Source organism: Streptomyces sp. NPDC052052 (assembly GCF_040680455.1).
Classification (GTDB): Bacteria; Actinomycetota; Actinomycetes; order Streptomycetales; family Streptomycetaceae; genus Streptomyces.
In genome coordinates this window covers 56,967-114,637 of the sequence record NZ_JBFAWU010000025.1, presented here as the reverse complement: position 1 = coordinate 114,637, position 57,671 = coordinate 56,967, and the positions used below count along the sequence as shown (strand labels likewise).

The 57,671-nt window shown below is 69.3% G+C and carries 48 protein-coding genes, 2 tRNA genes and 2 pseudogenes (2 of these 52 cut by a window edge); 25 read left to right on the top strand and 27 right to left on the bottom strand.

All coding sequences use genetic code 11. From position 1 onward, the window contains the following. Positions 1-383, bottom strand: the start of a protein-coding gene (locus AB0L71_RS26790) for a YibE/F family protein (RefSeq protein ID WP_365247603.1). 940 nt of this gene lie to the left of the window's left edge; the window shows 383 of its 1,323 coding nt (coding positions 1-383); the start codon lies at positions 381-383; its stop codon lies beyond the left edge, outside the window. 26 nt (positions 384-409) lie between these two features. Between AB0L71_RS26790 and AB0L71_RS26785 the strand changes: the two are divergent. Next, positions 410-666, top strand: a pseudogene (locus AB0L71_RS26785) (phosphomethylpyrimidine synthase ThiC); the annotation flags it as partial. Positions 667-680: 14 nt separating this feature from the next. Here the strand turns inward: AB0L71_RS26785 and AB0L71_RS26780 are convergent. The 3 genes from AB0L71_RS26780 to AB0L71_RS26770 all read right to left on the bottom strand — a co-directional run bounded on the left by AB0L71_RS26780 (position 681) and on the right by AB0L71_RS26770 (position 4,023). Further along, on the bottom strand, positions 681-1,496 hold the full coding sequence (locus tag AB0L71_RS26780; protein WP_365247601.1) for a hypothetical protein: 816 nt from the start codon (positions 1,494-1,496) through the stop codon (positions 681-683). Between the two features lie 182 nt (positions 1,497-1,678). Beyond that, entirely contained in the window at positions 1,679-2,737 is a 1,059-nt protein-coding gene (locus tag AB0L71_RS26775; RefSeq protein WP_365247599.1) for a metallophosphoesterase, read from the bottom strand. A gap of 173 nt (positions 2,738-2,910) precedes the next feature. Further along, positions 2,911-4,023, bottom strand: a complete 1,113-nt coding sequence (locus AB0L71_RS26770) for a LacI family DNA-binding transcriptional regulator (protein ID WP_365247597.1) — start codon at positions 4,021-4,023, stop codon at positions 2,911-2,913. Between the two features lie 370 nt (positions 4,024-4,393). Between AB0L71_RS26770 and hisC the strand changes: the two genes are divergently transcribed. The 5 genes from hisC (at position 4,394) to AB0L71_RS26745 (ending at position 13,636) form a co-directional block, all read left to right on the top strand. Then, the gene (gene hisC / locus AB0L71_RS26765) at positions 4,394-5,473 is read left to right on the top strand and encodes a histidinol-phosphate transaminase (RefSeq protein WP_365247595.1); all 1,080 of its coding nucleotides are present in this window, start codon (positions 4,394-4,396) and stop codon (positions 5,471-5,473) included. A 271-nt stretch (positions 5,474-5,744) separates the two neighbouring features. Beyond that, the gene (locus AB0L71_RS26760; RefSeq protein ID WP_365247593.1) at positions 5,745-7,253 is read left to right on the top strand and encodes a cytochrome ubiquinol oxidase subunit I; all 1,509 of its coding nucleotides are present in this window, start codon (positions 5,745-5,747) and stop codon (positions 7,251-7,253) included. An 18-nt stretch (positions 7,254-7,271) separates the two neighbouring features. Continuing rightward, a complete protein-coding gene (gene cydB / locus AB0L71_RS26755) occupies positions 7,272-8,273 on the top strand; it encodes a cytochrome d ubiquinol oxidase subunit II (RefSeq protein ID WP_365247591.1) in 1,002 nt (333 codons plus the stop codon). Between the two features lie 77 nt (positions 8,274-8,350). Then, a complete protein-coding gene (gene cydD / locus AB0L71_RS26750; RefSeq protein WP_365247589.1) occupies positions 8,351-11,872 on the top strand; it encodes a thiol reductant ABC exporter subunit CydD in 3,522 nt (1,173 codons plus the stop codon). A 57-nt stretch (positions 11,873-11,929) separates the two neighbouring features. Next, on the top strand, positions 11,930-13,636 hold the full coding sequence (locus AB0L71_RS26745) for a GAF domain-containing protein (protein ID WP_365247588.1): 1,707 nt from the start codon (positions 11,930-11,932) through the stop codon (positions 13,634-13,636). Between the two features lie 62 nt (positions 13,637-13,698). Here the strand turns inward: AB0L71_RS26745 and AB0L71_RS26740 are convergent, their stop codons facing one another. Next, entirely contained in the window at positions 13,699-14,580 is an 882-nt protein-coding gene (locus AB0L71_RS26740; RefSeq protein ID WP_365247586.1) for a Cof-type HAD-IIB family hydrolase, read from the bottom strand. Between the two features lie 176 nt (positions 14,581-14,756). On the opposite strand from AB0L71_RS26740, the gene AB0L71_RS26735 reads away from it, so the two are divergent. Beyond that, positions 14,757-15,659 carry an LLM class flavin-dependent oxidoreductase gene (locus AB0L71_RS26735; RefSeq protein WP_365247584.1) on the top strand — a complete coding sequence of 301 codons (903 nt, stop codon included), beginning with the start codon at positions 14,757-14,759 and terminating at the stop codon, positions 15,657-15,659. Positions 15,660-15,721: 62 nt separating this feature from the next. Here the strand turns inward: AB0L71_RS26735 and AB0L71_RS26730 are convergent, their stop codons facing one another. From AB0L71_RS26730 to AB0L71_RS26715, 4 genes are all read right to left on the bottom strand, one after another. Further along, positions 15,722-16,264: an RNA 2'-phosphotransferase gene (locus AB0L71_RS26730; protein ID WP_365247582.1), complete on the bottom strand. Its 543-nt coding sequence runs from the start codon at positions 16,262-16,264 to the stop codon at positions 15,722-15,724. A 175-nt stretch (positions 16,265-16,439) separates the two neighbouring features. After that, positions 16,440-17,423 (bottom strand): MerR family transcriptional regulator, encoded by a 984-nt coding sequence (locus tag AB0L71_RS26725; protein WP_365247580.1) that lies wholly within the window; start codon positions 17,421-17,423, stop codon positions 16,440-16,442. Between the two features lie 14 nt (positions 17,424-17,437). Next, on the bottom strand, positions 17,438-19,219 hold the full coding sequence (locus AB0L71_RS26720; protein ID WP_365247578.1) for an SDR family oxidoreductase: 1,782 nt from the start codon (positions 19,217-19,219) through the stop codon (positions 17,438-17,440). Continuing rightward, positions 19,216-19,353 (bottom strand): hypothetical protein, encoded by a 138-nt coding sequence (locus tag AB0L71_RS26715; RefSeq protein ID WP_365247576.1) that lies wholly within the window; start codon positions 19,351-19,353, stop codon positions 19,216-19,218. The genes AB0L71_RS26720 and AB0L71_RS26715 overlap by 4 nt, the downstream gene beginning before the upstream one ends. 324 nt (positions 19,354-19,677) lie before the next feature. On the opposite strand from AB0L71_RS26715, the gene AB0L71_RS26710 reads away from it, so the two are divergent. The 6 genes from AB0L71_RS26710 (at position 19,678) to AB0L71_RS26685 (ending at position 24,679) form a co-directional block, all read left to right on the top strand. Next, complete coding sequence (locus tag AB0L71_RS26710) at positions 19,678-20,685, top strand: ABC transporter ATP-binding protein (protein ID WP_365247645.1); 1,008 nt, start codon at positions 19,678-19,680, stop codon at positions 20,683-20,685. Continuing rightward, positions 20,675-21,583 (top strand): ABC transporter permease, encoded by a 909-nt coding sequence (locus tag AB0L71_RS26705; protein WP_365247574.1) that lies wholly within the window; start codon positions 20,675-20,677, stop codon positions 21,581-21,583. Before AB0L71_RS26710 ends, AB0L71_RS26705 begins: the two co-directional genes overlap by 11 nt. After that, positions 21,580-22,491: an ABC transporter ATP-binding protein gene (locus AB0L71_RS26700; RefSeq protein ID WP_365247572.1), complete on the top strand. Its 912-nt coding sequence runs from the start codon at positions 21,580-21,582 to the stop codon at positions 22,489-22,491. The genes AB0L71_RS26705 and AB0L71_RS26700 overlap by 4 nt, the downstream gene beginning before the upstream one ends. A 30-nt stretch (positions 22,492-22,521) precedes the next feature. Further along, positions 22,522-23,241, top strand: a complete 720-nt coding sequence (locus AB0L71_RS26695) for an ABC transporter permease (RefSeq protein WP_365247570.1) — start codon at positions 22,522-22,524, stop codon at positions 23,239-23,241. Positions 23,242-23,564: 323 nt separating this feature from the next. After that, positions 23,565-24,260, top strand: a complete 696-nt coding sequence (locus tag AB0L71_RS26690) for a hypothetical protein (protein WP_365247643.1) — start codon at positions 23,565-23,567, stop codon at positions 24,258-24,260. Between the two features lie 332 nt (positions 24,261-24,592). Continuing rightward, positions 24,593-24,679 (top strand) — tRNA-Ser (locus AB0L71_RS26685). A gap of 74 nt (positions 24,680-24,753) precedes the next feature. Here the strand turns inward: AB0L71_RS26685 and AB0L71_RS26680 are convergent. From AB0L71_RS26680 to AB0L71_RS26640, 9 genes are all read right to left on the bottom strand, one after another. Beyond that, the gene (locus AB0L71_RS26680) at positions 24,754-25,551 is read right to left on the bottom strand and encodes an HAD family hydrolase (protein WP_365247568.1); all 798 of its coding nucleotides are present in this window, start codon (positions 25,549-25,551) and stop codon (positions 24,754-24,756) included. Continuing rightward, entirely contained in the window at positions 25,548-26,825 is a 1,278-nt protein-coding gene (gene serS / locus AB0L71_RS26675; RefSeq protein WP_365247566.1) for a serine--tRNA ligase, read from the bottom strand. The genes AB0L71_RS26680 and serS overlap by 4 nt, the downstream gene beginning before the upstream one ends. A gap of 644 nt (positions 26,826-27,469) precedes the next feature. Next, complete coding sequence (pheA, locus tag AB0L71_RS26670; RefSeq protein ID WP_365247564.1) at positions 27,470-28,405, bottom strand: prephenate dehydratase; 936 nt, start codon at positions 28,403-28,405, stop codon at positions 27,470-27,472. A gap of 27 nt (positions 28,406-28,432) precedes the next feature. Next, a complete protein-coding gene (efeB, locus tag AB0L71_RS26665; RefSeq protein WP_365247641.1) occupies positions 28,433-29,665 on the bottom strand; it encodes an iron uptake transporter deferrochelatase/peroxidase subunit in 1,233 nt (410 codons plus the stop codon). Positions 29,666-29,805: 140 nt separating this feature from the next. Next, positions 29,806-31,839, bottom strand: a complete 2,034-nt coding sequence (locus tag AB0L71_RS26660) for a copper resistance protein CopC (RefSeq protein WP_365247562.1) — start codon at positions 31,837-31,839, stop codon at positions 29,806-29,808. Between the two features lie 14 nt (positions 31,840-31,853). Beyond that, a complete protein-coding gene (locus AB0L71_RS26655; protein ID WP_365247560.1) occupies positions 31,854-32,303 on the bottom strand; it encodes a copper chaperone PCu(A)C in 450 nt (149 codons plus the stop codon). Beyond that, the gene (locus tag AB0L71_RS26650; RefSeq protein WP_365247558.1) at positions 32,300-32,953 is read right to left on the bottom strand and encodes an SCO family protein; all 654 of its coding nucleotides are present in this window, start codon (positions 32,951-32,953) and stop codon (positions 32,300-32,302) included. Before AB0L71_RS26650 ends, AB0L71_RS26655 begins: the two co-directional genes overlap by 4 nt. A 54-nt stretch (positions 32,954-33,007) precedes the next feature. Then, on the bottom strand, positions 33,008-33,736 hold the full coding sequence (locus AB0L71_RS26645; RefSeq protein ID WP_365247639.1) for a YcnI family protein: 729 nt from the start codon (positions 33,734-33,736) through the stop codon (positions 33,008-33,010). Positions 33,737-33,888: 152 nt separating this feature from the next. Beyond that, entirely contained in the window at positions 33,889-34,674 is a 786-nt protein-coding gene (locus tag AB0L71_RS26640) for a hypothetical protein (RefSeq protein ID WP_365247556.1), read from the bottom strand. Positions 34,675-34,946: 272 nt separating this feature from the next. Here AB0L71_RS26640 and AB0L71_RS26635 point away from each other — a divergent pair, with 272 nt between their 5' ends. Continuing rightward, entirely contained in the window at positions 34,947-35,474 is a 528-nt protein-coding gene (locus AB0L71_RS26635; RefSeq protein ID WP_365247554.1) for an ATP-binding protein, read from the top strand. A gap of 57 nt (positions 35,475-35,531) precedes the next feature. On the opposite strand, the gene AB0L71_RS26630 is transcribed toward AB0L71_RS26635, so the two are convergent. Beyond that, entirely contained in the window at positions 35,532-36,992 is a 1,461-nt protein-coding gene (locus tag AB0L71_RS26630) for an aminopeptidase P family protein (protein WP_365247553.1), read from the bottom strand. A gap of 136 nt (positions 36,993-37,128) precedes the next feature. After that, positions 37,129-38,556, bottom strand: a complete 1,428-nt coding sequence (locus tag AB0L71_RS26625; RefSeq protein WP_365247551.1) for a PP2C family protein-serine/threonine phosphatase — start codon at positions 38,554-38,556, stop codon at positions 37,129-37,131. A gap of 573 nt (positions 38,557-39,129) precedes the next feature. Between AB0L71_RS26625 and AB0L71_RS26620 the strand changes: the two genes are divergently transcribed. Continuing rightward, on the top strand, positions 39,130-39,852 hold the full coding sequence (locus AB0L71_RS26620) for a bifunctional DNA primase/polymerase (protein WP_365247549.1): 723 nt from the start codon (positions 39,130-39,132) through the stop codon (positions 39,850-39,852). A gap of 703 nt (positions 39,853-40,555) precedes the next feature. Here AB0L71_RS26620 and AB0L71_RS26615 read toward each other — a convergent pair. The 3 genes and pseudogenes from AB0L71_RS26615 to AB0L71_RS26605 form a co-directional block, all read right to left on the bottom strand. Next, on the bottom strand, positions 40,556-41,521 hold the full coding sequence (locus AB0L71_RS26615) for a DUF5926 family protein (RefSeq protein WP_365247547.1): 966 nt from the start codon (positions 41,519-41,521) through the stop codon (positions 40,556-40,558). A gap of 297 nt (positions 41,522-41,818) precedes the next feature. Continuing rightward, positions 41,819-42,313 (bottom strand): annotated as a pseudogene (locus AB0L71_RS26610) (ATP-binding protein); the annotation flags it as partial. Positions 42,314-42,390: 77 nt separating this feature from the next. After that, positions 42,391-43,224: a glycerophosphodiester phosphodiesterase gene (locus AB0L71_RS26605; protein ID WP_365247545.1), complete on the bottom strand. Its 834-nt coding sequence runs from the start codon at positions 43,222-43,224 to the stop codon at positions 42,391-42,393. 260 nt (positions 43,225-43,484) lie between these two features. Here AB0L71_RS26605 and AB0L71_RS26600 point away from each other — a divergent pair, with 260 nt between their 5' ends. Beyond that, positions 43,485-45,011 carry a trypsin-like peptidase domain-containing protein gene (locus tag AB0L71_RS26600; protein ID WP_365247543.1) on the top strand — a complete coding sequence of 509 codons (1,527 nt, stop codon included), beginning with the start codon at positions 43,485-43,487 and terminating at the stop codon, positions 45,009-45,011. A gap of 48 nt (positions 45,012-45,059) precedes the next feature. Here the strand turns inward: AB0L71_RS26600 and AB0L71_RS26595 are convergent, their stop codons facing one another. From AB0L71_RS26595 to AB0L71_RS26585, 3 genes are all read right to left on the bottom strand, one after another. Beyond that, a complete protein-coding gene (locus AB0L71_RS26595) occupies positions 45,060-45,536 on the bottom strand; it encodes a (2Fe-2S)-binding protein (protein ID WP_365247541.1) in 477 nt (158 codons plus the stop codon). A 15-nt stretch (positions 45,537-45,551) separates the two neighbouring features. Then, positions 45,552-47,858: a molybdopterin cofactor-binding domain-containing protein gene (locus tag AB0L71_RS26590; protein ID WP_365247539.1), complete on the bottom strand. Its 2,307-nt coding sequence runs from the start codon at positions 47,856-47,858 to the stop codon at positions 45,552-45,554. A gap of 188 nt (positions 47,859-48,046) precedes the next feature. Further along, entirely contained in the window at positions 48,047-49,270 is a 1,224-nt protein-coding gene (locus AB0L71_RS26585) for an oxygenase MpaB family protein (protein ID WP_365247537.1), read from the bottom strand. A gap of 225 nt (positions 49,271-49,495) precedes the next feature. Here AB0L71_RS26585 and AB0L71_RS26580 point away from each other — a divergent pair, with 225 nt between their 5' ends. The 5 genes from AB0L71_RS26580 to AB0L71_RS26560 all read left to right on the top strand — a co-directional run bounded on the left by AB0L71_RS26580 (position 49,496) and on the right by AB0L71_RS26560 (position 54,405). Beyond that, entirely contained in the window at positions 49,496-50,179 is a 684-nt protein-coding gene (locus AB0L71_RS26580) for a TetR/AcrR family transcriptional regulator (protein ID WP_365247535.1), read from the top strand. 371 nt (positions 50,180-50,550) lie between these two features. Further along, positions 50,551-52,368, top strand: a complete 1,818-nt coding sequence (locus AB0L71_RS26575) for an AMP-dependent synthetase/ligase (protein WP_365247533.1) — start codon at positions 50,551-50,553, stop codon at positions 52,366-52,368. Between the two features lie 35 nt (positions 52,369-52,403). Next, complete coding sequence (locus tag AB0L71_RS26570) at positions 52,404-53,024, top strand: helix-turn-helix domain-containing protein (protein ID WP_365247531.1); 621 nt, start codon at positions 52,404-52,406, stop codon at positions 53,022-53,024. A 39-nt stretch (positions 53,025-53,063) separates the two neighbouring features. Then, positions 53,064-54,206 carry an acyl-CoA dehydrogenase family protein gene (locus AB0L71_RS26565; protein WP_365247529.1) on the top strand — a complete coding sequence of 381 codons (1,143 nt, stop codon included), beginning with the start codon at positions 53,064-53,066 and terminating at the stop codon, positions 54,204-54,206. Between the two features lie 112 nt (positions 54,207-54,318). Beyond that, positions 54,319-54,405, top strand: a tRNA-Ser gene (locus AB0L71_RS26560). Between the two features lie 93 nt (positions 54,406-54,498). On the opposite strand, the gene AB0L71_RS26555 is transcribed toward AB0L71_RS26560, so the two are convergent. Then, positions 54,499-55,074, bottom strand: coding sequence for a GNAT family N-acetyltransferase (locus AB0L71_RS26555; protein WP_365247527.1), 576 nt, complete (start codon positions 55,072-55,074; stop codon positions 54,499-54,501). A gap of 440 nt (positions 55,075-55,514) precedes the next feature. Here AB0L71_RS26555 and AB0L71_RS26550 point away from each other — a divergent pair, with 440 nt between their 5' ends. From AB0L71_RS26550 to AB0L71_RS26535, 4 genes are all read left to right on the top strand, one after another. After that, positions 55,515-55,727, top strand: a complete 213-nt coding sequence (locus tag AB0L71_RS26550; RefSeq protein WP_365247525.1) for a DUF4287 domain-containing protein — start codon at positions 55,515-55,517, stop codon at positions 55,725-55,727. 199 nt (positions 55,728-55,926) lie between these two features. Next, entirely contained in the window at positions 55,927-56,238 is a 312-nt protein-coding gene (locus tag AB0L71_RS26545; protein WP_365247523.1) for a hypothetical protein, read from the top strand. Positions 56,239-56,431: 193 nt separating this feature from the next. Beyond that, positions 56,432-57,607: an acyl-CoA dehydrogenase family protein gene (locus AB0L71_RS26540; protein WP_365247521.1), complete on the top strand. Its 1,176-nt coding sequence runs from the start codon at positions 56,432-56,434 to the stop codon at positions 57,605-57,607. Then, positions 57,604-57,671, top strand: partial view of an OB-fold domain-containing protein gene (locus AB0L71_RS26535; RefSeq protein WP_365247519.1) — the beginning only. 874 nt of this gene lie beyond the right edge of the window; 68 of the gene's 942 nt are visible here — the first part of the coding sequence; its start codon is at positions 57,604-57,606; the stop codon falls past the right edge of the window. Before AB0L71_RS26540 ends, AB0L71_RS26535 begins: the two co-directional genes overlap by 4 nt.

The window sequence follows — 57,671 nt, the reverse complement described above, 5'->3', positions numbered from 1 at the left end:
ACGAAGGTCCGCCCCTTGTCCTGACCGGATGTCACTTCGATCGTGGCCTTCTCGCACAGATGATCTCCGTTCCCGGACGACGGGGTGGCCGTGCCGCTGACGGGGGTCTGGGCGGCATTCACGTCCTTGCAGTCCACCGAGGAGACCTTCACCACCTTTCCCTGCCGGGTTTGCTGATCGAAGCCGACACCGGACCGCTCGTGCGAAGGCGCGCCCCCGGGCCAGAGCACCACCAGGCCGACGACGACCGCGGCGGCGAACGGGATCAGCACGGCTGCGATGACCCTGCGCAGATGTGTGGAGACGGGCGCGGCAGGGCCATGACTGTGGGCATGGCCCTGCTGATGGTTCTTGGGTTCGGGCGCGGTACGAGAGGTCGTCACCGGCCGATCATCGCAACAATGCCGTACCCGAAGTGGTGCGCGAGGGAGATCGCCGCAGGCTGGGCCGGGCTGCCGGTCACAGTCAACCACCGCGGGATCGAGCGGTGATCAGCGGCAAGCGGTTCCTGGTGAAGGTGAATGCCGACATCGGCAACTCCGCGGTGATGTCCTCCATCGAGGAGGAGGTGGAGAAGATGACAGGTGCGACGCGCTGGGCGCCGACACGGTCATGGATCTGTCCACCGGTCGCAACCTTCACACCACCCGTGAGTGTGTTCTGCGCAGACGAGTGTGTGATCAGTCCGGTTCGTGCTCGGGGCCGCCGAAGTCGGGACTGGTGAAGTCGGGGCTGGTGAAGGTCGGGCGGGGGCCTGCCGCAGGGCCCTGGTCGGGGCTGGAGAAGTCCGGTGGGGTGTAGCCGACCTTCGGGATGCGGTTCGCCGAACGCTCCGGTGCTCGCGCTGCCGGACCGGCCCCGGGGTCGGCGAGCGCCTCCCGCAGGAACGGCAGTATGCCGCGTTCCAGCAGGGCGTGACGCCATGCCTCTCTGGCGCGCGCGACATCCTCCGGCAACTCGGCCTCGGTGTCCTCGACGGGCTGTGCCGATCCGTTGCGCAGCGCGGTGACGAGCAGGCCGATGGCCGCGGCCAGGATGGCGGCTGCCATGACAGCCGCGAAGAACCAGCCCGCGGTGACCATGGTGGAGGCGAAGGACGGTGGCGGAGCGAGCAGCTTCAGCAGGTATCCGGCGAGCAGGAATATGAACGCGGCGGTTCCGGCCAGAACGGGCGTCAGGACCGTGATGACCGCTCCTATGCCGGCTCCGGACTGGCGCGAGGCGCCCACGCCGGAGCCCGAGTCCTCGCCCGCCTCCTCGGTGGGTACGCGCAGCTCTTCGCGGGCTTTGACATAGTGCCGGTACTCGGTGGCGGCCGTCGCGGTGATCAGCGCCGTGGCGTCCAGTGCCATGGTGCGCAACTGCACGGCGTTGAGACGCTCGCCGACCGCGGCCAGATCCGGTCGTTCATGGGCGTGACGCAGTGCGTCGTCGAGGATCCGCTCGTACTCGGGACGATCCTCGGCCAGCAGGTGCGGAGCGCTGTTCATGTGCATCCCCCGATGCTCCGTAGGGCCTGAATGCCCACCAGAACCGGGCAGTTGGGCGGAAACGGAGGAGAGCCTGCTACTGATACGCCGATGGTAGAGCGCTCACGGCACGAGGTGACAGGGGGTTTCCGGAAATTGGCCCAGTGTTCGGCGCTGTCAGGTCGTGGATGCCTCTGCCCAGAAGAATGTCATTCATGCAGGGGAAGTTGGGCGACCAGTAGCTTTCCGGCCATGGTCACTCCGCCGTCCATGGCGATGGCGAGCCCGTCCGCGTACACGTGCGGGCCTTCGACCACGGGGCCGGAGCTGTCCTCTCCGTCCTCCGATCCGACCTCGCCGAGCAGATACGGAATGGGGCTGTGACCATGGACGATGCGCTGTCCGCCGTAGGCCGCCAGCAGCTCCCGGACGGCCTGCGGTCCCGCCTCGTCGCGGAAGGCGAACCGCTTGGTCAGTTTCCGGAAGAGGTCCCAGCACTCATCGGCGTCGTTGCGCGTGAGGATGGCGTGCACGGTGTCGTTGACGTCCTCGATGGTGGTGCCGTACTCGAGGTATGCGGTCGTGTCGGAGTGCAGCAGCAGGTGCCCGTCCTGCTCGACGATCGCATCGAGCCGGGACATCCACTGGAGGTGGACGTCCTGAAGGCGCTCCATGTCGTTCTTCTGGCCGCCGTTGAGCAGCCAGGCGGCCTGGAAGGTGGCGGTGCCCGCACCGGAGTTCACCGGGGTGTCGCCGAACCGTTTGGCACCGATGAGCAGCAGTTCGTGATTGCCCATCAGCGCCTTGCAGTACCCGCCGGCGGCCGCGGCCTCGGCGGACAGGCGCATCACGAGGTCGATGACACCGATACCGTCGGGCCCCCGGTCGGTGAAGTCGCCGAGGAACCAGAGCCGGGCATTGCCCGCGGACCAGTGGTCCTCGGCGTCGATGAGGCCCTGCTCGGCGAGGGCGGCGCGGAGCTCGTCCAGGTAGCCATGGACGTCGCCGACCACGTACAGCGGTCCCAGCTCGGGTTCCGGTACGCGTCGCGGGTCGGGGACGGCCCGCACCTGGAGGGTGTCGCCGCGGTTGATCACGGGGAGGTCGCGCGCGGTGGGTGTGTACCCCTCGGGCAGCTCGTTCTCCGGAACGGCGTTGCCCGGGTGCGGCGGTGAAGGCGGCACCGGAGTCTGTGCGTAGGGTGGCACGCGGAAGTCGCGCAATGTCGCAGTCCGCACCACGGGTTCCTGACCGGCCCCCTGTGTCATCGACCCCTCCACCACCGTCGCGCCGCCGTACACCTGACGGGCCCTGCTGGTCGGGGCGGTCCGCGGTGTCGTGCGCCCATCATAGGAATGCGAATCGTGCTGTGTGACGCACCAGGGGTGGTGAATCCCGGCGCACGTCGCGTTCACCGGCCGTTTGGTCCGAAATCGCCTGATCAATCCCCGGTGGGGGACCGTGGCGCGCTGATCGTGGTGCGGGGCGGTCGGCGTTGCGAGGACGTCCGGACGATGAGCTCCGTCGGTACGACCTGTTCCACCGGTCCGTCGTGATCGACGCCTTCGATGGCGTCGATCAGAAGCTGGACGACCGCAGTGCCGATTCTGCGCGGTTTGAGCGAGAGCGTGGTGATGGGTGGCTCGGTCGTCGCGTACACGGTGGACTCGCTGCAGCAGACCAGCAGCAGGTCCTCGGGCACGCGCAGGCCGTAGCGGCGGGCGGCCGCCAGCAGATCGGTGCCGTTGGGGTCGAAGAGTCCGTAGACGGCGTCGGGCCGGTCCGGGCGGGCGAGCAGCCGGTCGGCGGCGACCGCACCCGCGCACGGGTCGTGGGCGGGGTAGGACTCGTACACCGGGTCCTGGCCCACGCGCTCGCACCAGTGAAGGTACGCGGTGGTGGAGAGCCGGGTGTACGTGTCGGTGGTCGTCCCGGTGAGCAGGCCGATGCGGCGGGCCCCGGCGGCCGCGAGATGGTCGAGGAGGTCGAGCACGGCCGCCCGGTGGTCGTTGTCCACCCAGGCGGTGACCGGGAGGGTTCCGGCAGGCCGCCCGTCCGAGACGACGGGCAGCCCTTGACGGGCCAGGTCCGTCACGACCGGGTCCTGGTCGGAGGGGTCGACCACGACGGTGCCGTCGAGGGCGACGTTCGACCAGACGTCGTGCTGTGAGGTGGCAGGCAGGATGACGAGGGCGTAGCCGCGGGCGAGGGCGGCGGAGGTGGCCGCTCTGGCCATTTCGGCGAAATAGGCGAATTCGGTGAAGGTGAAGGGTTCGTCCCCGTAGGTCGTCACGGTCAGGCCGATGAGGCCGGACTTGCCGGTACGGAGGGTTCGGGCCGCGGCGGAAGGGCGGTAGCCCAGGCGCTCTGCGACCTCGCGGACATGGCGGCGGGTGGCGTCCGGGAGCCTGCCCTTGCCGTTGAGCGCGTCGGAGACGGTCGTGATGGAGACCCCGGCGGCGGCGGCCACATCCCGGATTCCCGCTCGTCCCTGCCGGCCGCCGCGCCGGGGTGTCTCCGTCCGGCTCACCTGGTGCTTCCCTGCTGCTGTCATGGCGAGCCGATAGTAGGGCTCGCACGGGAGGTTGGCCTGGTCGCATATTCACTCGTCGGCAGGCACGTTACTGCATGATCAGAGTGCGTCAAATGCCTTGCAATAAAAGGGTGTTGGCGGGTCATGCCGCAATGTTTCATGCATCGAACTCGTTGGGCCTGCTCAATGGCCGATGTTTCGAAGAGATCTCATCTCACCTCTTCGAGGGACGCGCGCCACGGAGTGAGCCACCAGCGCACGACAGGGAGAGAAAAGCTCCCCCCATTCCCGGTCGCATCGGACGATTGGACGCTCCGGCCATACGCAGCTGCACCCAATCCTCATAAGGTGAGCAGTATTGATGTGTACAGACGCTCGAGGAGGACCTGCGGTGAGCGAGACGAGCCCCAAGCTGCGCGCCGAGCTGGACGGCGTCCCTGCCTATGTACCGGGCAAGCCGGCTGCCGCCGACGGACCGGTCGCGTTCAAGCTGTCCTCCAACGAGAACCCGTATCCGCCGCTGCCCGGCGTGATGGAGTCCGCCCTGGCCGCGGCCGCGAACTTCAACCGCTACCCGGACATGGCCTGCACCGGTCTGATGAACGAGCTGGCCGACCGTTTCGGTGTGCCCGTCTCGCATCTCGCCACCGGGACCGGATCGGTCGGTGTGGCGCAGCAGCTGCTCCAGGCCACCTCGGGGCCGGGCGACGAGGTCATCTACGCCTGGCGTTCCTTCGAGGCGTATCCGATCATCACGCAGGTCAGTGGCGCGACGTCGGTGAAGGTCCCGCTGACCGACGGCGAGGTGCACGACCTCGATGCGATGGCGGACGCGATCACCGACCGCACCCGGATGATCTTCGTCTGCAATCCGAACAACCCGACCGGCACCGTGGTGCGCCGGGCCGAGCTGGAGCGGTTCCTGGACCGGGTGCCGGGTGATGTCCTGGTGGTGCTCGACGAGGCGTACAAGGAGTTCATTCGCGACGTCGAGGTGCCGGACGGCATCGAGATCTACCGGGACCGGCCCAACGTCGCGGTGCTGCGGACGTTCTCCAAGGCGTATGGCCTGGCCGGTCTGCGGATCGGTTTCGCGGTGGCCCACGAACCGGTGGCCGCCGCACTGCGCAAGACGGCGGTGCCCTTCGGGGTCAGTCAGCTCGCGCAGGACGCGGCGGTCGCCTCGCTGCGTGCCGAGGATGAACTCCTTGGGCGGGTGGGCTCCTTGGTGTGTGAGCGCGAGAGGGTGCAGCGGGCGCTGGCGGAACAGGGCTGGACCGTCCCGGAGTCCCAGGCGAACTTCGTCTGGCTGCGGCTCGGCGACCGTACTGCCGACTTCGCCGCGGTGTGCGAGCGGGCCGGCGTGGTGGTCAGGCCGTTCGCGGGTGAGGGGGTGCGGGTGTCGATCGGCGAGGACGAGGCGAACGACCTGTTCCTGAAGGTGGCGGAGTCGTACCGCAGAGTGCTGTAGCGGCACGCTCCTGCGGGCCCTGGGCCCCGTACCTCGTCGGTCGAGGTACGGGGCCCTCTGCGTCCGGGCTCTGGGCAGGGTGTCTGCTTCGGGGTGGATCGGTCGGAACGTCTCAAGAGGGGGGACCCCGCCCGAAGATCCCGAAAGTCTGTGCGCCATAATTTTTCTTGTGAATGTGAACGCGTTCACAAGCGTGTCCCGTTTCCTCCCGTGATTAGTCGGATTTAACGGGCAAAATGCCGGTGCGACTACGGCGACGTAAGGAGAAGACGTGGAGCTTGCTCTGGCGCCAGAGACTCTGGCGCGATGGCAGTTCGGGATCACCACCGTCTACCACTTCCTGTTCGTCCCCCTCACGATCTCGCTCGCCGCGCTCACGGCCGGCCTGCAGACCGCCTGGGTGCGGACCAACAAGGAGAAGTACCTCAGGGCGACGAAGTTCTGGGGCAAGCTTTTTCTGATCAACATAGCCATGGGCGTCGTCACCGGCATCGTCCAGGAGTTCCAGTTCGGCATGAACTGGTCGGACTACTCGCGGTTCGTCGGTGACATCTTCGGTGCCCCGCTGGCGTTCGAGGCGCTGATCGCCTTCTTCTTCGAATCCACCTTCATCGGGCTGTGGATCTTCGGCTGGGACAGGCTGCCGAAGAAGATCCATCTCGCCTGCATCTGGATGGTCTCCATCGGGACCGTGCTCTCCGCCTACTTCATCCTGGCGGCCAACTCCTGGATGCAGCACCCGGTCGGATACCGGATCAACGAGGAGCGGGGCCGGGCCGAGCTCACCGACTTCTGGCACGTGCTCACCCAGAACACCGCACTCGCCCAGTTCTTCCACACCATCACCGCCGCCTTCCTGGTCGGAGGCGCGTTCATGGTGGGCATCGCCGCCTTCCACCTGGCGCGCAAGAAGCACATCCCGGTGATGCGGACCTCGCTGCGGCTCGGCCTGGTCACCGTGGTGATCTCCGGGCTTCTCACCGCCGTCAGCGGTGACCAGCTGGGCAAGGTCATGTTCAAGCAGCAGCCGATGAAGATGGCTGCCGCCGAGGCGCTCTGGGAGGGCCAGGACGCCGCACCCTTCTCGATCTTCGCGGTCGGCGATGTGTCCAAGGGGCACAACACCGTGGAGATCTCCATCCCGGGGGTGCTGTCCTTCCTCGCGGACGACAGCTTCACCTCGTATGTCCCCGGTATCAACGACATCAACAAGGCCGAGCAGGAGAAGTTCGGCCCCGGTGACTACCGTCCCAACATCCCGGTGGCCTTCTGGAGCTTCCGCTGGATGATCGGTTTCGGGATGGCGTCCTTCGCCCTCGGCATCCTCGGCCTGTGGCTGACGCGGAAGAAGTTCATGCTGCCGCCGGGGCTGCGGACCGGTGAGGACGAGGTGCCCCATCTGGTGCTCTTCAAGAACAAGGCCCTCAGCCCGAAGTTCGCCAAGTGCTACTGGATCCTCTCGCTCTGGACCCTGCTCTTCCCGCTGATCGCCAACTCCTGGGGCTGGATCTTCACCGAGATGGGCCGCCAGCCCTGGGTCGTCTACGGCGTGTTCCAGACCCGCGACGCCGTCTCCCCGGGCGTCTCCCAGGCCGAGGTGCTCACCTCGATGATCGGCTTCACGCTGCTCTACGCCGTACTCGCGGTGATCGAGGTCAAACTGCTCGTGAAGTACATCAAGGCAGGACCGCCGGAACTCACGGAGGCCGACCTCAACCCGCCCACCAGGATCGGCGGCGACCACGAAGACGCCGACCGGCCGATGGCCTTCTCGTACTGAGAGCAGAGGAGCTGAGAGATGGAACTCCACGACGTCTGGTTCGTGCTCATCGCCGTCCTCTGGATCGGCTACTTCTTCCTGGAGGGATTCGACTTCGGGATCGGTGTCCTCACCAAGCTGCTGGCCCGCGACCGCAAGGAGCGGCGGGTACTGATCAACACGATCGGACCCGTCTGGGACGGCAACGAGGTGTGGCTGCTCACAGCGGGCGGTGCGACCTTCGCCGCGTTCCCCGAGTGGTACGCGACTCTGTTCTCCGGTTTCTATCTGCCGCTGCTGATCATCCTGGGCTGCCTGATCGTCCGGGGCGTCGCCTTCGAGTACCGGGCGAAGCGGTCCGAGGACCGATGGCAGACCAACTGGGAACACGCGATCTTCTGGACCTCGCTGATCCCGGCCCTGCTCTGGGGTGTGGCCTTCGGGAACATCGTGCGCGGCGTGAAGATCGATGCCGACATGGAGTACGTGGGCACTTTCTGGGATCTGCTCAACCCGTACGCCCTCCTCGGCGGACTGGTCACGCTCTGCCTCTTCACCTTCCACGGTGCCGTGTTCGCGGGGCTCAAGACCGTCGGGGACATCCGGGAACGGGCGCGCAAGCTGGCGCTCAAGCTGGGGCCGGTCACCGCGGTGCTCGCACTCGCTTTTCTGATCTGGACCCAGATCGACACCGGCGACAACGGGAGCCTGCTGGCAATGATCATTGCCGCGGTGGCGCTGGTCGGCGCGATCGCCGCTGTCGCGGCAGGGCGTGAGGGCTGGTCGTTCGCGCTCTCCGGGGTGACCATCGCGGCGGCGGTCGCGATGCTCTTCCTGGCGCTCTTCCCGAACGTCATGCCGTCCTCGCTGAACGACGCCTGGAGCCTCACGGTCACCAACGCCTCGTCCACCCCGTACACGCTGAAGATCATGACGTGGTGTGCGGGCATCGCGACCCCCCTCGTCCTCCTGTACCAGGGCTGGACGTACTGGGTGTTCCGCAAGCGCATCGGGACGCAGCACATCGCCGAAGCGCACTGAACGCACCGGGCCTGTCCGGCCACGGACCACCGGACAGGCCCTGGCCCGCCGAACGAACTGACTGGGGGACGTTTCACGTGAAACCGATCGACCCGCGCCTGCTCCGTCACGCCCGTGCCACCCGTTTCTTCCTGGCAGCCGTGGTGGCCCTGGGCGTCGTCGGGGCGGCTCTGGTCATCGCCCAGGCCATGCTCATCGCCGAAGTGGTGGTGGGCGGGTTCGAGGACGGGCTGACCGCCTCCGGACTGCGGACCCCGCTGGTCCTGCTCGTGGGCGTCGCGCTCGGCCGGGCGCTGGTCTCCTGGCTGACCGAACTGGCCGCGTACCGGGCCAGCGCGGCGGTCAAGTCCGAACTCCGCGGCCGGCTCCTGGACCGGGCCGCGGCGCTCGGGCCCGGCTGGCTGAGCGGACGGCGTACCGGATCCCTGGTGACGCTCGCCACCCGTGGCGTCGACGCGCTCGACGACTACTTCGCGCGTTATCTGCCACAGCTCGGGCTGGCGGTGGTCGTTCCCGTGGCGGTCCTGGCCCGGATCGTCACCGAGGACTGGGTCTCGGCCGCGATCATCGTGGTCACGCTGCCGCTCATCCCGCTCTTCATGATCCTGATCGGCTGGGCCACCCAGTCGCGGATGGACCGCCAGTGGCGGCTGCTGTCCAGGCTCTCCGGGCACTTCCTCGACGTGGTCGCCGGACTGCCGACGCTGAAGGTCTTCGGCCGGGCCAAGGCGCAGGCCGAGTCCATCCGGACCATCACCTCGCAGTACCGGCGGGCCACGATGCGAACCCTGCGGATCGCGTTTCTGTCGTCCTTCGCCCTGGAACTGCTGGCAACTCTCTCGGTGGCCCTCGTCGCCGTCACCATCGGCATGAGGCTGGTGCACGGCGAACTCGACCTCTACACCGGCCTGGTGGTGCTGATCCTGGCGCCGGAGGCCTATCTGCCGATCCGTCAGGTCGGTGCGCAGTACCACGCGGCCGCCGAAGGGCTCGCGGCCGCGGAGGAGATCTTCTCGGTCCTGGAGACCGAACCCCGGCCCGGCGGCACCGCGGACGTCCCGGCGTCGCTGCGACTGGAGCTGGACGAGGTGACCGTACGGAACGAGGGCCGTACCGAACCTTCGCTGGACCGGGCCTCGTTGGTGGTGGACGAAGGCGAGACCGTTGCGCTGGTCGGCCCGAGCGGCGTGGGCAAGTCCACGCTGCTCGACGTGGTGCTGGGCTTCACGGCACCCGACGAGGGACGGGTGCGGGTCGGCGGCGTCGATCTCGCGACGCTGGCGCCCGAGCGCTGGCGGGAACGGATCGCCTGGGTGCCGCAGCGCCCCTACCTCTTCGCCGGCACGATCGCGGAGAACGTACGACTGGCCCGGCCGGACGCGGACGAAGGAGCGGTGACGGCGGCGCTCCGGGACGCGGGGGCGTACGACTTCGTGACGGAGCTGCCGGACGGTGTGCACACCCGTCTCGGTGAGGACGGCGCGGGCATCTCCGCCGGTCAGCGCCAGCGCCTCGCACTTGCGCGGGCCTTCCTCGCCGACCGGCCGCTGCTGCTGCTCGACGAGCCGACCGCGAGCCTGGACGGCGAGACGGAGGCGGGCATCGTCGAGGCGGTGCGGAGGCTGGCGGCGGGACGGACCGTGCTGCTGGTCGTGCACCGTCCGGCACTGCTCTCGGTGGCCGACCGGGTGGTGGCCCTGGGATCGGACGTGACACCCCGATCGGAGCGGCCCGAGCCGGCCGCCATGGCGCCCCGGCCGGTGGGCACCGCCGACCACGCGCATGACGCGTCGCCGGAGCCCGGGGCCCCGCAGCGGAACGCCGTGACCCGCCGGGGGCACGTCCTCGCCCGGGTCAGGGAGGCCGCAGGGACACAGCGCGGACAACTGGCCCTCGCGCTGCTGCTCGGCAGCCTCGCCCTGGGTTCGGCCGTCGGACTCATGGCCGTCTCCGGCTGGCTGATCTCCCGTGCCTCCGAGCAGCCCCCGGTGCTCTATCTGATGGTCGCCGTGACCGCGACCCGTGCCTTCGGTCTCGGCCGGGCCGTGTTCCGGTACGCCGAACGCCTGGTGTCGCACGACGCCGTGCTCAAGATGCTGGCCGATCTGCGGGTCTCGGTCTACCGGGGACTGGAGCGCATCGCGCCGGCCGGTCTGCGCCGGACCCGGCGCGGGGATCTGCTCTCCCGGCTCGTCGCCGATGTCGATGCCCTCCAGGACTACTGGCTGCGCTGGCTGCTGCCGGCCGGAACCGCTGTCGTGGTGGGGGCGGTGACTGCCGGATTCATCGGCTGGCTGCTGCCGGCGGCAGGTGCCGTGCTGGCTGCCGGACTGCTGTTGGCCGGAGTGGGAGTACCCCTGGTCAGCAGCGCCTGCTCCCGCTACACCGAACGCCAACTGGCTCCCGCCCGTGCCGATCTGGCCACCCGGATCACGGATCTGCTGGGCGGAACGGCCGAACTGACCGTTGCGGGCGCTCTGCCCGGCCGGTCGGAGCGGACCCGCGAGGCCGACGGTGTTCTGACCCGTATCGCGGCTCGTGCGGCCACCGCCACCGCACTCGGCGGCGGCCTCATCGCCCTGATCGGCGGTCTCACCGTCATCGCCACCGCGCTCGTCGCCCTCCCCGCCGTGCGCGACGGGCGGCTCGCGGGCGTGGAGCTCGCGGTCGTGGTGCTGACCCCGCTGGCCGCCTTCGAGGCCGTGACCGGACTGCCGTCGGCCGTGCAGTACCGGCAGCGGGCCAAGCGGAGCGCGGAGCGGGTGTACGAGGTGCTGGACGCCCCGTTGCCGGTGAACGAACCGGAGAGCCCGGCCGAGACGCCCGTATCGCCCTTCCCGCTGGAGGTACGAGGGCTGTCGGCCCGGTACGCGGGAGCGGAGCGGGATGCCCTGGAGTCCGTCGACCTGATGCTGACGGCCGGCCGGCGCATCGCCGTGGTCGGGCCCTCCGGGTCCGGGAAGACGACTCTCGCGCAGGTTCTGTTGCGCTTCCTGGACGCACGGGCGGGGACGTACCGGATCGGCGGTGTCGACGCCGGTGCGCTGAAGGGGGACACGGTCCGGCAGTTCGTCGGACTGTGCGCGCAGGATGCCCATGTCTTCGACAGTTCCATCCGGGAGAACCTGCGGCTGGCCCGCACCGGTGCCACCGACGACGAACTGCGCGGCGCCCTCGACCGGGCACGGTTGCTCGACTGGGTCGAGGCGCTGCCCGACGGGCTCGACACCCTCGTCGGCGAACACGGGGCACGTCTCTCGGGCGGTCAGCGCCAACGTCTCGCCCTGGCCCGGGCGATCCTCGCCGACTTCCCCGTACTCGTTCTGGACGAGCCGGCGGAACATCTCGATCCGGCGACCGCCGACGCCCTGACCGCGGACCTGCTGGACGCCACCCGGGGCCGGACGACGGTGCTGATCACCCACCGTCTGCAAGGGCTCGAAGCCGTCGACGAGGTGGTGGTGCTGGACGCCGGCCGGGTCGTGCAGCAGGGACCGTACGCCGATCTCGCGGCAGCGGAAGGGCCGTTGCGTCAGATGTTGGAGCGGGAGCGGGAGACTGCGCGGGTGGCCGGGGGAACGGTGGTCGTGCGGGCGTGAGTCGCACGGTGCGATATCCGACTTTCCTGATGAATAGGTACTAACTAGTCTCGGGGTATGTCAGAGCAGGACCCGAAGGACTCGATCGAAGCCGCGACACGGGCCACCCGCAGCCTGCAGGGCCTGTCCACCGATCTGACGGCCCGCGTACCGCAGCTGCTGGAGGCCATGCGCTCCATCGGCACGGGTCTCGAACTGCACTCCACGCTCGACCGGATATGTGAGACGGCGGCCGAGCTCGCCCACTGCCGGTATGCCGCGATCGGTGTCGTCGACCAGGAGGGGGAGGGGCTCTCCGATTTCGTCACGCACGGGGTCCCGGACGAGGTGGCACGGGAGATCGGCCGCCGGCCCGACGGCCACCGGGGGCTGCTCGGTGCGCTGATCCATGATCCGGTACCCGTGAAGCTCGCCGATCTGACGGCCGATCCGAGGTCCGCCGGATTCCCGCCCGGCCATCCTCCGATGCGCACCTTTCTCGGTGTTCCGATCCGGGTCCAGGGGGAGGTCTTCGGGAATCTCTACCTGACCGAGAAGAACGGCGGGGCCGAGTTCAGCGACTACGACCTGCACATGGTGCGGGTGCTCGCCACGGAGGCCGGGATCGCCATCGGCAATGCCCGGCTGTACGAGGCGGCACGCCAGCGCGAGCGGTGGATCGACGGCTCGGTGGCCGTGACCACCGCGCTGCTCTCCGGCGGGGACGCCGATGACGCGCTCGCCGTCGTGGCCGAGCAGGCCCGTCATCTCGCCGGCTCCGCCGCCGGAGTCGTGCTGCTGCCGACCGAGGAGGGCGGCCTGGAGATCGTCGCCGTCTCCGCGGACGACCCGTCCGGTCAGCTCGGGGCGGTCTTCGGGCCGAAGAGCCCGGTGGTGGCGCAGTTGCTGGGCGGCGAGGCGGTCTTCGTGGACGACTCGGCCACCGATCCCCGCACGGGCACCGCGCTGGCCGGCCGGTACGGGCCCAGCATGCTGCTGCCCCTGCGCAGCGGGGGCCGGGTGCTGGGTGCGCTCGCGACCCCCCGCGCCCGGGGCGGGAAACCGTTCACGGAGATGGAACGCACCCTGGCCACCCAATTCGCCTCGCAGGCCGCACTCGCGCTGATGATGGCCGAGGCGCAGCGCGACCGGGAACGGCTCGCGGTGTACGAGGATCGCGACCGGATCGCGCGCGATCTGCACGACCTGGTCATCCAGCGGTTGTTCGCCACCGGGATGATGCTGGAGAGCGCCCAGCGCCGGTCGGTCGTGCCCGAGGTGCAGACCGGGGTCGGCCGGGCGGTGGACGAACTGGACGTGACCATCCAGGAGATCCGTACCGCGATCTTCGCGTTGCAGCAGGAGCCGACCGAGGCGCCGTCGGGGCTGCGCACCCGCGTGCTGCGTGAGATCAACATGGCGGCGGTCCCGCTGGGTTTCAAACCCTCGCACCGCTTCCTCGGCCCGGTCGACTCGCTGGTCGGCGAGCTGACCGCCAAGAACCTGATCGCCGCGCTGCGGGAAGCGCTGTCCAATGCCTTCCGGCATGCCGACGCGTCGTCGATCGATGTGGTCGTCGACACGACGCTCACGCTGCCCGACGGGAGGCAAGCGGTACGTCTGTCGGTCGCCGACGACGGGGTGGGCATCCCGGAGGACGGTCGGCGCAGCGGGCTCCGGAACCTGGCGCGCCGGGCGGAATCGCTCGGCGGCGCGAGCTGGTTCGGGCCCGGTATCGGGGAGGACGGCGGAGGTACGACGGTGGTGTGGGAGGCGCCGATCTGAGAACGGGGGCACAGCCACTGCCCCGGTCAGTGCCCGGGCGGACATGGGCCCGACAGCACGGGCTACGGGATCAGGTCCCGGCGAGCAGGGCCGTTCGTCCGGCGCTCGGCGAGAATCCGTTCGATGACCACCGCGACACCGTCGTCGCCGTTGCTTTCGGTCCGGCCCGAGGCGGCGGCGATCGCGGCCGGATGGGCGTTGCCCATCGCGTACGACGTGCCCGCCCACCGCAGCATCTCCACGTCGTTGGGCATGTCGCCGAAGGCGACGACCTCGGCGGGTGAGATGCCGCGCTCGGCGCAGCAGAGTGCCAGGGTGCTGGCCTTGGAGACACCGGGGCCACTGACTTCCAGCAGGGCCGTGGGGCTGGACCGGGTGAAGGAGGCCCGGTCGCCGGCGGCCGTGCGGGAGAGGGCGAGGAAGTCGTCCGGGGCCAGTTCGGTGTGGTGGGCGAGGAGCTTCAGTACGGGGGCGCCGCCGTCCGGCGTCTCCTCGTGGAGCAGCTTCTCGGCGAGGGCGATGGTGGCACCGGGGTCCAGGTGGAAGGGCGGGTAGGCCGGTTCGTAGTGGATGCCGGTGGCCAGTTCCACGGCGAAGGACGTGCCGGGGGCGGCCGTGCGCAGGGTGTGCACGACATCGAGGGCGATGGTGCGCTCCAGCGGACGGACCTTGACCAGCTTGCCGTCCGCGTGCAGATCCGCGACCGCGGCTCCGTTCGCGCAGATCGCCAGGCCGTGGCCGTGGACATGGTCGCTGACGACATCCATCCATCGGGCCGGGCGCCCGGTGACGAAGAAGACCTCGATCCCGGCTTCCTCGGCGGCGGCGAGCGCGGCGATCGTACGGTCCGAGACGGTCTTGTCGTCGCGCAGCAGCGTGCCGTCCAGGTCGGTGGCGATCAGCCGGGGCGCGGCAGGCGAAGGCGAGTCGGTAGCTGAGGTCACACGGACATTCTCGCGTACGAAAGCGCACGGGCGTGCAGAGGGGCGCACACATGAGACTGCACGCCACCTGAGCGGGAAACATGCCGAACGCATATGTCAGTGCCCAGCGCGAACCGACGGCAGCACCCTGGTCGACGAGACGTCGGCTGTCGTCGGCCGGACGTACGCTCGTCGGTATGAGCCTGCGCCTGAGCACCGTGATCCTGCCCGTCGACCGCTGGCACCACGGAGGCCGCGCCAAGTGGCAGCGTGCCGAGGAACTCGGCTTCCACGCCGCGTACACCTACGACCACCTGTCCTGGCGGACCTTCCGCGACGGCCCCTGGTTCGGCGCCCTGCCCACTCTCACCGCCGCCGCCACCGCCACGGACCGCCTGCGCCTGGGCACCCTCGTCACGTCGCCCAATTTCAGGCACCCCGTGACGTTGGCCAAGGAGCTGATCTCGCTCGACGACATCTCCGGCGGACGGATCACCCTCGGCATCGGCGCCGGAGGCAACGGTTTCGACGCCACAGCGCTCGGCCAGGAGGCATGGACCCCGAAGGAGCGGGCGGACCGGTTCGGCGAGTTCGTGCCGCTGCTCGACCGGCTCCTCACCGAGGGTGCCGTCTCGCAGCAGGGCGACTTCTACACGGCGGAGGAGGCTCGGAACATCCCCGGCTGCGTCCAGCGGCCCCGGCTGCCGTTCGCGGTGGCGGCAACCGGCCCGCGCGGGCTCAAGCTGGCCGCTCGGCACGGGCAGGCGTGGGTGACGACCGGCGACCCGAAGCTCTACGAGGAGGGGACCCCGGAGCAGTCGGTGGCGGCCCTGCGCGGCCAGGTCGAGAAGCTCGGCAAGACGTGTGCGGAGGTCGGCCGGGACGTGGCCGAGCTGGACAAGATCCTGCTGACCGGTTTCACCCCTGACCGGGGCCGCCCGCTGGAGTCCGTGGACGCCTTCGTGGACTTCGCGGGACGCCATCACGACCTCGGATTCACCGAGATCGTGATCCACTGGCCGATCGCCGACTCGGACTTCGCCGCCGATCAGGCCGTCTTCGAGAAGATCGCCACCGAGGCCGTCGCCCAGCTCGGCTGAATTCGTCACCGCCCGATGTGGCGGGACCGAGTCCGGGACCGAGTCCGGGACCGATTCCGGGATCAGTCGCGAAAGCGCAGGAACGCGGGCGGAACGGCCGCGGTGAGCCAGACGCCGTTGGCACTGACGTAGAAGGTGTGTCCCGCGCGGTGCATCGCGGCCGCGTCCACCGACAGGACGACGGGGCGCCCGCGCCGGGCGCCGACTCTGGTCGCGGTGGCGCGGTCGGGCGAGAGATGGACGTGCGTGCGGTTCATGGGACGCAGGCCCTCGCTGCGGATCGCGTCCAGCGCGCCACCCACCGTGCCGTGGTAGAGGAATGCGGGCGGCTCGGCCGGCGGAAGGGCGAGGTCGACCGGGACGGTGTGGCCCTGGCTCGCACGGATGCGGCCGTCCTCGATGGCGAAACGCTGCTTGTCGTTCACCGCGACGACGTGATCGAGCTCGGTCCGGGTGAGGGGGAAGTGGTGAAGGGCCGTGGCGCGCAGCAGGTCGTCGATCGCCACCCAGCCGCTGGCGTCGAGCGTGATGCCGATCCGCTCCGGCTGGTGTCGCAGGTGTTTCGAGAGGTATTTGGACACCTTCACGGTACGTCTTTCGTCCATCCCGTCAGAGTGCCCACAGCGGTCGCTCGCGTGCATCCGGATTTCACCTCGATTTACTATGGCTAATTATATTCGCTCCAGCAACTTCCTTTCAGGGGTTTGATCCACAGCCAACACCGGTTATCCACAGTGTGGTTGATAATTCTGTGGACAAGTTACCGAATAATCAAACGATTTAGGTAACTTGACTGGTTTCATTGCCGGATGGAGCGAGTGCGTCCAATGTCCTGGACTGCACCTCTCGTTCTGCGGCTGCTGCGACGAAGGAAGAGATGTTGTCTGCACCAACCAGACTCTGTATGGACTGAATTGTCCTCAGCGGGATATCCACTGTGGGTGTCATGGATGGCGATTCTGTCGAAAGAGCCGACGTATCCGAACGGTCATGGTGAAGCAGGTGGCGCATGACCAACATCTTTATCGCGCAGGTCAGTTCTGCGTCGACCGGCTGCTGTGAGAGTGGGCACGGTCTGCACACCGCCGTGGCTGTGTCCGCGGTATCCGGGTGCGTCGCAGGGGGATTCCCGAAACAGCGCGTGAAGACATGTTCCGTGATCAACTGCACGAAAGAAGAGGTGATCTGTTCCATATGTTCGTGAACGTCCCTCAGGTGGCGCGGGCTTGCCCCGGGAGAGGGGTAAGCGGCATGCAACGCGGCGGCTACAGCAAGCTCGTGACGATCCACCACCAAGAACTCGTCGTCCCGTCCCGCTAGGGGAGCGAGTGCGCCGAGCTCCACCACGTCGGCGATGGCCCCGTCGTCCGGGACGTCGCCGAATTTGCTGATCAGCTCGGCCCGGCTGGTCCGGTCGCCCTGGTCATCGGCCCTGGGCCCGTGTACCTCGGCGACCAACCCGAGTACCCCGGCCAGTCCGCGACCCGTGTCCCAGGCATCCAGGAGTTCCTTGATGCTCGCCAAGGTGTAGCCGCGATCCAGCAGGTCGGCGATCTGCCGGAGCCGGGCGAGGTGGGTGTCCCGGTACACATTGGCCCGGCCGCGGCGCTCCGGCGTCGGCAGCAGGCCGCGGTCCTGGTAGGCGCGGATCGTGCGGACCGTGGTACCGCTCGCATGAGCCAGATCCTCGATCCGGTACTCGGCGGTGAACCGGCCTGCTGCCGACGACGGCCCCTGACCGCTTACAGCGGTGGCATCGCTCACAGCGTCGTCACCGCTCACAGCGGCGGCTTCAGCCGGGCGATCCGGCGCAGCGCACCAGGACTGAACCGGGACAGGAAGCGGGCGCCGCGGGCCTCCGGCGTCACCGGTACGACGGCCTGGTTGCGTACCACCGCCCTGAGGATCGCTTCGGCGACCTTCTCCGGCGGATAGTTGCGCAGCCCGTACAGCCGGCCGGCCCGGTTCCGCAGGCGTTCCTCCTCCGCGGCGTCGGCACCGGCGAAGTGCGCGGTCGCGGTGATGTTCGTGTTGATGATGCCCGGGCAGATCGCGCTGACCCCGATCGAGCGGTCGGCGAGCTCGGCCCGCAGGCACTCGCTGAGCATCAGCACGGCCGCCTTGGATGTGCTGTACGCGGGCAGTGCCCGGGACGGCTGATAGGCGGCGGCGGAAGCCGTGTTGACGATATGGCCGCCCTGACCCCGATCGGCCATCTGCTTGCCGAAGATCCGGCAGCCGTGGATGACACCCCACAGATTGATGTCGAGGACCTTCCTCCAGTCCTCGCTCGTGGTCTCCAGGAAGGAGCCGGACAGGCCGATTCCCGCGTTGTTGACCAGGACGTCGACGATGCCGTACTCGGCGGCGACCTTCTCGGCGAGCTTCTCCATCGCCTGTTCGTCGCTGACGTCGACTGTTTCGGCCCAGGCCACCGGGGAGCCGATCAACCGGGCCATCTCGGCCGTTCTGGCCGCCCCCTCCGCATCCCGGTCCACGGCCACCACGCGGGCGCCCGCCTCGGCGAATGCGAAAGCGGTGGCCCGTCCGATGCCGGCCGCGGCACCCGTCACCAGGACCAGCTGTCCGCCGAACCGGTCCGCGTACGCTCCGGCCGGTGCGGTGTCCTGCACCGGCCGGCCGCTCTCTTGGGCCGTCTCGTTTGCTGCGGCGAACTCGCTGATCCAGGAGGTGATCAGGTCCGGTCTGCTCCGTGGCACCCAGTGCTTGGCCGGCAGGGTGCGGCGCACCAACTGCGGTGTCCATCGCTCAAGTTGGTCGTACAGCATCTGCGAAAGGAAGGCGTCATCGGTCGGGGTGATGAGCTGGACCGGTACATGCGCATGGGCGTCGGTGCGCGGTCTGCGCAACCGGGCCCGGATGTTGTCGCGGTAGAGCCAGGCCCCGTGGGCCGCGTCGTCGGGCAGGGACGACGTCGGGTAGCTGTCCGCGGGCACCTTCTCCAGCCTCTGGAGAATGCCGGGCCATCGTCTGCCGAGCGGGCCGCGCCAGGCGAGCTCGGGCAGGACCGGCGTATGCAGCAGGTAGATGTACCAGGACTTGGCTCCCTGGCCGAGCAACTGGCCGACCCGGCGCGGGGTGGGACGAGTCAGCCGCTGCTTGATCCAGTGCCCGAAATGGTCCAGGGAAGGCCCGGATATCGACGTGAACGAGGCGATCCGGCCCTCGGTCCTTTCGACCGTGACGAACTCCCAGGACTGGACCGATCCCCAGTCGTGCCCGACCAGATGCACCGGCCGGTCCGGGCTCACCGCATCGGCGACGGCCAGGAAGTCATCGGTGAGCTTCTCCAGGGTGAAGCCGCCGCGCAGAGGTTTCGGTGCGGTGGACCGGCCGTGCCCGCGTACGTCGTACAGCACGACGTGCCACCGGTCGGCCAGTCGGGCCGCCACGTCCGCCCAGACCTCCTTGCTGTCCGGGTAGCCGTGCACCAGGACGATCGTCGGTCGTTCCGTGTCGCCCAACTCGGCGACACAGAGATCGATTCCGCCCGTACGCACCCGGCGCTCGCGCGCTCCCGGAAGACTCTGCAGGCTCATGCCGCAACCCTCTCCTCGGCCCGGTGCCGCGCATGCGGCGGATCAACCGCTTCGGTGCAGTCGTACGCGAGCCGTTGCGCCTCTTTGAACTGCCGCAGCTCCGGGGCCCGTTCGTCCTTCACTGTCGAGGTCATGCCACCGTCCGTTCCCTGCGCGCAGCGGTACGTGTTCATAACGTGACATCGATGAATGTGACAATGCCCGACGGCTGCGTCAAGGGGTGTGCGGGACCTGTGGACAACTCCGGGAGCCTTCACCCGGATCCGGGAGGCTCTCACCCCCGGGGGCGCGGGCCCCTCCTCGAGGGTCCTCCTTGACGGTGGCCCCCTACGGGTTCGTACGTCTGGAGTCTGATGCGGATCCAGCCGCCTGGGTTGACGACCGGTGTGGCTCGCACCACTACGTTCGAGTACGTGACTGTGATCGCGACCGAAAGCCTGAGCAAGCGGTACCCCCGGGTGACCGCGCTTGACCGGCTCTCCTTGGACATCGGGCCCGGTGTGACCGGCCTGGTGGGGTCCAACGGGGCCGGCAAGTCCACCTTGATCAAGATCCTTCTGGGGCTGTCCCCGGCCACCGAGGGCCGGGCCGCGGTGCTCGGACTGGACGTCGCCACGCACGGTGCCGCCATCCGGGAACGGGTCGGGTACATGCCCGAACACGACTGTCTGCCGCCGGACGTCTCGGCCACCGAGTTCGTCGTACACATGGCGCGGATGTCCGGACTGCCACCGTCGGCAGCGCGCGAGCGGACCGCCGACACGCTGCGCCACGTCGGTCTGTACGAGGAGCGCTACCGCCCCATCGGCGGCTATTCGACCGGCATGAAACAACGCGTGAAACTGGCCCAGGCCCTGGTCCACGACCCGCAACTGGTCCTGCTCGACGAGCCGACGAACGGCCTCGACCCGGTCGGCCGCGACGACATGCTCGGGCTGATCCGCCGCGTGTACACGGACTTCGGGATCTCGGTGCTGGTCACCTCGCACCTCCTGGGCGAGCTGGAACGCACCTGCGACCATGTCGTCGTCATCGACGGCGGCAGCCTGCTGCGCTCCAGCTCCACCAGCGACTTCACCCGGACCACGGCCACCCTCGCGGTCGAGGTCACCGACAGCGACACCCACCCGGACGGCACCGCCGCGCTGCGCCAGGCCCTCGTCCGGGCCGGCGTCGAACTCGTGGGCCAGGACGGGCTCGACGCGCAGGGACTGCCCGGTGCGGGCCACATCCTGCTGATCGAGGCGCCCGGCGAGGAGACCTACGACATCGTGCGCGACAGTGTCGCCGGGCTCGGGCTCGGGCTCGTACGGATGGAGCAGCGACGCCATCACATCGCCGAGGTCTTCCGAGCCGACGGGGAACCGCAGCCCCCAGCCGCCGGACAGACCGCAGCCGCCGGGCAGACCGTGGCCGCGGCCTCCGGGGCCGTACCGCAGAAGGGGAGCGCCCGCGATGAGCACTGAGACCGGGGCCATGAGCGGGAGCGAGACCTCCCGGATCCACAACATCGGCTACCGCGCCTACGACGGCACGCGGCTCGGGCGCGGCTATGCGCGGCGGTCGCTCTACTCGCAGTCCCTGCGGGGTTCCTTCGGACTCGGCCGTTCCGCGAAGTCCAAGGTGCTGCCCATGCTGCTGTCCGGGGTGATGTGCATCGTCGCGGCGATCATCGTCGCGGTATCCGTCACGACACCGGGTTCCACGGACCTGCCGATCAAGTACACGGCCTTCGCGATCTATCTGCAGGCCGTCATCGGTCTCTTCCTCGCCTCGCAGGCACCCCAATCGGTCTCCCGCGATCTGCGTTTCAAGAGTGTGCCGCTGTACTTCTCGCGTCCGATCGAGCGGGTCGACTACGTGGTGGCGAAGCTGGCAGCCATGGCGTCCGCCCTCTTCATCCTCACCGGGGTGCCGCTCGTCATCCTCTACGTGGGCGCACTGCTAGGGAAGTTCGGCTTCGCCGAGCAGACCAAGGGATTCGGACAGGGACTGGTGTCGGTGGCGCTGCTCTCCGTGCTCTTCGCCGGGCTGGGTCTGGTGATGGCCGCGCTGACACCGCGCCGCGGCTTCGGCGTCGCCGCGGTGATCGCCGTCCTGACCATCTCCTACGGAGCCACCTCCACGGTTCAGGCCATTGCCTGGCAGACGGGTGCGGAGGGGGCCGTCGCATGGCTGGGTCTCTTCTCTCCCATCACGCTCATCGGCGGTGTTCAGACCGCGTTCCTCGGGGCCCGTTCGTCCTTCCCCGGCGGGGAAGGTCCGGGGACCGGGGCCGGCGTGGTGTATCTGATCGTTGTTCTCGCGCTCGTCGTCGGCTCGTACGCCGTACTGATGCGCCGCTACCGGAAGGCCGGGCTGTGACCACCATCGAGATCGAACACACCTCGCGCTGGTTCGGCAATGTGGTCGCCGTCAACGACGTGAGCATGACGGTGGAGCCGGGGGTGACCGGCCTGCTCGGCCCCAACGGCGCGGGGAAGTCCACGCTGATCAACATGATGGCGGGCTTCCTCGCCCCGTCGACCGGCACCGTGACGCTCGACGGACAGCCGATCTGGCGGAACGAAGCGGTGTACAAGGAGATCGGCATCGTGCCGGAACGCGAAGGGATGTACGACTTCCTGACCGGCCGCGAATTCGTCGTCGCCAATGCGGAACTGCAGGGACTCGACGAAGCGGCGGCGCGGAAGGCACTGGCCACGGTCGAGATGGAGTACGCACAGGACCGCAGGATCTCGACGTACAGCAAGGGCATGCGCCAGCGCGTGAAGATGGCGTCCGCCCTGGTCCACGAGCCGTCGGTGCTGCTGCTCGACGAGCCGTTCAACGGAATGGACCCGCGTCAGCGGATGCAACTGATGGAGCTGTTGCGACGGATGGGGGCCGAGGGCCGTACCGTGCTCTTCTCCTCCCACATCCTCGAAGAGGTCGAACAACTCGCCTCGCACATCGAGGTGATCGTGGCGGGACGGCATGCGGCGTCCGGTGACTTCCGTAAGATCCGTCGGCTGATGACGGACCGACCGCACCGCTACCTCGTACGCTCCAGCGACGACCGCGCCCTCGCCGCCGCGCTCATCGCCGATCCGTCGACCGCCGGTATCGAGGTGGATCTGGGCGAACGGGCCCTGCGTATCCAGGCGGTCGACTTCGGACGCTTCACCGAGCTGCTGCCGGTGGTCGCACGCGAGCACGGAATTCGTCTTCTGACCGTTTCACCGTCCGACGAGTCCCTCGAATCGGTCTTTTCCTATCTCGTAGCGGCCTGAGTAGTGGCCTGAAAGGAGCTGTGAAGCGTCATGTACGACCCCACAGTCGCCCGGCTCACCTACCGGGCTCTGCTCGGCAGGCGCCGGGCAGCCATCCTCTTCGTCCTGCCGGCGCTGCTGGTGGTCATCGCGGTGGCGGTACGGGCGTTCGCCGGAGCGGATGACCAGGTCGCCTCGGACGTACTGGGCGGTTTCGCCATCGCCACGATGGTGCCGCTGATCGGCGTGATCGCCGGAACCGGGGCCATCGGCCCCGAGATCGACGACGGATCGATCGTCTATCTGCTGGCCAAGCCGGTGAAACGGCCGGTGATCATCTTCACCAAGCTGATCGTGGCCATCGCTGTCACGATGGTGTTCTCCGCCCTGCCCACACTGATCGCCGGGCTGATCCTCAACGGCAACGGCCAGCAGATCGCGGTGGCGTACACCGTCGCGGCACTGGTCGCCTCGATCGCCTACAGCGCGCTGTTCCTGCTGCTCGGCACCGTCAGCCGGCACGCGGTCGTCCTCGGCCTCGTCTACGCGCTGGTGTGGGAGGCCCTGTTCGGCTCCCTGGTGCCGGGGGCGCGCACGCTCAGTGTTCAGCAGTGGTCCCTTGCCGTCGCCGAGAAGATCGGCGCGTCGGGCGTGATCACCTCCGATGTCCGGCTGCCGGTCGCAACGATCCTGCTGGCGGCGGTCACGGTGGTGGCGACCTGGTACGCGGGGCAGAAGCTGCGCACGCTGAAGCTGGCCGGAGAGGAGTGAGCGGGGATCTCCCGCCGGACAGGTCTCCCAGGCCCGGTCCCTGACCGCCGCGGTCGTCGTCAACCCCCGCTCGCTGAGCTGGGGTTGACGCGTTTCGAGCAGGAGTGCGCGTAACTGTACGGTTATCGGTTCGTTGGGCACGGTGCGTGGAGGCAACTGGAATCCGTGGCGTCGTAGCGTGCGTGAAATTGGGGATTGCCGATGCCGGTGGGGGAGTACCCGCCGGGTCGGTCATTGAGTGAGTGGCAACCGTGAGCGTCCTCCACCCCTCCAGCCCGGGGCAGGGCTGTCCATCATCGGATTCACCATCGGAAGGCATGCTCATGCCCACGGAAGTCGCCCTGCTCGAATCGCGTGCGCTGCGCGTCGAACAGATGGGGCGCGTCGACGTCCTCGACAAGGTCAAGAGCCTTGTCATGCTCCCGGATGGGATTCACCTTCGCACAGAGGATGTGGCTCGCTACTTCGAAGTATCCACAGAGGTCATCAAGAAGGTCACCCAGCGGCACCGGGCCGAGGTTGCAGAGAACGGACTCACTCTGCTCCGTGGCCCTGAGCTGCGAGAATTCCATAGGGACATGGTGTCCCTATGGGGTGGTGAGGAGGCCGGAAGTTATCCACAGGCCGTCACTCAGCTCACCCTCTACACCCGCAGGACCGTGCTCAATGTCGCGATGCTTCTCCGCGACAGCGACATCGCCCGATGCGTCCGTACGTATCTGCTCGACGCGGAGCAGGACCTGCGGGCGGGCTACGCCTCACTCGAGCACCGGGTCACCCGGGTCGAGAGCTGCCTTGCCGGAGTGGGCACTTCGCTGCAGGAGCTCGGGCCCGTGCTGAACCGGATGTCGCACCGGCTCGACAGCCTGGACCGCAGGCTGGACCTCACCCATCAGGTCGTCGGCGCCATGAGCGTACGGCTGGGACATCTGTCCGAGGACGTCGTCCGTATCGACGGCAGGATGGATGATCTCGCCCGCCACCTGAAGGATCTGAGCCGCCGCAACAGGCAGCGCTGATCCGAGGCTGTGCACGGCCTTTCGGCGTTGCCCGGAAAACGGGTGGCGTCGAAAGGCCCTGCCGGGCACAGTGGTTGGTGCAGCTCGCGTCCGCACGGCCGTCGCGGGCACGGAAGCCGACGTGACGGCCCGCTATACAGCAGCAGCCGCACGCGGACATGTACGCCACAAGCTGGGAGAGGAGCGCGGCGATGACCGAGAGTCCGAGTCCGTCGAGTTCCCTGCGGGGCGGGCCCGAGCCGGCACCGAAGTAGTCACCGACGACTTCGCCGTGCCGATCGGAGCAGGACGCCCGGGGCGGCCCAGTCTGCGCATCGCGCGGCCGCCCTCCCGGAGGATTGGCCGAGTGGTAAGGCAGCGGCTTGCTAAGCCGTCGTCGGGGTCTGAACCTCGCGCGCGTTCGATCCGCGCATCCTCCGCAGAAGCAGTGCCCGGTACGACCACCGGACGGGCGCGGCAGAAACGATTCGTTCCGCCGCCCCGCCCCGTACGGCTAGAGCAGCTGCTCCAGCACCACAGCGATGCCGTCGTCCTCGTTGGACGTGGTGATCTCCGTGGCCACGGCCTTCAGATCCGCATGCGCGTTGGCCATGGCCACCCCCCGCTGCGCCCAGGCGAACATCGGGATGTCGTTCGGCATGTCACCGAAGGCCAGCGTGTCCGCGGCCTTCAGGCCCAGCCGGCGTGCGGCCAGTGAGAGCCCGGTCGCCTTGTTCAGCCCCAGCGGCAGGATCTCCACCACACCGGGACCGGCCATGACCACGTCCACCAGATTGCCGACGGCCGCGCGCGCGACCCTCGCCAGTGCGTCGTCGTCGAGCTCGGGATGCTGGATGTAGACCTTGTTCAGGGGAGCCGACCACAACTCGGCCGGGTCCTTCACGAAGACGGCCGGAAGTGATCCTTCCTGCACGCGGAAGCCAGGGCCGAGCAGCACGTCGCCGTCGAGTCCGTCGCGGCTCACCGCGACGGCCAGCGGGCCGGCCTCGGCCTCGACCTGGGACAGGGCGAGACCGGCGAGCTGCCGGTCCAGCGTCAGCGAGGTCAGCAGTCGGTGCTCGCCCGCGTGGTAGACCTGCGCGCCCTGGCCGCAGACCGCGAGCCCTTCGTAGCCCAGGTCGTCCAGGATGTGCCGGGTCCACGGGACCGAGCGGCCCGTGACGACGATGTGCGCGGCACCGGCCGCGGTCACCGCGGCCAGTGCCTCCCGGGTGCGCTCGGAGACCGTGTTGTCGTTGCGCAGCAGCGTGCCGTCGAGATCGGTCGCGACGAGTGTGTACGGGAAGGTCACTTGGCGGCCGGTTCCAGAACCTCGCGCCCGCCCAGGTAGGGCCTGAGCACTTCGGGGACCCGTACGGAACCGTCGGCCAGCTGGTGGTTCTCCAGGATCGCCACGATCGTGCGCGGTACGGCGCACAGCGTGCCGTTCAGCGTGGCCAGCGGCTGGACCTTCTTGCCGTCGCGCATCCGGACGGACAGGCGGCGCGCCTGGAAACCGTCACAGTTCGAGGCGGACGTCAGCTCGCGGTACTTGCCCTGCGTCGGGATCCACGCCTCGCAGTCGAACTTCCGGGAGGCCGAGGCCCCCAGATCGCCCGTGGCGACATCGATCACCTGGAAGGGCAGCTCGAGCGAGGTGAGCCACTGCTTCTCCCAGTCCAGGAGCCGGCGGTGTTCGGCCTCGGCGTCCGCCGGGTCGACGTACGAGAACATCTCGACCTTGTCGAACTGGTGGACACGGAAGATGCCTCGGGTGTCCTTGCCGTACGTACCGGCCTCACGGCGGAAGCACGGCGAGAAGCCCGCATACCGCAGCGGCAGCTTGTCGGCCTCGATGATCTCGTCCATGTGGTACGCGGCGAGCGGGACCTCGGAGGTACCGACCAGGTAGAAGTCGTCCTTCTCCAGGTGGTAGACGTTCTCCGCGGCCTGGCCGAGGAAGCCGGTGCCCTCCATGGCGCGCGGGCGGACCAGCGCGGGGGTCAGCATCGGGACGAAGCCGGCCTCGGTGGCCTGCGCGATCGCCGCGTTGACGAGGGCGAGCTCCAGCAGTGCTCCGACGCCCGTCAGGTAGTAGAAGCGCGAACCGGAGACCTTGGCGCCCCGCTCCACGTCGATGGCGCCGAGCTTCTCGCCGAGTTCCAGGTGGTCCTTGGGCTCGAAGCCCTCGGCACCGAAGTCACGGATCGTGCCGTGCGTCTCCAGGACGACGAAGTCCTCCTCGCCGCCGACCGGCACGTCCTCGTGGACGATGTTGCCGAGCTGGAGCAGCAGGCGCTTGGCCTCGGCGTCGGCCTCGTCCTGCGCCGCGTCGGCAGCCTTGACGTCGGCCTTCAGCTGCTCGGCCTTCTTGAGGAGCTCGGCGCGCTCTTCGGGAGAGGCCTTGGGGATGAGTTTCCCGAGCGATTTCTGCTCGGAGCGGAGCTCGTCGAAGCGGACGCCGGACGACCTGCGCCGTTCGTCGGCGGAGAGAAGGGCGTCGACGAGCGTGACGTCCTCTCCACGGGCGCGCTGGGAGGCGCGAACACGGTCGGGGTCCTCACGGAGCAGGCGAAGGTCAATCACCCCTCCAGGCTACCGGTGTGCGCTTCGTCGGCTCGAACCGATATCACCAGGCGTGTCACTACGCCCGAATTGCCTTGATTGTTAACGTTGGAGAGTGTGGCGCGACGAAAGTTGATCTCTACCGTCAATAAAAAGAGTTTATTCCCCTAAATGGGGTGAAGGTGGCGATTGCCTTGACGCATCCACCGCGTGTCGAGAGGTAGTTGACCGCCGCTTGTCCACAGGTGTAGCGGCTTCCCTGGGTTATCCACAGGCTGTGTGGAAGGGCTGTGGACACCGGAAGGGGTCATTCCAAAAGTCGCGCCGGGGCTCACGAATTCCCCGTTCAAACCCTCTTCAGGTGCTCGTTCGGGTGGTAATTCACCCCTTCGAAGAGTTGATCATCGGAATTGGGGTGACGCGAGGAGTGTCGGGCGACCTGTCGACCTGTGGATGCATCCGGGTCGAGTGGGGTGATATGTCGACCATGTCGCAAAGGGGTGTCGACTTGTCCCCAGGCCGCGAGTCGGACCTGTGGATAACTTTATGGAAGATGAAAAGCGGTAGATAGCTCCGCTGGTTCCGGCACGTCAGGGCCAGGCCGTCACCACCGGGCGCCGGCCTTCTCAGTACGCGGGCCCGAGGATCCCCGGGCCGGGCGCGCGTCAGCCCCGGCCGTCCAGATTGCGGGCCAGCCAGTCGGAGGCCTCCGTGAACTCCGTGTCCGATGTCCCCGCCCGCAGCGGCCGTACGTCCTGCGGTGTCACCCCGGCCCGGGGGTACGAACCGAGGAACCGAACCTTCGGGCAGATCCGCTTGAGTCCCATCAACGCCTCGCCGACCCGGCGGTCCGCGATGTGCCCCTCGGCGTCCACGGCGAAGCAGTAGTTTCCGATGCCTTCCCCCGTCGGCCTCGACTGGATCAGCATCAGGTTCACCCCGCGCACCATGAACTCCTGGAGCAGTTCGAGCAGTGCACCGGGGTGGTCGTCGCCCAGCCAGATGACCACCGACGTCTTGTCCGCACCGGTCGGCGCCGCCGGCCGGGCGGGGCGGCCCACCAGGACGAACCGGGTCTGCGCGTTCGCCGCGTCGTGGATCTCGGTCACCAGCGGTTCGAGGCCGTAGGTCGCCGCCGCGAACTCACCGGCGAAGGCGGCGTCGTATCGCCCCTCCTGCACCAGCCGGGCACCGTCGGCGTTGGAGGCAGCCGACTCCCACACCGCATCGGGCAGATGCGCGGCCATCCAGTTGCGCACCTGCGGCTGCGCGGCCGGATGAGCGGTGACCGACTTGATGTCGGACAGCTTTGTACCGGGCCGCACCAGCAGGGCGAAGGTGATGGAGAGCAGCACCTCGCGGTAGATCATCAGCGGTTCGCCGGTGGTCAGCTCGTCGAGGGTCGCGGTGATTCCGCCCTCGACGGAGTTCTCGATCGGCACGAGCGCCGCCGCGGCGGCCCCGCTGCGCACCGCGTCCAGAGCCACCGGCACGGAGACCATCGGGACGAGTTCACGGGTGGCGGCTTCCGGGAGCGTGCGGAGGGCAACCTCGGTGAAGGTGCCTTCAGGGCCGAGATATGCGTAGCGCGTGGCGGACATACCGTCACCCTAATGCGCGCCGGTCCCTCAGGACTCCAGCAGCCGCTGCCCGACGTACTCGCCCTCCGCCGCGCCGCCCGGTACCGCGAACAGGCCGCTGGCCTCGTGCCGGATGAACGGCGACAGGGCGTCGCCGCGGTCCAGCTTCCGCTGCACCGGAACGAACCCCCGCAGCGGATCCGCCTGCCAGCAGATGAACAGCAGCCCGGCATCCGCGGTGCCGTCCGTTGCGATGCCGTCGTGGTACGAGAAGGGGCGTCGCAGCATGGCCGCGCCGCTGTTCTTCTCGGGGGAGGAGATCCGGGCATGGGCGTTGTCCGGGATGACGAGCTTGCCGTCGGGGCCCGCCTTGTCGAGGTCCATCGCGGTGGTCTCGGTGCCACCGCTCAGTGGAGCGCCGTCCTTCTTGCGACGCCCTATGACCTGTTCCTGCCGCTGCACCGAGAGCTTCTCCCAGTCGTCGAGCAGCATCCTGATCCGGCGTACGACCGCGTAGGAGCCGCCTGCCAGCCAGTCGTACCGTGCGTCCGTTCCAACCGGGACGAAGACCCGCTGGTCGAAGTCGCTGTCGGTCGGCTTCGGGTTACCGGTGCCGTCGACCTGCCCCATCAGATTGCGGGCGGTCATCGGCTGCGCGGTGGCGCCGGGGCTGCGGTTGAAGCCGTTCATCTGCCAGCGGACCCTGGCGGCCGGGGCGGCCTCCTTCTGGAGGGAACGCAGGGCGTGGAAGGCGACGAGTGCGTCGTCGGCACCGATCTGTACCCAGAGGTCACCGTCGGAGCGCTTGGCGTCGAGGTGGTCGGAGGAGAACGGCGGCAGCGGGTCCAGTCCCGGCGGCCGGTGGGCGACCAGGTCCGTACGTTCGAAGAAGGTGCGGCCGAAGCCGAAGGTGACGGTCAGCGAGGACGGTCCGGCGTCCAGCGCGATCCCGGTGTCATGGGCCCCGCCGCCGTCGGCGGGTTCGCCCGCCATCAGCAGCCGTGCCACGTCCGACCAGCGGCGCATCAGGGCAGCCGCGTCCTTCCGCCCTGCCCCGGGAACCAGATCGAAGGCGACGAGATGGCCGCGGGCCTGAAGCGGAGTGGTGATCCCCGGTTGATGTTTCCCGTGAAACATCAACCGGGTGGAGCCGACCGTGGTCAGAGCGGCCGGTTCCTCGGGCCGGGTCGCTGCGAAACCGGTCGCGCCGCCGGTCGCGCCCAGCACCAGCCCCGTCGCACCGGCGGCACCCGCGCTGCCGAGCAGCCGCCGCCGGGAGATGGTGCCGCCGTGCCGGGCTCCGTCGTCCGCACTGCCCGTGGAGGCATTCCTGCCGCCCGTGGGGGCGTTCCCACCGGTCGTGGGGGTCTTTCCGCTGTCGGCGGAGGTCTTCCTGCTGCTTTTTCTGTTCACGATCCCGCTCAGCCGATCTTCACGTTCTTGTCGACGGTCGTCTGATCGATGTCCGACGTACGCACCGTCACCGCGACCTTCCAGGTGCCCGCCATCGGGATCCGGACGTTGCTCGCCGCCCAGTGGCCCTCGGCGAGCCGGGCAGGGGTGAGGGGAAGCGGGCCGATGTCCTTGGCCTTCAGCGTGAAGGCGAGCTTCAGCTCGGGGACGTCCATGGCCTTGCCGTCGGTGTTCTCGATCCAGAGGTGCAGGGCGTTGGTCCCGGTACGGCCGGGGTCGATGTCCATCCGTACCGTTCCCTTGCCGTTCCTGCCGCCCGTGTCGAAGGGCAGAGCCAGTTCGACCGGGCCCGAGACCGCGGAGGCGGGCGCCGCCGCAGAGGCGCGGGCCGTTTCCTCCTCGGTACGGGCCGGCTCGGTCGAGGTCAGGACCGTCGCCACGGCCAGCAGCACCACGGCGACCCCCACCTCGGCGAGCACCGAACGGCGGAGCCCGGACCGGTCGGGGTCCGCGTCGCGGATGCGCTTCTTCTCGGCGGCAGCCGTGGCGGCCTTCTGCCGCTCGAGCTGGGCCGCCCGTATCGTGTCCTCGGCCCCGGCCTTCGGCGCGTCGCCCGTGGCCGGGGACTCCGCGGTCCCCTCCCCGGCCTCCGGTGCGTCGCCTGTGGTCCGGGACTCCGCGGTCCCCTCCACGGTCTGCTCGGGCCCGGTGCCGACCACGATCCCGTCCTCCGCCGGGTCCTGCGATGCGTCGGACCCGCCCCCGGTGACCAGTCGCGTGGTCCAGCGGCGCGAGATCCAGGCGATCCCGACCAGGACGGCGACCAGCCCCGCTTTCACGAGCAGCAGTTGCCCGTACCGGGTACCGGTGAGCGCGGACCAGGTGCCGACCTGGCGCCAGGACTGGAAGATTCCGGTGGCGGTGAGCACGAGCACGCTGCCGAACGCGACGCGGGAGAAGCGCCGCACGGCCCCGGCCTCGATGTCCGGTGTCCGGAACAGCGCGACCAGCAGCGCCACCAGCCCGCCCAGCCAGGCCGCGACGGCCAGCAGGTGGAGCACGTCGACGGGCATGGCGATGCCCGGCCGGATCCCGGTCGAGGCGTGTTCGGCGAGCGCCCAGGTACCGGCGATCCCGGCGGCGACCACCGTGCCGCCGACGGCCAGTCCGAAGGTGAGGTCCTTCTTCTCGCGCCCGTCCTCGCGCTTCGCGTAGGCCCCGAACAGCACGGCGACGAAGAGCGCGGAGGCGCCGAGCAGCAGCAGCCGGGAGACGAGCGCCGCCCCGGGCTTGGTGTCGAGCACGGCCTGCAGACCGTCCAGATCGAGGGCGTCCGCGAGCTTCCCGGAGCCGGTGTACGGATGGCGCAGGAGCAGCATGACCAGCGTGGCCGCGGTGAGGGTCATCCAGCCGCGTACCACCAGCCGTTGCAACGGAGGCGCGCCCGCCCCCCGCTGCCAGCAGGCCAGCACGAAGGCGGAGCCACCGGCCATCAGGACGAAACCGGCGTACGCGGCGTACCGCGCGATGCCGTAGAGGATGCCGACGAGCCCGCCACCGGCCTCCTCGGTGGGCAGGACGACGCTGGTCGCCGAGGGCGCACCGATGGAGAAGGTGAAGGCGCCCGAGACGGGGTGGCTGTCGGCGGAGACGGCATGCCAGGCGACGGTGTACGTGCCGTCGGGCAGTCCGCTGTGCAGAGCGACGCCGTACCGCACGGTGGATCCGCTGCGCAGATCACGGGGTGCGGCGGCGGTGTCGGCGCGTTTGCCGTCCGGGTCCAGGACCCTGATGGAGTCGTCGCCCATGGCGACCTGCTCGGAGAAGGTGAGCGTGACCTCCTGGGGGGCGGTGGCGACCACCGCCCCGTCCTGCGGATCGCTCCCGGTGAGCGCGGCATGTGCGGACGCGGATCCCGCGCCGCCGAGCAGCAGGCCGGACACCATGACCACCAGGGTGGCGAGGAGCGCGGCCGCGGCGAACGGCCGGCGTGGCGCGGGGGCGGACGGGGACGGTCCGAAGTGCGGGGCGGTGGCTGTCATGGCGAGTCAGTCCCTCACTGCTTCTTCGGGTTGTGGGTGGTCTCCTTCACGGGAAGGTCGATCCTTATCGGGTCGGCCTTCTCGAAGTGCAGCTCCACGGACACCTTCTCGCCCTGCTTGGGCTGCTGCTTGAGCTTGGCGAACATGATGTGGTTCCCGCCGCGTTCCAGATCGAGCTCGCCGCCGGCGGGCACCTCGAACGACGTCACCCTGCGCATCGTCCCGTTCTTCGTCTCGTGGACCGTGACGTCGTCCGAGAGCGGGCTGGTGACCGAGGTGAGCCGGTCGGACGCGCTCCCGCTGTTCCTGACGACGAGGAATCCCGCCGCCATGTCGCTGACGGGCTGCGGCATGAAAGCGCCGGTCACCTTCAATACGGGCCCGCTGTCCGAGGACGAGCACCCCGCCAGCGTCAGTCCGGTGGTGAGGACGACGGCGCCGACGAGGGTGGTGCGGGGGTTCACGGAGTCTCCCCCTTGACGATCTTGGGCAGGTCCTTGGTGTAGTCGTCGGGCGAGGTGTCCTCGCTGTACACCAGGTACCCCTTGTCGGTCTTCGGGGAGAACGCGATGACCTGGGAGCCGTGCATCGAGACGACCGTGCCGTCCTTCTCCTTCTTCGGGGCGTCGATGCCGATGCCGATCTGGCGTGCACCGGCCTGGATGGTCGCGAAGTCGCCCGTGAGGCCGATGAAGGAGGCGTCCTGGGACTTGAGCCAGCTGCCGAGCGAGGACGGGGTGTCCCGCTCGGGGTCGGTGGTCACGAAGACGACCCGGAGCTGGTCCTGGTCGGCCTTGGGGAGGGACTTCTTGGCGATGGCGATGTTGCTCATGATGAGCGGGCAGACGTCGGGGCAGTTGGTGTAGCCGAAGTAGATGAGCGTCGGCTTGCCCTTGGTCTGCTCACGGAGGTCGTACTTCTTGCCGTGGGTGTCGGTCAGGACGAGGTCGGGCTTGGTGAACGGCTGGTCGAGTACGGTCGCGGCCTTGGTGTCGGCCTGGACAGACACATCGGCGACGGGCTTCTCGGCTGCGTCGTCACTGGTGCCGCAGGCGGACAGGGTGAGCGCGGCCGCGGCGGCGAACGCCGCGGCCAGCACCGATTTCTTGTGCATGGAGTACTGGTTCCTGGTGGGTCGGTGGGGCCGGTGGGTCGGTGGAACGGGCGGTCAGGAGGTGCGGCGACGGCCGGCGAGGACGCCGAAGGCCACCCCCGCGGCGCCGATGAGGATGCCGATGACACCGAGGACACGGGCCGTGGTGTCGCTGGAGGACGGGTCCGACGCGGCTGCCGTCTGCGTGTCCGCGGTCTTCGCGGCGGTGTCGGCGGTCGCCCCGTGCTCATCGGTGGTCGCCGCGGTGAGCTTGAGGACCGGTGCGGGGGTCTCGGGCTCGTCGGCACCGTCCTTCTGCTCCTCGATCCAGCGGACGACCTCCTTGGTGTCGTACGTCTGGATCGCCTTGAACACCAGCTGGTCGGTGTCCTCGGGCAGTTGGCCGATGGAGAGCGGGAACTGCTGGAAGGTGCCCGGGCCGATGCCGCGGCCGTCCTTGTCGCCCGTGGCGGTCCAGGTGACCTTCGAGACGGCCTCGTCGATCTTCTCGCCGTGCAGCTCGAGCGGCTTGGCCAGCTTGCTCCTGGTCACCTCGATGTCCCAGCCGGGCACGGCCTGCGGCATGACGGAGGCCAGCGGGTGGTCGGCCGGGAAGCTGACCTCGACCTTGGTGGTCGAGGCGTTGTCGCGTTCGTTGGGCACCTTGACGGTGACGGTGGCATAGCCGCCCTTGGCGGCCTCGCCCTGCGGCTGCACACTGACGTGCGCGAAGGAGGGGCCGGCGAGAAGCAGCACGGTGGACGCGGTGACGCCGCCGACGAGGGCGATACGGGAAACGTTCAGCACAGGGATCACTCCACAGAAGCACGAAGGAAGGCGTGCCCGGGGCGCGGGTGCGCCAGGGCATCGCGACACCGCTGCCCCACGTGCGTCGGCGTACGTATGCCGGACCGCACGGATCAGTCCGGTCCGTGCGTCGAGTGGAGGGTGTCGCGTCAGGCTGTGAGCGCGTATGCGGGAGGTGGCCCGCGCCTGATCACCAGGTGCTGCAACGGGTCCCCGGTGGCGGGCACCGGTGCGTCCGCAGCGGTACGGGCCGTGCGCGGTCCGGTCGCGGGGCCTTCGAGCCCGGCCCGCAGCGCGTTCACCAGCGCGAGCGCGGCGCGCAGCGCACGCAGCCGGGCTCCGGCCGCGATCTGCTGGGCGCCCTGCGCGGAGAGCCGGGCCAGCCGGAACAGCGCGATCTCGCCGCGACGCAGCAGCCAACCGGTGACCACGGCGGCCAGCAGGTGGCCGAGCACCATCGGCAGACCGGGCAGCATCGGCAGACCGGCCGCGCCGGGGACGGAGGCCATGTGGCCGCCGGCCACCACCGACGCCGGGTCGATGCCCGCGGTGGTGATGATGCGGTGTGCGTCGGAAGCGTTCAACTGGGCGGGGCCCGCACCGCACACGAGGCTCGCCGCGAACCGGACCAGTGCGTCATCGCCTGCCGAGGTGTCCGCCGAGGCGGTGTGGGCACCCACGCCGAAGAGCGTGTGCAGGGCGATCTGTCCGCCGGCCAGGGCGGCGGTGATGGATGGCATCGAGCGCTCGCGACCGGCGAGCGGTGCCGTCACCGCGAAGACTGTCAGGAACCCGGCGAGCAGGGCCCACCAGGGGACGGCCGTGCTGGAGGCCAGGGAATGACCTGCCGCGGACAGCGCGACACAGACCGCGGTGAACACCGCGGTCCTCAGAAGCCGCAGACCGGCTCCGGCGCGTGCGACAGGCATAGACATGGCGGGGCCATCATCGCACCGAGCCCGGGACCTTGGTGCGGCAGGTCCGGAAGGTCACCTTCCGCCCGATTGGTTGCCTCCCGGGGCGGCTGGGGCAGGGCGGGAACGCGGGACAGGAACACCAGGTGGGAACGGTAATCGGTCCGGCATACATGGGTGCACGGAGTGCTGGTATCCGCCGAATGAGCGGTCTCACATCCGGTCTGCGCTTACGAACGGCCCTGTGCGGCAATACGTAGCGGTATGTCGAGCCGCAGCCAGGAGGCTGGAGCATGAGCATCTGGTGGTCCCTCGATCTGCGGCGCGAGGCTGCGAGTGTTCCGCTCGCCCGTCGTTTCCTGCTGGGCGCCATGGAGACCGCGGGGGTCGATCCGGACATCTCCTTCGACCTGTCGATCGCGCTCACCGAGGCCTGCGCCAACGCCGTCGAGCACGGCGGCGAACAGCGGGCCCGGGGTGAACAGGGGGCCGGTCAGGATCCGTGGGACGCCCGGGGCGAACCCTCGGGCGCGGCGTGCGGGCAGTACCGGGTCACCGCTTATCTGGACGGCGAGACGTGCCGGATCGAAGTGACCGACTCGGGGCCCGGTTTTCCCGCCCGGCGCATCCCGCGCAGGTCCGCGCACCAGCCCGACCCGCTGCCGTATCCGTCGCTCGGCGCGGAGAACGGCCGCGGGCTCTGTCTGATCGAGGAGCTCGCCGATCACGTCCACTTCGGCAATCGCCCAGGCCACGGCGCCGTCGTGAGTTTCGACAAGGTCCTGAAATGGCGCAAGGGCGCCCTGCTCATGGTGTCCTGAGCGGGGCGCCCTTCGACGTGGGGCGGGTCCGTCGCCGAACCTGCCGGACCGTGCGGATCAGCCCGTGAGACGGGCCATCCACGCCTCGATCTCGTCGGCCTGGCGCGGCAGCTTGTCGGAGAGGTTCCGGTTGCCGTCCTCGGTGACGAGGATGTCGTCCTCGATCCGGACGCCGATGCCCCGGTACTCCTCGGGGACGGTCAGGTCGTCGGCCTGGAAGTACAGACCGGGCTCGACCGTGAGGCAGACGCCGGGCTCCAGCGTTCCGTTGACGTACGTCTCGGTGCGCGCCACGGCGCAGTCGTGGACGTCCATGCCGAGCATGTGGCCGGTGCCGTGCAGCGTCCAGCGGCGCTGGAGGCCGAGCTCCAGGACCTTGTCCACGGACAGGTCGCCCAGCAGACCCCACTCGACGAGCTTCTCGGCGAGCACGCGCTGTGCGGCGTCGTGGAAGTCGCGGTAGTCGGCACCGGGCTTGACGGCCGCGATGCCCGCCTCCTGCGCCTCGTAGACCGCGTCGTAGATCTTCCGCTGCAGCGGCGTGAACGTGCCGTTGATGGGAAGGGTGCGGGTCACGTCGGCGGTGTAGAGGTCGTTGGTCTCCACACCGGCGTCGAGCAGCAGCAGCTCGCCGGAGCGCACCGCGCCGTCGTTGCGCACCCAGTGCAGGGTGGTGGCGTGCGGGCCGGCCGCGCAGATCGAGCCGTAGCCGATGTCGTTGCCCTCGACGCGGGCGCGCAGGAAGAAGGTGCCCTCGATGTAGCGCTCGCTCGTCGCCTCGGCCTTGTCGAGGACCTTGACGACGTCCTCGAAGCCGCGTGCGGTGGCGTCGCAGGCCTTCTGCAGTTCGGCGATCTCGAAGGCGTCCTTGACCAGCCGGGCCTCGGAGAGGAAGACGCGCAGTTCCTCGTCGCGCTCCGCGGTGACCTTGTCGGTCAGCGCGGCCTCGATGCCGGCATCGTGGCCGCGGACGTTACGGACCGGTCCGGTGGCCTCGGTCAGCGCGGCCGGGAGTTCGCGCACGTCCTTCGCGGGGATGCCCAGCACCTGCTCGGCCTCGGCGAGGGAGTGACGGCGGCCGACCCACAGCTCGCCCTGGCCGTCGAGCCAGAACTCGCCGTTCTCGCGGTTGGAGCGCGGCAGCAGGTGGATGGTCGCCTCGTGCCCGTCCTCGGTCGGTTCCAGGACGAGGACGCCGTCCTGGGTCTGGTCACCGGTGAGGTACGCGTACTCGGTGGAGGCGCGGAAGGCGTAGTCGGTGTCATTGGAGCGGGTCTTCAGGTTGCCCGCGGGGATGACCAGACGCTCACCGGGGAACCGTGCGGAGAGCGCGGCGCGGCGGGCGGCGGTGTGCTCGGCCTGGGCGATGGGTTCGAGGCCGTGCAGCTCCGTATCGGCCCAACCGGACTTCATGTTCGCGGCGAGTTCATCGGAGACGCCCGGGTACAGGCCGTTCTTCCGCTGTTCGACCGTCTCTTCTTCGGCCTCCGGGTTGTCCGGGGCGAGCTCCTCAGCCACGACTTGTCTCTCCTTGGTACGACACTGGACGCCCCCCATCGTACGGGCGTGCGGAAGGGGCGCAGAGGAGAAAGACCTGTTACATGGCCCGGCGGCCGGAGTTGCCTGGCCGGGCCCCCGGGCCGGGCGGTCCGGCTCAGTCGAAGCGTGCGGCCAGAACGCTCAGCTCCTGGGTGCGCTCACCCGGGTCGGAGCTGTCCGCGAGCACGGTCCGCAGTACGTGGTCGGCAATGGACCCGGCGTCGTCCCGGAGTGCCTTGGGGACGCCGGCCGCCGCCGAGTGAAGCCGCGCGAAGGCCCGGTCCGTCGAGTCGCCGGTCCGCCGCAGCAGGCCGTCGGTGTAGAATAGCACGGTTTCGCCGGGTGCGAGGGTGATCTCCACGCTCGGCGCCTCCCAGCAGGCGAGCATGCCCAACGGGGCGGAGAGCGAGGTCTCGACGAACTCGGTGCGCCGGTCACCGATCACCAGCGGCGGGTTGTGGCCGGCGCCGGCCAGCAGGATCTTGCGGTGGGCGGGTTCGCAGTAGGCGAACAGGGCGGTCGCGGAACGGGCGGGTTCGGTCAGCCGCAGCAGCAGTTCCAGGTCCGAGAGCACGGCGACCGGGTCCTCGCCCTCCATCACCGCGTACGCCCGCAGGCCGGCACGCAGCCGGCCCATGGCGGCCAGGGCGCTCGGCCCGGAGCCGTTCACCGAACCCACGGCGAGGCCGAGCGCGCCTTCCGGCAGGTCCAGCGCGTCGTACCAGTTGCCGCCGCCCCGCGGTGTCGTGCGATGGCGTGCGGCGAGCTGTACGCCGGTGACCCGGGGCAGTCGGCTGGGCAGCAGCTCCTCCGTGAGGGTGGCGGTGTCGGCCCTGGCCCGCTCCAGCTCCAGCAGCCGGGCCAGATGCTCGCCGGCGTACCCGGCGTACAGGCCGACGAGATGGCGCCGCTGTTCCCGGGGTTCGGTGGGTTCGTCGTACAGCCAGACGGCCGCGCCGAGCCGGCCGGTCGACTGCGCGGTGAGCGGCAGGGCATAGCTGGCGGCGTATCCGAGCCGGGCAGCGACCTCGCGGCGGCGGGGGTCCAGGCTGGTGTCGCCGAGCAGATCGGGGGTGGTCTGTGCTCCTTCGGCGCCCGGGAGCCCTTCCAGGATCCGGCCGCAGGAGGTGACGCTGCGCGGCACCGTCTCGATGTGCCCGAGTTCGGCATGGGCCAGTCCGAGGCCGACGGTGCTCACGGGGCCGCGGCGGTCGGAGGGTTCGAAGACGACCAGACCGCGTCGCGCACCGACGAGGGTGGCTCCGGCGTCCAGCAGTTCGTGCAGCGCGTCGTCGAGCGTGCTGGTCCTGGCCAGGCGCTCGGTGAGCTCGTGCAGCGTGGTGAGGTCGGACACCCAGCCGGCCAGCCGGTCCTGGACGAGCGTTCCGGGTGCGGTCGGCGCCTCGGACCGAGATCCGGCAGGAGTGTGTGCTGAAACGGGGACCATGGGATTGATTCCAGCCACTTTCGGCAGGTGCGGGGCGCTCATGGCAGTCGACTTTCCCACCCGTGTGATTCGACGAATGGCATCGCAAACCCCCATGTCATTCTGCGCTGCTATCAGTGCATCCACATGCACACGTGGCATCCACATGTACACGTACAAGTAAGGCGATGTCCAGCATTGCCCCCGTGGGTTCTGTGATGTCCAAGTGACTCAAAAATTGGCCAAAAATCGCAGCCTATGGCGGCTATTTGCGGTCGACTGGGCGGGCTCGACGAGGGAGTGTTCTCGGGGGTGAAGTCCCGGGGGAGCGTCATTTCGGGCACGCTGGGTACGTAGTCGATGACGGCCAGGGGCAGTTCCGATCGCCCCGGAACCCGGCAGTGGGCCCTGGGCGTCCTCATCTGTGACGGCCACGCCTCCACCCCCCCGAGTGGCGGGGATTGCACCATGTGGGACGGCGGGCGCGACGTGTGCTGTTCCTCGCCACGTTCGTGTCCGGACCTCGTCTCGGCCCCGCTCGACCCGGCTCAGCGCATGCTCGGTAGCGACGATCCGCCCGTACCGCAGATTTGAAGAGCATGTACGCACGGTGAAGTTGTGAACGCGCGTGGTGATACGCGCGTGGTGTGATGTGGACCTTCGGCGTTCAACGGAAAGGAACGAGCGCTCATGCGCGAGATCCTCGGTAGGCGACGCAGGCTCCGGCTCCGGCGCAGGGCGAGGCCCGCCCCACTGGACGCGGTCCTGACCTGTGCCACCGCATGGCAGTGGCCCGTGCTCCCCGGTGTGGGACTCGAGGCGGCCGGTGGTCGTGGTGGCCGTGGTCGTGGCTGTGCCTGCCCTGATCCCGAGTGCGCCGTACCCGGCGCACACCCCTTCGATCCCGGTCTCCTCGCGGCGACCACCGACGAGCGCATGGTGCGCTGGTGGTGGACCAATCGCCCCACCGCCCCGATCGTGCTGGCCACGGGTGGTCGCGCCCCGTGCGCGCTGAGCCTGCCGGCCGTGGCGGCCGCACGCGCCTTGGCCGAGCTGGACCGGATGGGAACGCGGCTCGGCCCCGTGGTGGCGACGCCGACCCGGTGGTCGCTCCTGGTCGCTCCGTACAGCCTCGAACGGCTCGGGGAGTTGCTGCACGCCAAGGACCGGGTGCCCAGTTCACTGCGTTTCCACAGCGGAGGCGGCTATCTCGTCCTTCCGCCGTCCGGAGTGGGAGCGGGCCAGGTGCGCTGGGAGCGGGCTCCCGCTCCGGGCCCCCGGCCGGGCTCGGGCGGCAAGCGGGGTGCCGTCGGATCCGCGGAGCCGTGGCTGCCGGATGTGGGAGCGGTGCTCGACGCGCTGGTCGAGGCGAGCGACAGCGCGCCGGACGGCGGAAGCCGGCTCGCGTACTGACGGATGAACAACGAGCAGTCGTGCCGTCCCCGTGGAGGGGGCGGCACGGTCGGTTCACCCATTCGGACGTGAGCCGTCCTGAGTTCCCCGAGTAATGGGGCCCGGGCCACCGGGTGTTCGTATTCCGTCGAGGTATCCGACGTACTGCCAGGAATTCAGGCGAAGCCGACCGTTTCCGCCCGTGCGAAAACGGCTGCCGCGAGGTGTGTCGGCGGAAGGTGATTTCGATGGCTCCGCCGAACCCTCTCGATGTTTGTTCGAAGATTTATTCGAGCAATGTGCTGAAGGGTTATTCGTCAAGGAGTTCCGACTCCGGGCCCCTGACCGGATCGATCCGGGTGCTTCGGCGGGAGCGGAAGGGGGCGAGGCTGTCGACGGGCGATCTGCTGTCAACCCCGGCTCCGTCGTGCCGGGTTGGGCGCGGTGGGGCGGTCGCCGGGCTCCGGCCTGAGGTGAGTGGGCTCCACCGGCGGGGAGGGGATCGTGCGCGGGCGCGTACGCCGCCTCGCGCGCTGTACGCCGGGCCCGGAAATGAGGATGCCCGATCGCTGGCGACGGGGGATGCACCAGCGACCGGGCTTCCAGAACGGTAACAAGAGATCTGTCGTTCGCAAATTCGATCTCTTGTTTGAGGATGATGATTTACCTGCGCGTACCGTACGTTGTGACGCTTATCACCTTACGGACCGCGTTCTCGCCCCTGTCAGCTGAGCGTCACCTGGCGGTTGGTGAGCCCGCCGCGGGCCCGGCGTTCCTCGGCGGAGAGCGGTGCGTCCGAGGCGAGTGCCGCGGTCAGCCGCTCCACGAATTCGGCCGCGGGCTTCTCGCAGTCCTCGGCCCCCATGGTGCTGGGCAGGTCCCAGACCGGGACCATCAGCCCGTGCGCCCGGAACGAGCCGACCAGCCGAGTCCCCTCGCCCAGCGAGGAGGTGCCGGCGGCGTGCAGCCGGGCGAGTGCGTCGAGAAGCTGCTCCTCCGGGTGCGGCATGACCCAGCGCAGGTGGTTCTTCTCCGGGGTCTCGCACCAGTACGCGGCGTCCACGCCGACGAGCCGGGTGGTGGGGATCGCCGCCTCGTTCGCGCGCGCCAGGGACGCGGACACCTCAGGTGCGGCGTTCTCCGCGTCCGGAACCCAGAACTCGAAGCCCGAGTGGATGGCGGGCTCGAACGCGCCGTCGGGGGCGAGCAGGTCCTGCAGCCGCGGCCCGTCGGCCGGTGCGCGCTCGCCGGCCACCGGAGCACCGGGCTCGGCGTCCAGGGCCCGCCGGAGCGTGGCCGCCAGATCACGGCTGAGGTCACCGGAGGGGGTGTCGTTCTGCAGGGCGAGCAGCACCGAGCCGTCGTCGCGACGGAGCGCCGGCCACGCCATCGGCAGGACGGTCGCGAGGGTCACCGAGGGCACGCCCTCGGGCAGTCCGTCCTTCAGCGTCAGCGCGACCGTGGCCGCGGGCACCAACTCACGCAGGGCGACCCAGTCGCACTCGCCCGTCAGGCCCTCGAAGGGGCGGTGGACGAGCTCGGTCACCGCATGGGCGGCGGCGCGTCCGTGACACGCCTTGTAGCGGCGGCCCGAACCGCACGGGCAGGGCTCGCGAGCCCCGACCACCGGGATCTCGCCGTCCCTGAGTTGCTGCTTCCCGGCCTTGGTCTGAGGGCGCTTCTTGGCCATGGTGGGCTTTCTCCCGATTGCGACAGTGCGGTCTGGGCCGCGAGCCTAGCGGCCCCTGTCGCGTCCGGGGCGCATCCGCCGACGGTCCGGCGGGGGCGGAACGTCCGCGCGTCCGCCGCCCCCTCGGCCACCTGCGCCGATACGGGCGCGCGGATGGCCGCCACCGTCGGCATCCGGATCCGTGCGGGGACGGTCGGCCCGCTCGTCGAAGGCATCGACGAGGCCCGGCCCGTCGAGTCCCGGCACGGTCGGCAGACCCGGGGGAGCCGGTGCTCCGGAAGCCTGGCCGTGCCCCTCGCTGACGGTGACCCAGACGGTGACCTCGCCGGTCGAGCTGTCGCGTACGCCCCACTCCTCGGCGAGAGCGTCGATGATGTTGAGCCCGCGTCCGCCGCGTGCCGTCACCGAGGGTGTGGCCGGAACCGGTCGGGTCGGACCGCCGCCGTCGGTCACTTCTACGGTCAGTCCGCCCGTTCGGTCCACGTGCCATGCGGCGCGGACGTCGCCGTCACCCACATCTGTGTGCCGCCCCAGCGGCCTGCCGTGCCGACAGGCATTGCTGAGTAGTTCGGAAAGGATCAATACAGCATCGTCGACGACCGAATCCGACACCCCGTGGCTGCGCAGTTGCTCACGCATCCGGTGTCGCGCCTTGCCCACGCCCGCAGGGCCATGGGGTACGGCCATGCTCGACGACGTGGGCACTTCCTGTGCCACCACCAACGCCACCCCCGAGACCTCCTTTGCCCCACGCCACGGAGTGGATGCCCCCCTGGGCTCGACCGGAAACCGGTACTTCGCCTGTCAGTGACGCACTCGTCACGATCGATTGCGATTCGAATGCGCCGGTGCACTCCGTGTAACGGACGTCAAGAGCGTCCCAGTTGTGAAAGAACCTGCTTCGGGCGATTTGTGATGATTGCTTCGACGCCCAGCGCGATACAGAGCTCGACGTCCTCCGGCTCATTGACCGTCCAGACGTGCGCGCGATGACCCGCCCGGTGCAGTCGCTCGATGTAGCCGGGGTGGCTGCGCACGATCCGCATCCCCGGGCCGGCGATCCGGGCGCCGGCCGGAAGTCGGCCGTCCCGCAGGCGTGGCGAGACGAACTGCATCAGGTAGACGGTGGGCAGCGTGGGCGCCGCGATCTGGACCCGGTGCAGGGAGCGCGCCGAGAAGCTCATGATCCGTACCGGTGACGGGCCGTCGGCCGGAGGGGCGTCGAGCTCGAAGTGCCGCAGCAGATCCAGCAGCCGTTCCTCGACCTGGCCCGCCCAGCGGGTGGGGTGCTTGGTCTCGATCGCCAGCTGGATCCGGCGTCCGGCGGCGCGCGTCTCGGCGACCAGTTCGAGCAGCCGCTCCAGTGTGAGTACGGAGGTCAGCTCTCCCGGCACCGGGTCCCAGTCCGGGGACTCCGACTCCTCACGGTCCTTCCAGGAGCCGAAGTCCAGGGCGGCGAGTTCGGAGAGCTCCAGTGTGGAGACAGCGCCGCGGCCGTTGGACGTGCGGTTCACCCGGCGGTCGTGCACGCAGACGAGATGCCCGTCGGCGGTGAGCCGTACATCGCACTCCAGTGCGTCGGCGCCGTCCTCGATGGCCTTCCGGTACGCGGCCAGGGTGTGTTCGGGGGCGTCCTCGGATGCGCCCCGATGGGCGATGACCTGGATGGAATGGGCCGTGGACTGCTGCCGTGCGTGGGTCACCGCTTCATGGTGTCACCGAGCGGCGGCCGGTGCGTCCTGCGTGTGCCGCCGGAGGTCGCGGCGTGCGCCGTGCAACAGGTCGGCTGCCCGCGGCCGCGGGCGTCTTCCGCAGGTAGTCCGTTTCGTCGGATGTAAAGATTGGTGTGCGCATGCACAGGTCGTGTTTACAGTGGCCTGACGTGCCATGGGAAATCCTGTCCCGGGACACGTACACAGCGGATCTCTTGCCGAACATGATGGAACCCGAGGAGTAAACAGCTGTGAGCACAGAGAACGAGGGCAACGAGGGCAACAAGGACGCTGCGGCCGAGGCCGTACCGTCCGTTCCGTCCGCGCCTCCCGTGCCGGCCGATGCTCCGCAGGGTCCGTCCGCGAGCACGCCCGTGTCCGAGCCGGCCGCCCCGGAGCAGCCGCAGGCGCCGGACGCGACCGCCGCGCCGCAGTCTCCGACGGCGCCTCCGTTCCCTCCGACGGGGGAACCGACGGCCGCGACCGCTCCCCTGCCCCCCGTGCCCGGGACGCCTCCTCCCGGGATCCAGTCCGCCGCCGAGGCCAACTGGCCCCCGCCTCCTCCTGCCGTTCCCGCGTACGCGCAGCACGGCGCCGAGGGCGGCGGCGCCGGCCCGGTCTGGGGTGCCCCGGCCGAGCTGAGCTCCCCCGAGAGCCCGCGCAAGCGCGGCATGGGCGGCCTGGTGGCCGCGGTGGCGGCCGCCGCGCTGATCGCCGGTGGTGTCGGCGGTGCCCTCGGCTACTGGGCGGCCGACCGGAACGACAGCTCCAACGGTTCGACGACGGTCGCGGCGTCGACCGACCCGCAGGACCTCAAGCGCGATCCCGGCACGGTCGCGGGCGTCGCCGCCAAGGCGCTGCCGAGCGTGGTCACCATCGAGGCGCAGGGCGGTGACGGAGAGAGCGGGACGGGCACCGGCTTCGTGTACGACAAGGAAGGCCACATCCTCACGAACAACCACGTGGTGGCCTCGGCCGCGGACAGCGGTCAGCTCACGGCGACGTTCTCCAACGGCAAGAAGTACGACGCCGAAGTGGTCGGCCGGGCCCAGGGCTACGACGTCGCCGTGCTGAAGCTGAAGAACCCCCCGTCGGGGCTCACCCCGCTGTCCCTCGGCAACTCGGACCAGGTCGCGGTCGGTGACTCGACCATCGCGATCGGCGCCCCGTTCGGCCTCTCGAACACCGTGACCACGGGCATCATCAGCGCCAAGAACCGCCCGGTCGCCTCCGGTGACGGTTCCGGCGGCAGCAACTCGTACATGAGCGCCCTGCAGACCGACGCGTCGATCAACCCCGGCAACTCCGGCGGCCCGCTGCTCGATTCGCGCGGCGCGGTCATCGGCATCAACTCGGCCATCCAGTCGACCGGCAGCAGTGTCGGCCAGACCCAGGCGGGCTCCATCGGCCTCGGCTTCGCCATCCCGATCAACCAGGCGACGAACGTTGCCCAGCAGCTGATCAAGACCGGTCAGCCGGTCTATCCGGTGATCGGCGCCACGGTCAAGATGGACGAGGAGGGCGGCGGCGCAGTCATCTCCGACCAGGGCACGGGCGGGACGGCGGCCGTGGTGCAGGGCGGCCCCGCGGACAAGGCGGGCCTCAAGGCGGGCGATGTCATCACGAAGTTCAACGACACCATGATCGACAGCGGCCCGACCCTGATCGGTCAGATCTGGACCCACGAGCCCGGGGACCGGGTGACCCTGACCTACAAGCGCGACGGCAAGACGGCGACGGCCGAGGTCACCCTGGGCGAGCGCAAGGGCGACAGCTAGCACGTCGGTCGGTGCAGGGGCTCGGCCGGGGATTCCCGGCCGGGCCCCTCACATATGGGTCGCCGCGGCCTTGATGGCTTCGCGGATGCGGACATAGGTGCCGCAGCGGCAGATGTTGCGGATGCCGTCGAGATCGGCCTCGCTGATCGCCCGTCCTTCCTTCGCCACGCGGCGGACGAGTGCGACAGCGGCCATGATCTGGCCGGGCTGGCAGTAGCCGCACTGGGCCACGTCGTGGTCGAGCCACGCCTGCTGCATCGGGTGCAGATCGGCCCCCACCGTGGCCGGTAGCCCTTCGATCGTGGTGACTTCGTCGGTCGGCTTCAGCTTCTCGACCGGGATCGCGCAGGGGTTGACGGCCTCGCCGTTGAGGTGGCTGGTACACGCCTTGCAGACGTTGATGCCGCAGCCGTATTTCGGCCCGGTCACGCCCAGGACGTCACGCAGTACCCACAGCAGTCGTACGTCGTCGGCCACGTCGACGGTGACCTGTTCGCCGTTGAGGCGGAACGTGTGTTGAGGCACGGGGTCTCCCAGCTGTCATTGGACGTGGTCCAGGCCGTCGACGGGGGACGGGGGGATGGGGGGAACGGTCGGCTTGGGCACGAAGGACAGGGTGGCGTGGTTGATCGGGAAGCTGGTGGGCATGGTCCCCGTGGCCCGGCCGTAGGCGCAGGCCACGGCAGCCATCGAGGCCGCGACGCCGAGTTCACCGGCACCACCGGGGGTTCCGGTGGTGGCCGGCATGACGATGATCTGGAGCTCGGGCGGTGTGTTCCACTGCCGGGTGTAGAAGTAGTTGTCCCAACTGGCCTCCAGGAAATACCCGTTGCGCAGGTGGAGGCTTGAGGTCAGGGCCAGGGCGATGCCGTCCATGACGCACCCCATCATCTGGGCCTCCAGGCCACGGGGGTTGACGGCGAGCCCGACGTCCACGGCGAACACGGCCTTGGTGACACGCGGTCCGCTCACCCCGTCGCGGATGGGGCGGTTGACGGTTTCGGGGCGGCAGTCGATCTCCACCAGGGCCGCGCTGACGGAGTGGTACTCGGAGTGGAAGGCGACTCCCTGCGCGGTGCCGGACGGCATGGTCCGTCCCCAGTCGCCGACTTCGGCGACCTTGTCCAGCACCGCTCGGGCACGGTCGTCGCGCAGGACACCGCGTCGGAACCGGAAGGGGTCCTTTCCCGTTTTCGCGGCGAGTTGGTCGACGACGAGCTCGCGGGCGCAGGTGACGTCGGGGGAGTAGACGTTGCGCATGCTGCCGGTGTTGAAGCCCTTGCCGGTCTCGCTGAGCAGTCGGCTGTTGACGCCGAACTCGTAGGGCATGGACTGGGAGAGCTGGAAGAACAGCTCGGAGAAGCCGATGTCTCCCACCGGGAGTCTCGCCGCCATGGCGGTGAAGATCTCGCCGATCCCGTGGCTCAGGTCGGTGGAGACGCTGGTGTGCCGTTGTGTGTAGCTGAGGACGGTGGTGCCGAGGTAGGCGGCACGTACCCGGGATGTGGCCATGGGGTGGACGCGTCCCTGACGGGAGTCGTCGGCGCGGTGCCACATGAGTTTGACGGGTTTGCCCATGGCCCGGGATGCCTCGACGGCTTCCAGCGCGGCGTCGAAGAAGAGTTTGCGTCCGAACGAGCCGCCGCCTTCGGCGACATGCACCGTGACCGCGGAGAGCGGCAGCCCGAGCTTGGCGGCAATCGCCTCCTTCGCGACGATCGGTGCTTTCAGGCTCGCCCAGATCTCGGCGCGGTCGGCCCGCACATCGGCTGTCGCACAGTTCGGCTCCAGCGCGCTGTTGCTGCGGAAGTGGAAGGTGAACGTGGCCTCCACGCTCGGTGTGAGCGGCGGAAGGCCGAGCGGCAGCTCGGCGGCCTGGAGCTCGGCGAGCACCGACTCGTCGGACTTGCCCTGCACGGTGCCCGACGTCCACGACACACGCAGCGCGCGTACGGCGTCGATGCACTGGCCGAAGGTCTCGGCACGTACCGCCACGCCGGTCGAGATCACGGCGATGTCGGTGACACCCGGCATGGCGCGGACCTCGTCGGCGTTGGCCACCGACCCGACCCTGCCGTTGATCGTCGGCGGGCGGCACACCATGGTGGGCCTGGCGTCCGGGATGTCGAGGTCCATCGCGAACTTCTTGCGTCCGGTGACCGCGGCGAGGGCGTCGATCCGGTTGTGCGGAGTGCCGATGACGGTGAACTGATCGTCCGGCTTGAGTTCAGCGGTCACCTGCTGGGTCCGGATGCTCGCGGCCTTCTCGGCCAGTGCGCCGATGTCGGTGCTCCTGCCCCCGGGGCCGGTGATGACGCCCGCCTTCACGGTGAGGTCGGCGACAGCCGCGCCGAGTTCGGCCGCCGCGGCCCGCAGCAGCTGCCCGCGGGCGATGGCGGCGGCCACCCGGACGGGGGTGTACGTCGAGATGGTCGTGTTCGACGCACCGGTGAGCTGGTTGAACACCAGCTCCGGACGTGCGTCGGCCAGCGTGACCCGGACGCGCTCCAGCGGCACGTCCATCTCCTCGGCGATCAGCATGGCGGTCGAGGTGGTGATGCCCTGCCCCACCTCGGCCCGCGGCAGGGCGAAGGACACCGTGCCGTCCGTGTTGACCTGAACGGTGATCAGGCCGGCGGTCGGCAGGACCGCCGCGGTCATCACGTCGTTGAGATCGACCAGCTCCGTGATCTCCGCCGACGGGATCTCGGCCCTGGCCGGTGGGGCAGGAACGAGTTCGGCGGCGGCCAGCAGGGTCGGGGCCGCCAGTACGTATCCGAGGAACCGGCGCCTGCCCGGGTCGGGGCCGCCGGGCTCCGGCTGAGCCGGACGGGCGGAGTCGGTCATCGACGGTGTCCTCTCCTGCGCATACGCGTCGGTCCTCCTTCTGTGCGGCTCGGCCCCGGGCGGGCCGGCGTGCTCCGGGGCGGTGAGGCCGCCGTGGTGCCCGGCGCGGTGGGGACGGTGCGCGCGGGCGCAGGGTGCGTCGGGGCGACGCACCCTGCGCCGGCGGCCTCATGTGCCGGTGTTGGGGCTCAGGACGGGCGGTTGGTCTCCGGGATGGTCAGTTCGATGCGCTGCGCCTCGCCCAGGAAGAGCAGGACGAACTGCCGGATGGCCTCCTCCACGGTCCACGCGCCCGCCGGGACCAGGGGCAGGGGGATCAGGCCCTCGCGGAAGGCCACCAGCAGGGGCCAGGCGGCGCTGATCAGCGGCTGCCAGAACGGCTCCTTGCCCAGGCCGATGGCGTCACCGACACCGTCTCCGACCGTGTACCGGGAGAACGCGTTGATCAGGGGCCGGGTGAGGCCGGCGTCGAGTTCCGCGACGATGTCCAGGAGGACAGCGGTCAGCGCGGCTCCCTCGTCCGACGGGGCGATGATCGGGTCGAGGACCTGCTTGGACTGGGCGTTGGCCGCGGCCCAGGTGGCGGGGATGTACTCGTCGCGGACGCCGAGCATGTGCGCGGTCACCTGCCAGGTGTGCAGGTACCCGACCTCCTCCTTGGAGGAGATCCGGACTCCCCACTCCTTCATCTTGCGCATGACAAAGGTGGCCAGGCTGTGCCAGGTGACCATGATGTCCGCCTGGCTGATCGGGATCGTCTGACCGCCGTTCGTCTGCGACCAGCCCGGGGACTGGGGCAGCAGGTGCCGCACGGCCGCGTGCACCAGCCGGGTCTTCACCGCGGTCACGATCATCCCGCCCTCGGGCCGGTAGGCCTTCAGGTCGCCGACGTCGTAACCGAACAGAGCGGTCTTGGCGACGCGGTCCTTCATGTCCGCGCCGCCCTTGGAGTAGTAGACGGCGCGCGCCTCCCGGGGGATGGCCGTGCTCATCAGGCCGCTGCCCAGCCCGTAGAGGGCTCCCGTGTAGATCCCCTTCTTCGTCGTGACCTGTGCCCCGTCCTCGAGCTTGCCCGTGTCCGCCCAGGACGGCAGTTGGCGCGCCGATTCCATGAAGTCGCGCAGATCGGCGGGGAGTCCGGCCGGGAGCGCCTGGTCGTTGCGCGTCCACTGCCGCAGCGCCTCGTTGACCTGGGGCACGTCGCCGCGGTCGATCACGGCGGCGACGATCGGGTCGGCTTCCTCGTCCCACAGCCATTCCGGGTCGAGTCCCGCTCCGGTGCCCGCCACCGAGCCGCTCGGTGACCACGTCCACAGGGACCTGGCCCGGGCCGGCGACGCTGTGGCTATGAGCCCGAGGGCTCCCAGTGCCCCTCCGGCGGCCAGCATCTGGCGCCTGCTGAGTCCGTCCATCGCTGTTTTCCTCCTTGGTTCCTGCTGGTGGGGTCGTGAGGTGAAGGAACTGATGAAGCAGTCGGCTGCGCGGTGTGTGCGTCAGGTCCGCAGGGGTACCGACCGGCCCGGCGTAGCCGTGCAGTGGGCTTTGGTACGCTGAAACAAGGTGAGCCTCTGAGTATCTCCAGAGGAGCACAAGTGAGGGGTGAACGCCAGACTCCGCACAGAATCCGGGAGGCGATCGTGGAACCTGTCCTGCCGGCCCTCGCCGGGTCGCCCGCTTCCCCGTCCGTGCTGGAGCTCGCGTTCAGCGAGGCCGGTGACGGTGCGGAGCTGGACGACGAGATCGCGGTGCGCCTGCTCGACGCCGCGTACGAACACTTCTGCCGCATGGGGATCAAGCGGTCCACCATGGCGGACGTGGCACGGCTGGCGGGTGTCTCCCGCATCACCGTCTACCGTCGTTTCGCTTCGAAGGAGGCGCTGGTCGAGCAGGTCGTACAACGCGAGTTCCGGCGCTACTTCGATCAGTTCACCGTCGAGATCAAGGACGCCGAGACCGTCTCCGACCGTGTCGTCCTGGGTTTCGTGAGCTCGTTGCGGGCCATCCGTCACAACCGTCTCATCGGCGGTCTCATGGCCGCCGAGCCGGACGCCGTCGTACCGTCCATGACCAGCGACGGGGGACGCACCCTCTCCGTGGTGCAGCAGTTCGTCGCGGAAGGGCTCCGGCAGGAGCAGCATGCGGGCAACGTCTCGAACGAGGTGGACGTGGACCTCGTGGCCGAGATGATGGTGCGCGTCTCCGCGTCCTTCCTGGTCATCCCCAGCCATGTCATCGACCTCGACGACGAGGAGCGGATGGGCGCGGTCGCCCGGCAGTTCCTCGTCCCGATGCTCGGGCCGCCGCCCTCCGCTCACTTGTAGAGTCCGCCCTTCTCGGCCCTGGCCACCAGGGAGGCGGGCGGCTCGAACCGTTCGCGGACGCCTGAGTCGGCCACGGTCCCGCACCTCCTCTCCGCCGGCGGGCCGTGTGCCTGTCGATCCGCCCGTGCGGGGCCTCGCCACGGCCCGCGTGGAGGCCTCGACGGGGACAGGTAAGAACACCTATTGGCTCTGTGTCAACAGAGCGGTCACGCAGCAACCAGCCATATACAGCGCTGACATGAGGTTCCATCAGGCATGGTCGACAGGTGTCCGGTCGACGGCTCGCGATCTATTGACACCCAGCCAAGAGCGGGTTCACTGTGGGGACCGCTGAAGGAGTCCGCTCACGTTCGCGAGAGAGGGAGCCCGCCGTGACCACAGCAGAGCCGCTGCATGAGTCCGTCGAGGGGCTGACGATCACCAGACTGCTGCGCCGCAACGCCCAGCAGTTCGCCGAGCATCCCGCACTGACCACCGGCATCGGACCGGACGCGGGAACCCTGTCCTGGACCCAGCTGCGTGCCGAGGTCGCCGCCCTCACTCGCGGCCTCACCGCTCTCGGCCTGAACGCCGGCGAACGGATGCTCATCGCCATGTCCAGGCGGGCCGAGCACTGGGTCGCCGACCTCGCCGCGATCCACATCGGCGCCCTGCCGTGCAGCACGTACGACACGCTGAGCACCGAGCAGATCGGAGCGGTGGCCCGGCACAGCGCCGCCACCGTCCTCGTCCTGGAGGGCGAGGAGGAGATGCGGCGCTGGCAGCCGGTCCTGGCGGACCTGCCGCACCTGCGCGCCGTCGTCGTCCTCGACTGGGACGCCGCCCCGGCCGATGATCCGCGTTTCGTCAGCTATGCGGCCGTGCGCGGCGCGGTACCGCCCGACGACGCCGCGTTCGAGGCGCTCACGGACGCCGCCACCACCGACCAGCCGCTGGCCCTGGTGTACACCTCGGGGACCACCGGCGACCCCAAGGGCGTGGTGCTCTCCCACCGCAACGTGATCCACGAGTCCCTGATGCAGGACCGCCTCGTCCCCGTCCCGGACCACCCGCGGTCGGTCGCGTACCTGCCGCTGGCACACATCGCCGAGCGGGTGCTCGGGATCTACATGCCGATCTGCAACGCCGGTCACGTCACGATCTGCCCCGACCTCGACCAGCTGCTGCCCACGCTGCTCGCGGTGCGCCCGCATGGTTTCTTCGGAGTCCCCCGGGTGTGGGAGAAGCTCGCGGCCGGACTGCAGGCGAAGCTCGCAGCGCTTTCCGGGGAACAGGCCGTGGTGGTGGCGCAGGCCCGGAAGACCGCCCTGGAGCTGTACCGCCTCCGCTCCGAGGGGAAGGACCTCCCCGCGGAGCTCCTTCAGCCGCTGGACCACCTCGACGCTCAGGTGATGCGGCCCATCCGTGCCGCCCTCGGGTTCGACGACTGCCGCCGAGCCTTCAGCGGAGCGGCGCCGATCCCCACCGCGGTCCTGGAGTTCCTGGCGAGCGTGGGGCTGCCGGTGTACGAGGTGTGGGGCCTGAGCGAGACCACCGGCGCCGCGACCGTCAGTACCCCCGAGAGGTTCGCGCTCGGGTCGGTCGGCTGTCCCGGACCCGGCATCGAGGTCAAGGAAGCCGGCGACGGCGAACTCCTCGTCCGCGGCCCCGTCGTCTTCCCCGGCTACCTGCAGGCCGACGGCAGCATCGAGCCCGCGACCGACGCGGAGGGCTGGCTGCCCACCGGCGACGTCGGAACGGTCGACTCCCGGGGCATCGTCACCATCACCGACCGCAAGAAAGAACTCATCATCACCGACGGCGGCAAGAACATCGCCCCGACCAGGATCGAGTCCTTGCTGCGGGCGCACCCCCTGGTCGCCCAGGCCGTCGCGATCGGTGACCGGCGCCGCTACGTCACCGCGCTGCTGGTGCTGGACGAGGACGCGGCCCCGGTCTGGGCACGGGCGAACGGCATCGCCGCCACCGACCTCGACGAGCTGTCCCGTCATCCGGTGGTGCTCGGCGCCCTGGACCAGCAGGTCGCGGACGCGAACACGGTGCTGTCCCGCGCGGAACAGGTGAAGAAACACCGTGTTCTGGCGGGCCCGTGGACGGTGGAGACCGGCGAGCTGACGCCGAAGCTGAGCCTGCGACGCCGGGCCGTCGACGAACTGCACGCCGCCACGATCGAATCGATGTACACATAGGTCCGACACACCGCGACCAGGGAGGGAATGACCGCATGGCCGTTCAGCGCCAGGCCCAGCGACGCCGAATGGAGCCGGACGCCCGGCGCGCCGAGATCCTCGGCGTCGCACGGAGACTGTTCGGGGCGCACAGCTACGACACGGTGTCCATCTCGGACATCGCGGCCGAGGCCGGCGTGGCCCGTGCCCTGGTCAGCCACTACTTCGGCAGCAAGCGGGAGCTCTACCTGGCCGTGGTGCGGCAGATGATGGTGATACCGGCCTCCGTGTCGGAACGGCTGCCCCCGACCACCGCCGAGGAGCGGCTGTCGATCTGCGTCGACCGGTGGCTCGAAGTCGTCGAACGCAACCGGGAGATGTGGTTGGCGGCCATCGGCCTGGAGGCCCTCGGCAACGACCCGGAGATCGACCGGATCATGCTGGAGGCCGATGAGATAGCGACCGACCGCATCCTCGAGGCCGCGATGATGACCGAGGTCACCGAGGGCCGGCAGAAGCTCCGGGCGATGATCCGCTGCCACAGCGGCATGCTCAAGGCCGCCTCCCGGGAATGGCTGGTGCGCGGCACGCTCAGCCGCAGCGACCTGCACGTGATCCTGACACGCACCGTGCTCCACCTGGTCGACACGGTGTTCCCCGCGCTGCGGGAGGACTGACACCCCGCTTCCGACCCCACCGAAGGAGAGACGCACGTCATGCCCCGAGTTCTGTCGGACGAACGAGGTGACCTGGTCAAGGCGGTGGCCGACTTCTGCCGCCGCGAATGCGGCACGAAGGAGCAACGGGACAAGCTGACGGGCCACGGCCAGGAGCAGCACAACCAGAAGCTCTACGAGAAGATGGCGGCACTGGGCTGGCTGGGCATCGCCGTCCCGGAGGAGTACGGCGGCGTGGGCCAGGGCATGACGGAACTCTGCCTGTTCCTCCAGGAGACCTCCTACGGTCTGGCGCCCATCGGCGGTTTCAGCACCACCGTCATCGCCGCCGCGGCGTACGAGAAGTTCGGCACCGAGGAACAGAAGCGCACCGTGCTCTCGGGCGTGGCACAGGGCCGGGTCGAGGCCATCTCGATGTCCGAGCCGGGAGCCGGATCGGACGTGGGAGCCCTGACCTGCCGCGCGGAGCGCACCGACGGCGGCTATGTGATCAACGGGCAGAAGACCTGGTGCTCCAACGCGCACTTCGCCGACCACATCCTGCTCATCGCGCGGACGTCACGGGAGCAGTCGAAACACGGGGGGCTCACCCAGTTCATGGTGCCGACCGACGTCGACGGCCTGCGGATCAGGGGCATCGACACCATGGGCGGCAAGGACGTCAACGACCTGTACTTCACCGACTGCTTCCTGCCGGACTCCGCGGTGGTCGGCGTCCCCGGACAGGCGTGGAAGCAGCTGATGGCCGGCCTGAACCTGGAGCGGATGATCCTCGCCGCTCTGATGCTGGGCGTGGCCCGGCGGGCGTTCGACGACACCGTGACGTATGTGCGCCAGCGTGAACAGTTCGGCCGGCCGATCGGCTCGTTCCAGGCTCTCCGGCACCGGATCGCGGACATGGCCACCGAACTCACCTGCGCCCAGTTGCTGCTGGACGACGTCGCCGCCGCGATCGACGCGGAGCCCGGCCGCGTGTTCGCCCGGGAGGCGTCCATGGTGAAGCTCAAGTGCACCGAGCTCGCCAAGCACGTGACCCTGGAGGGCATGCAGATGATGGGCGGCTACGGATACACCACCGAGTACGGCATGGAGGCCCTGCTGCGGTCGACCGTCGTGTCCACGGTGTACGGCGGGACGAGCGAGATCCAGCGGGACATCATCGGGAAGACGTACGGACTGTAGGGGACCGCGAGGGTCAGTCGGCCGCCCGTGGTCATCCTGCGGTCAGGCTTCGCTGCCCGGGCCGCCCAGCCGGTACGCTGTACCCCGCCCCACCCCTGGTGGGTGGGGCCGAGGTGGGTTGCCCGAGCGGCCTAAGGGAACGGTCTTGAAAACCGTCGTGGCAGCGATGTCACCGTGGGTTCAAATCCCACACCCACCGCAGCAGGTCAGAGAACGTGCTGATCAGAAGGGGTGTCCCGATCGAGGGGCACCCCTTCGTCATGGGGTCCTGTCACATCCGCGCACGCCCGTGTCATCGAGCGCCCGCAAGGGTGCCGCCCGTCGGCATGGAGTCGTCCGGAAGCAGGGAGAACAGGACGAGGTCGACCCGACCGGTGTGAACGAAGCCCGCGTTCCGCAGGATGCCTTCGTGGTGGAAGCCGGCCTTGAGTGCGACCTTCTGGGACGCGGTGTTCTCGGTGGCGGCCCGGAGCTCCAGACGCTGGAACTGCTGGTCGGCCAGAAGCCACCCAGCCAGTACGCGAGTTGCTTCAGCGGCTATGCCGTTGCCGCGGGCCCAGGGGGAGATCCAGTAGCCGACCTCGCTCACCCGAGCTCGCCAGTCGGTCTTCTTCAACCCGACGGTGCCGGCCAACCGCCCGGTGTGGGAGTGGGTGACCGCGAAGTGGATGCCGTCGCCGGATTCGCGAAGGGCCGGGGCCACTTTCGTGCACCACGCGGTGGCGTCATCCAGGGTGTAGGGGTGAGGGAGGGGGAGCCATTGCTGGGTGAGCGGGTCCGAGCAGCTCGCCTGCGTGTCGGGGATGTCGCTGCTGCTGAAGGGGCGGAGGGTCAGTCGTTCGGTATGCAGCACCGTTTCAGGGAACACGCGTGTCTCCGCTCATTCAGGGTCACTGGCGCGGAAGACGCTAACAGTGCCCGTCAGCCCCGGGGCCGACGGGCATCGTGGAAAGCCGACGAAGGCCGGTGGCCCCGAACCCGGGCACTTCCTTGCCTTCGTCGGCACCGCCACAGCCCTTACATGCGCGGCTGTCAGTGGCCGCTGTCAGCGTCGGACCGGTAGGGAAGGACCCAATGGAACCCCATGGAGGGGGAGGGGCGTTGGAGCGGGTGCAGGTCACCGTTTAAGGCGATGACGACCCAGAGCGAGGGGGCGCAGGACATTCCCGTACGAGGTGTTCTGCCGCGCCATTCCTTGGCCGGGCGATGAGTTCTCGTCCGAGTTGCAGTCCTATCGGTGACCGGATGGAATCGGATGGCGCCTCGTCACCCCGGTCACTCCCCACTCATGAACAGGACACTGCCGACATGACAGAAGCCGTCAAGGGACCTGCCAGCTACTTTCCCTCGATCGAGAAGAAGTACGGGCGTCCGATCGCGGAATGGAAGGAGCTCATTCGCGCCTCAGCTCTGAACAAGCACATGGAGCTGGTTTCCTGGCTCAAGGCCGAACACGGACTTGGCCACGGTCATGCCAATGCTCTCGTCGCCCACACGCTCGCCGAGGACAAGAACACGTAGGCGACCAAGCCTGCCGGACCGCTGATCGGCAGGCCGGACGTTTGCCGGGCGTTCCTCACGCTTGCGGGGGAATCGGTTCGTGCGGGTGGTTCGCCGGGGATGCGGTGGGCAGCTTTCGTCTCGCGACGTCGTGACCAAGCCGGGGCGGTCGGCCAACTGCTCCGGAAAAAGCCGTACTTCCGCTTCCTGGAGGATTGACATGGCAAGCATCCGTACCGCTCGCGCCCTTGCCGCTGTTGCCGCCCTTCCCCTCGCCGCCGCGCTCTTCGGGGGAGTGGCCCAGGCCGACAACGGCTCGTTCGCGGACGACGGATCGAACGCGGCCGTCGCGACCCTCGCCGGCAGCGGTGTCGGCGGCAACAACTCCGGTAATTCGTCCACGTCGCAGCAGCAGGCCGTCGGCGCCGGTGCGTCGAACCAGAGCAACTCCACGCAGGTGAACGGGCCGGTGTTCACGTGGATCCATCAGCACAACGAGTCGATCACGGTGAACTTCTCGCCACTCTGGTGACACCGGGCCGGTCGGGGGGCCGGGCCACGGGCGGTCGAACAGCGGCCTGCACGGGAGCACTTCGGTGTTTCCGTGCAGGCCGCTTCGCGTTGTCTGCCGACCGCAGGGGTGTCGCCGACCTTGACAGCGAGCCGCGATCTGACGGACAGTCAGAAACCCTGATCCGTCCGCCCGTGTTCGGGAGGCAGCCGCCGTGCACCTCGCCCAGACGGAGCGCCAACGACAGTTGCGCGCCGAACTCCGCACGTACTTCAGCACGGTGATGTCCGGGAGGAGCGCACGCACCGAGCCCGGCGCCGAGGACCGGGCCGAGCAGCGCCGGCTGCTGCGCCGGATCGGCGCGGACGGGATGCTGGGAATCGGCTGGCCCGTCGAGTACGGCGGTCAGGGCCGCGGCCCCGACGAGCAGTTCGTCTTCTTCGACGAGGCCTACCGGGCCGGGGCACCGGTCTCGATGGTCACCCTCAACACCGTCGGACCGACCTTGATGGCCTATGGGACCGAGGAGCAGAAGGCGTACTTCCTGCCCAGGATCCTCAGCGGCGACCTCGTCTTCGCCATCGGCTACAGCGAGCCGGAGGCCGGTACCGACCTCGCCGCGCTGCGTACCAGGGCGGTGCGGGACGGCGACTCCTGGGTGATCGACGGGCAGAAGATCTTCACCAGCAACGCGCAGAACGCCGACTGGATCTGGCTGGCCTGCCGGACGGACCCGGACGCGCCCAAGCACCGGGGCATCTCGATCATTCTGGTCCCGACGGATGCCCCCGGGTTCGCCTGGACGCCGATCGAGACCGTGGGCGGGCTGACCACGACGTCCACCTACTACGACGGGATACGGGTGCCCGCCGGCCATCTGGTCGGCGAGGAGAACGGCGGCTGGGGGCTGATCACCAACCAGCTGAACCACGAGCGGGTGGCGCTCGCCGCCATCGGGATGCAGGCCGAGGACTTCTACGAGGCGGCGCTGGTGTTCGCACGCACCCCCGACCCGGGGACCGGCCGGCGTCCGGTGGACGAGCCGTGGGTGCGCGCCCGGCTGGCCGAGGCGTACGCCCGGCTCGCGGCGACGCGGCTGCTCAACTGGCGCCTGGTGGGGGAGGTGGGCGCGGGCTCGCCGGCCCCGGGCGAGGCGAGCGGAGTGAAGTTCGTGGGCACCGAGAGCGCCGTCGAGGTCTACCGGATCTGCCAGGAGATCACCGGCGACGCCGGGACGCTGCGGGGCGGCTCGCCCGGCGCCTTCGGGGACGGGGAGCTGGAGCGCATGAACCGGGCCGCGCAGATCAACACCTTCGGAGGCGGCGTGAGCGAGGTGCAGCGGGAGATCGTCGCGACGATGCGGCTCGGCATGAAGAGGGGCAAGAGGTGACGGACACGCGAGAAGAACCGGACGCCCTGTACGAGCGGCTCAGGGCCTTCGAGGGGCGCGCCGC

What these genes read in the sequence shown, in the direction of transcription:
- AB0L71_RS26780 (WP_365247601.1), bottom strand. Translation starts at nt 1,496, where the DNA reads ATGCACATGAACAGCGCTCCGCACCTGCTGGCCGAGGATCGTCCCGAG.
- AB0L71_RS26775 (WP_365247599.1), bottom strand. Translation starts at nt 2,737, where the DNA reads ATGACACAGGGGGCCGGTCAGGAACCCGTGGTGCGGACTGCGACATTG.
- AB0L71_RS26770 (WP_365247597.1), bottom strand. Translation starts at nt 4,023, where the DNA reads ATGACAGCAGCAGGGAAGCACCAGGTGAGCCGGACGGAGACACCCCGG.
- cydB (WP_365247591.1), top strand. Translation starts at nt 7,272, where the DNA reads ATGGAACTCCACGACGTCTGGTTCGTGCTCATCGCCGTCCTCTGGATC.
- AB0L71_RS26745 (WP_365247588.1), top strand. Translation starts at nt 11,930, where the DNA reads ATGTCAGAGCAGGACCCGAAGGACTCGATCGAAGCCGCGACACGGGCC.
- AB0L71_RS26735 (WP_365247584.1), top strand. Translation starts at nt 14,757, where the DNA reads ATGAGCCTGCGCCTGAGCACCGTGATCCTGCCCGTCGACCGCTGGCAC.
- AB0L71_RS26730 (WP_365247582.1), bottom strand. Translation starts at nt 16,264, where the DNA reads ATGGACGAAAGACGTACCGTGAAGGTGTCCAAATACCTCTCGAAACAC.
- AB0L71_RS26720 (WP_365247578.1), bottom strand. Translation starts at nt 19,219, where the DNA reads ATGAGCCTGCAGAGTCTTCCGGGAGCGCGCGAGCGCCGGGTGCGTACG.
- AB0L71_RS26715 (WP_365247576.1), bottom strand. Translation starts at nt 19,353, where the DNA reads ATGACCTCGACAGTGAAGGACGAACGGGCCCCGGAGCTGCGGCAGTTC.
- AB0L71_RS26705 (WP_365247574.1), top strand. Translation starts at nt 20,675, where the DNA reads ATGAGCACTGAGACCGGGGCCATGAGCGGGAGCGAGACCTCCCGGATC.
- AB0L71_RS26695 (WP_365247570.1), top strand. Translation starts at nt 22,522, where the DNA reads ATGTACGACCCCACAGTCGCCCGGCTCACCTACCGGGCTCTGCTCGGC.
- AB0L71_RS26690 (WP_365247643.1), top strand. Translation starts at nt 23,565, where the DNA reads ATGCCCACGGAAGTCGCCCTGCTCGAATCGCGTGCGCTGCGCGTCGAA.
- pheA (WP_365247564.1), bottom strand. Translation starts at nt 28,405, where the DNA reads ATGTCCGCCACGCGCTACGCATATCTCGGCCCTGAAGGCACCTTCACC.
- AB0L71_RS26660 (WP_365247562.1), bottom strand. Translation starts at nt 31,839, where the DNA reads ATGACAGCCACCGCCCCGCACTTCGGACCGTCCCCGTCCGCCCCCGCG.
- AB0L71_RS26650 (WP_365247558.1), bottom strand. Translation starts at nt 32,953, where the DNA reads ATGCACAAGAAATCGGTGCTGGCCGCGGCGTTCGCCGCCGCGGCCGCG.
- AB0L71_RS26640 (WP_365247556.1), bottom strand. Translation starts at nt 34,674, where the DNA reads ATGTCTATGCCTGTCGCACGCGCCGGAGCCGGTCTGCGGCTTCTGAGG.
- AB0L71_RS26635 (WP_365247554.1), top strand. Translation starts at nt 34,947, where the DNA reads ATGAGCATCTGGTGGTCCCTCGATCTGCGGCGCGAGGCTGCGAGTGTT.
- AB0L71_RS26625 (WP_365247551.1), bottom strand. Translation starts at nt 38,556, where the DNA reads ATGGGGGTTTGCGATGCCATTCGTCGAATCACACGGGTGGGAAAGTCG.
- AB0L71_RS26620 (WP_365247549.1), top strand. Translation starts at nt 39,130, where the DNA reads ATGCGCGAGATCCTCGGTAGGCGACGCAGGCTCCGGCTCCGGCGCAGG.
- AB0L71_RS26615 (WP_365247547.1), bottom strand. Translation starts at nt 41,521, where the DNA reads ATGGCCAAGAAGCGCCCTCAGACCAAGGCCGGGAAGCAGCAACTCAGG.
- AB0L71_RS26590 (WP_365247539.1), bottom strand. Translation starts at nt 47,858, where the DNA reads ATGACCGACTCCGCCCGTCCGGCTCAGCCGGAGCCCGGCGGCCCCGAC.
- AB0L71_RS26585 (WP_365247537.1), bottom strand. Translation starts at nt 49,270, where the DNA reads ATGGACGGACTCAGCAGGCGCCAGATGCTGGCCGCCGGAGGGGCACTG.
- AB0L71_RS26570 (WP_365247531.1), top strand. Translation starts at nt 52,404, where the DNA reads ATGGCCGTTCAGCGCCAGGCCCAGCGACGCCGAATGGAGCCGGACGCC.
- AB0L71_RS26565 (WP_365247529.1), top strand. Translation starts at nt 53,064, where the DNA reads ATGCCCCGAGTTCTGTCGGACGAACGAGGTGACCTGGTCAAGGCGGTG.
- AB0L71_RS26550 (WP_365247525.1), top strand. Translation starts at nt 55,515, where the DNA reads ATGACAGAAGCCGTCAAGGGACCTGCCAGCTACTTTCCCTCGATCGAG.
- AB0L71_RS26545 (WP_365247523.1), top strand. Translation starts at nt 55,927, where the DNA reads ATGGCAAGCATCCGTACCGCTCGCGCCCTTGCCGCTGTTGCCGCCCTT.